Here is a 53,855-nt window from a genome sequence, read left to right as displayed (position 1 = left end):
ACTCAATCTTTACTTACTCCTGCGCTCCGTTTAACCGGACTGCAAAGATACAAAAAAAATCAAACCCCGCAACTTTTATTTCTAAAATATTGTTAGGCATTTTCCTCTATATCCGGTAAGCTCGCTTTAAATAGTTATGCTTATCCAAAAGCTCTTCTGCGCTACTGCTATACTCTCGTTTTCAGTGGGGCAAAGATAACAACTTATTATCCCTAAAAACAAACCTATTTAACATAAAATTCATAATTGTATAATATAAAACCGTAAATTACTGGTATGCAGGATGAAAAATTTTAAACTTCTGTTTAATTTCCACTATCAATTTGCCATTAATGGTTATTTACTGTTTATTCTGAATGTAGATCAGGCTTAAAAACTCTGCATATGATTTTTCTAATCCGATAATATCGCCGGATTTCAAATTTAAACCACCTATTCCAGAAGTATCTGATTTTACTTTGAGCGAAGAAATCTGAAAGTATAGGTTTTCATCATTTGTTTTAGGCTGAACCTTAATAGTAGAACCTAAAAGTTTCTTTGTTGATATTGTATATACTTCTCCCGGAGTAATATCGAGAGTAATATAGGACCTAGGCGTAAGTAGATAGTCTTTCTTATTAATATTAATTTTCTGATCTTTATCAGAGGAGGCAAAAACGTAAAGCTTCCCGTTCTGGTTAACCAGCTTTTCTTTGGGAGTATAATATAGGGCAATCCTGTAGTTAGATGGATTGAGAACCTGAGGAGTTCCATCTATATTTTCAAAAGGTTTGAACGAATAAGTATTGGCCCCTATTTCTTTTGCTTTTTTATATATCAAGGAAAAGACAGCTGCATCATCTCTTGAAAATCCCTGGACTTCAATTTCTCCCAGATATTCGGCATCCATTGCAGTCTCTATCTTTTTATAGAGAAATTTATCTGTATTATCGTTGGTTTTTTCCACTTTTGAAAGGTATACATTCTGTGCATTATACAGATGAACACAGAATATGGAAATGGCAACTGCCAGGTTCTTGATCATATCTATTGTTGTGTTAATGTTTTGACAGCTTCTTCAAGACTATTTTCCCAATGCTTAAGTTCTATCTTGTATACCTCTTCTATTTTATCCAAAGACATTGTACTTCTAGATGGTCTTTTTGCAGGAGTAGGATACTGATCTGTTGTCAGAGGGTTTAATTTTACTGGAGAGTCTGAAAATTCAGCAATTTTTTTGGCAAAATCAAACCAGGTGGTTTCCGGATAGTTTGAAAAATGAAAAATACCAAAGGTTTTATTTGGAGTTTCGATAATGCTCATGATTGCTTCTGCAAGATCATTTGCGTTGGTAGGCTGTCCAAACTGATCAGCTACAATTCCAAGCTCTTGTTTTTGAGAGAATAGGGCCAGCATTGTTTTAACGAAATTCTTATTGAACTCTGAATACAGCCAAGAGGTTCTTAAAATAATAGTTTTTGGATTGTTTTCCAGAGCCAGCTCTTCCCCTTTTCTTTTTGATTCTCCATAAACTCCGGTTGGATTGGTAAAATCATCTTCTGAGTAGGAAAGGTTTGTATCTCCATCAAAAACATAGTCGGTGGAAACATGGATCAAGATGCATTTATGATCTGCACAGGCCTGGGCAAGATAGGCTACACCATCAGCATTTACAGCAAATGCCTTATCTTTTTCCTTTTCGGCTAAGTCAACTGCGGTATATGCCGAAGCATTGATACAGTAGTCTGGCTTATTGTCATAGAAGAAGTCATTAACCTTATCTTCGTCCGTAATATCCAGAATCTGGGAATCTGTAAATATGAATTCATAGGTATTTTCAAAATCAGGGGCAATTTTCCTGATACAGTTCCCCAACTGTCCATTGCTTCCTATTACTGCTATTTTTTTCATCTGAAACTTATTATTTTATTAAGATATGCTTAAAAATACCCGGCTACAAAAAACAGGTTATTTTCCGGCATCACCTGATCACGAATTTTTTGCGTTCTGAGATCTTAGGAACTTCACTCTAGGCTGGAAATCTTTCTGCTCAAGATCTACAAAGAATTTCCCAAAGGTTTCTCTTATGTCTTGAGGGTGAATTTCTGATCTTCTTGTTTTAAGATTAAAATAAATCACTGTAACCCACAATACGGCATGAACCGTTTTTTCGTCCAGGCTTTTCATGAGTATTTCTACTTTAGCCGTTCTGTCTTGTACTTCTATGGTTTTACTGCTGATCACAACCTGAGTATTGTATCTCACTTCTTTTAAATAAGCGATCTCATTTTGAATGGCAATCCATGTACATCCGGTCTTTTTGGTATATTCCTCGTATGTAAATCCATAAAATGTTTCTACGTGATCTTCTCTGGCATTGAACATATAGTCTAAATATTTTACATTATTCAAATGTCCTATCGGATCACAATCGCTGAACCTTACTTTTACAGTCGTTGATACTTCTTTTTCCATAGCGCAAAAATAAAAAAACCGCCTTTAAAAGAGGCGGTTAATTTATAAAACTTTGTTAATTTATTAGTTGATCCCTAATTCTTTCTTAACAGCAGCTGTAGCATCTGCCCCAGCTTTGTATACTAATGCTCCTGCATTTGCATCCATGATGAACTCGTATCCGTTAGCTTTAGCAACTTTCTCGATTGCATCGTTCAATTTTTTCTCTATTGGTCCGAAAGCAACATCCTGCTTAGCCTGAAGATCTTTTTGAGCCTTCTCTTGCATTTGTTGGATTTCCTCTCCTAATTTTTTCATTTCTGCTTCTCTAGCAGTGTTTTCTTCAGCAGTTTTTTTAGCAGCCTCAGCTTGATATTGCTGGAACTTAGTTTGAGCAGCATCTGTTTTTTTCTTGATCTCCGCTTGTTTTGCATCTAAGAAAGCTTTTATGTCAGTATCTGCTTTTTTCTTTTCAGGCATTGCATTAAGAACTCCCATTAAATCTACAGTAGCTAATTTCTGAGCTTTTGCCATACTTACCGATACAACCATTATTACCGCGGCAAATAATACACTTAATTTTTTCATAATTGGTAAAATAAATAATTTAATTTGTTTTTAGATTTTAATTTTAAGTAAAAGTTAATTTAAATTTACTTTTTACTTTTGCTGCTCGTTTTTTCTTTCTTATCAGATGCAGCAGATCCTTTTAATAAGATGTTTAATACTTTTTCTGTGTAATCATATCTTGGCAGCAGGAAAAGCACATTGTTATCGGATTTATCAAGAACCGTGCCCAATCCATTTTTCTCAGCCATTGTTTTGACAGCTGTCCAGATTTGATCCTGAAATGGTACAACCAGGTTTGTTCTCAGCTTGGTAATTTCGCCGTTGGCTCCAAAACGTAAGCTGGTAGTTGTTTTGATATTTTTTTCAAGATCCATTACTTCTTTTTCTCTAAGCTTTAACTGATCACCTATCAACAGTACTTTTTCACTTTCAAATGCAGATTTTTTTCTTTCGTATTCTGACTGCAGATTTTGAAGTTCTGACTGCCATGTATCGATTTGAGCATTCAATCTTGCTTCTGCTTCTTTGTATTGAGGCAGTTTATCTAAAATATAGCCTGTATCTACTATCCCAACTTTCTGAGCATTTGAAAGCCCGAAAAGCAGGAACAATACAGATGTGAAAATGATTTTAAAGTTCTTCATATGTGTGAATTATAATGATTGGTTCATCAGGAAGTGTGTTTTCCATCCAGATGGCTCTGTTCCGAAAACAGTTTTGTCAAATCCGTAAGCAAAGTCAAATCCGATCAAACCAAAAGCTCCCATATAAACCCTTACACCAATTCCCACAGATCTTTTTAGCTGGAATGGGTTGTATGCACTCCAGGAGTTCCATACGTTACCACCTTCCGCAAAGGTAAGTGCATAGATTTTAGCCGTTTGGTTCATTGAGATCGGGTATCTTAATTCTAGTGTAAATCTGTTATAGATTGTACCTCCTCCTTTTTGGGTAATATCTTCTAGTTCCCCACCGTATGTTGAAGCATTTTCATATCCTCTCAACGGAATCAATTCACGTCCGTCATATCTACCTCCAAATAAACCTGTACCTCCTACATAGAATCTTTCGAATGGCGGAGCACCAAGTTTTTTGTTATAGCCATCCATGAATCCCATTTCAGCGGAAGATCTCAATACAAGCTTTCCTGCAACCTCGTTATATACATCAGCCTTGAATTTTATTTTGTAGAATTCCATCCACTTATATTTGTCAACCGGCGACATGGTAGAATAATCTTTATTACTGAACAATGAGTAAGGCGCAGTCAGTTTTGCAGAAACTTCAATATTTGAACCCATTGTCGGGAAGATAGGGTCAATACCCGCTGAGTTTCTGCTTAAACCTAGGTTAAGACTTAAGTTATTGGCATCACCGTAGTATTCTGTAATATCTCCAAACTGGAACGGATAGTTACTGAATTTATATTTCTGGAACTGGATTCCTGTGTATAATGAGAAGTAGTCATCCGGCCAGTTCAGTAATCTGTTCAAACCTACTGAAGCCGAGAAGATGTTAAGCTTTTGATCAAGCCCGTTACTGTCATTATATTTTACTCTGGAAGTGTTTAAACTTACTGAAAGGGCAGTCGGCCTTGTCCCGAATAACCATGGCTCGGTAAATGAAATTCCATAGTTTTGGAAATACTGTCCTGCCTGAGCCTGAATAGATAAAGTCTGTCCGTCTCCCTGAGGTACCGGCTTAAAGTCTTTGAATTTAAGGAAGTTCTTTAAAGAGAAATTATTGAATGTAAGTCCTAATGTCCCGATAAAGCTGTTACCTCCATAACCAGCCTGTAACTGTACCTGGGAAGAACCTTTTTCTACCAGCTTCCAATTGATATCCACGGTATTATCCTGCTGATTTGGCTGAATATCCTGTCCTACCTGCTGTGGGTCAAAGAAGGACATTCCTGCTAAATCGAAGTAGGTTCTTTTAATTTCTGTTTTCTTGAAAAGCTCCCCCGGTTTTGTTCTTAGAGCTCTCAGCACAACATGGTCATGGGTAGTTGTATTCCCCTGCCATGTTACTTTATTCCATGTAGCCTGCTCTCCTTCATTGATTCTGATCTCCAGATTTACAGCATCTCCTGATACGGATTTTTCTACCGGTGTTACGTTAGAGAAAAGGTAACCGTTATTCATGTACACAGATTTAATATCTGAGTCATCTTCTTTACCTCCGTCTTCTCCTACTTTTTTATTGAAACCTACGGCATCATAGATATCGCCTTTTTTGTAGCCTAATAATCTCTGTAAATATTCTGTAGAGTAAACGGTATTTCCGGTGAATGTAACATCTCCGATATAATACTTTTTACCTTCATTAAGTTTTACATTGATTTCATAGTTATTTCTCTTGTTTCTCCATACGGAATCTGAAACAATCTTGGCATCTCTATATCCTAAAGAGTTATAGTAGCTGATAAGGCTCTGTTTGTCCTCCTGGTATTTTTCTTCAATGAATTTTGAAGATTTCAGGATTCCTCCGATACCAAATCTTCTCTGTTTGGTTTCTTTGAAGGCTTTTTTCCTAAGCTTTGTATCTGTAACGCTTGTGTTGCCTTCAAATTCGATATGGTCAATTTTTATTCTTTTGCCCTTCTCTACATTGATGGTCCAGTCTACCATGGACGGATCATTAGCATTCACTTTGTCCTGAATGGTAATTTTAGCATCAGCAAAGCCTTTTTTCACGTAATCCTGAGGCACTTTAGTTTTAAGGCTAGAGATCAGGTTTTGAGTGATTTTCGTTCCGGGCTTTAAATTGTTGTCTTTTGTCAGTTTCTCATTTTTAGATTTACTGATCCCTTTACCTGTGAATTTTACTTCTCCAAGTTCTTTAAGGTCTTCAAGGTAGAATCTCAAAATTACGGTCTGCCCTTCAATACTCTGAACATAAACTTCAACTTCTGAAAAAGACTGGGTATCCCAAAGCTTTTTAACAGCATTGCTGATTTTCTGTCCCGGAATATCTACAGCTTCTCCTTTGGTTAAGCCAGTAAATCTTAAGATCTGTGCTGGCGTATATTTTTTTACCCCATCTACAACAATGTCTTTAAGAGTGTAAGTTCCTGCTTCATTTTCTGCGTGTACAGCATTATTTACTTTAGTGCTGTCCTGAGGAGTTACTTGTCCATAAAAATGCGCCGAAGCAGCAAACATTATGATGGGTAATAGTCTAAACTTCATTTTATCGAGTCTTTCTTTTCTTTAAATTTATTGGGCATTTATCTGATCACCAGTTAAGCCGTATCTTCTTTCTTTATTTTGATAATCAACAATACACTGGAAGAAGATGTCTTTTGTAAAATCCGGCCACAGGACATTTAAAAACTGTAATTCCGCATAGGCAATCTGCCAAAGAAGGAAGTTGCTTATTCTAATTTCCCCGCTGGTTCTGATCAGCAGGTCTACAGGAGGAAAGTCTTTTGTATAAAGGTAATTTTCGAATAATTTTTCATCAATATTCTCAATATCAACTTTACCTTCTTTTACATCGGAACTGATGTTTTTTACGGCATCTAATATTTCATTCTGTGAGCCGTAGCTTATTGCCAGTACTAAATTGCCTTTTGTGTTTTCTTTTGTAAGCTCTACTACACGTTCAAGCTGTTCTCTCACGAGAGAAGGAAGCTTTTCCAGGTTTCCTATAACATGCATTCTGAGTCCTTTGCTAAAGATTTCTTCAGCTTCAAGCAATAAGGTTTCCACCAGCAGATTCATCAGTGTACTTACTTCATCTGCGGGACGGCTCCAGTTTTCAGAAGAAAATGTATACAGTGTTAAATAAGGTATATCAATCTCATTACAGGCATTAATGGCATTTCTTACTGCATTAATGGCATTCTTGTGTCCGAAAGTTCTTTCTTCGCCACGTGTTTTTGCCCATCTTCCATTGCCATCCATAATAATGGCGACGTGTTTCGGTAAATTCTGAGAATTTATTTTATTTTTAATCAACGACATATTAATTAATCACAATAGCATGGAGGTCTTCCGAATGAATAGGTTAGTCCTAAACTAAAAGTATTCATCCAGTCCTTAGACCTTTCATCTCCTATATTTCTTTTGTTAATAAGTTCCTGCTCTCTTTCTTTAGAGACTGCATAATAGTTTCCTGACTGTAACAGTGAACCGCCTGTAGTGGGATCCAAAATATCTGCATTAAAGCTGGATGTTACGTCTTTAGAAAGTATTTTGCTGTGATCAAGCTGATCCGTCAGCGTATATCTAAATGTAGCTTCTGCAAATATAGCCCAATTATGCTTGAACTTATACTTTAAACCTACCCCAAAAGGGATATGCATTGTTACTTTTTTTCCTAATGAATATTCCGGGGTTGTTTTAAAATCCAGTTCATTAAGGGGAGCCTGAGCCACTCCGTCCGCATCTCTTCTAAAATCGTTTACAAGGTTAGCTTTAGGGGCATCAAACATCAACGCACCGATACCACCGAAGATATAAGGGCTCACCATACTTACCTGTTCATTATTGACAGGGAAAAAGTTGTATTCGAACATTAAGCTTGCTTCGTATACGTTATTTTTTCCGTATGAATTTCTATTCACTCTGTATTCTTCTTTTGCAGCTTTATCACTAAACTGGATCTGGTTGTATCCTAAGTCCAATCTAACGGTTTGGTGCGGGTTAAAATTAAATCTATATAATAAACCACCATAGAAAGGGAAACCCCAATCTGACATTCTGTCTAAATCCAACGGCTTTTGTAAAATATAATTGGTCCTTCCTATGTCCCCAACAAGGTTACTCATTCCCAGACGAACTCCCAATTCGTTTCTTTGTGCTTTAACACTTACCACTCCAAGGAAGGCAAGAAAGCTAAACAATAATTTTTTATTCATAAAAGAATATGGATTTATGGTTATTTTAAAATTTAATTTTTGCAAATATAAAACATTTTTATATTAATGATATTCTTAATGTATAGTTAAAAATAAACAAAAAAACATAATTTGTTATAAAGTAAACGACAAAGTGCCAAAAATATTCTTTTTTCCTTAGATTCCCACTACTGAATGTATAAAAAAACCCCCATTTGCTGAGGGTTTAAAACGTTATTTTTTATTAAATATTGTTTGAACCTTATTTCGTATTTTGATTAACAATGGCTCCTTGTAATTTTTATCTTCATCAAAATATCCGTATCCATAGCCGTATCCATAACCATAGCCGTATCCATAACCATACCCCTGCTTCTTATTATAATCATTATATATAAGCCCTAAATGACTGATCTCATCACTATGATATTTTTCCGTGATCATCTTCAGCATATATTTCTCAGTATATTCGTGACGAACCACATAAATATTAGCATCTGAATGTTTCATCAGCTCATAAGAGTCAGCTACTAGACCTACTGGCGGTGAATCAATGATGATAAAATCATATTTCTCTTTCAGCTCTTCTAAAAATTTGATATTTCTGTCGCTCATTAAGAGTTCGGACGGATTCGGAGGGATCGGTCCGGAAGTAGCCACATCCAGATTAGGAATTTTAGTCTTATTAATAATCTGTTCTATGTTTACTTCTCCTGTCAGATAATTGGAAATACCATATTTATTATCGATTTTAAAATCCCCAAAAATCTTAGGTTTTCTAAGGTCCATCCCAAGCAGGATTGTTTTTTTGTCACTTAACCCTATTACTGAGGCTAAGTTGATAGAAATATAGGTTTTTCCTTCTCCACCGATGGAGGAAGTAACCAAAATAACTTTCCCTTTACCGTCTTCTTTATTATTTTCCATCAGGAATCTCATGCTTGCCCTGATTCCTCTGAACGCCTCTGACACTGATGATTTAGGCTGTTCTAAAACAGTAAGCATATTCTCATTGGTATTGTTACCGATAACACCAAGAAGCGGGATTTTCGTTGCACCCAACAATTCTTTGATATTTCGGATTCTGTTATCCAGTAATTCCCCAACCAGAATAAATAATAACGGAAGTAGCAATAAACCAAACATGATTGCTGATTTTATTGCTTTTACATTGGGGCCAATCGGAGACTGTCCCAAATTCTTTGCAGGGTCAATTACTGTAATATCAGACTGGTTGGTAGCCACTTTCATCTGTGCCTCGTTCTGTCTATTCAAAAGGCTGTTATAAGTCGCCTCAATCATATTGTATCCTCTTTCTGCATCCAGATATTTTCTTTCTTTCTCAGGATAAGAAGTAAGATCAGAATTGGCTTCTGCTACCTGTCTGTCTATCTTATTGATTTCATCATAGTATTTCGTATAATAATTTCGTAAAGAACCGGATGAGCCCGTTCTCGCCTCATTGATAAGCCTGTCTATTTCTCTCATTGGCTCTGAATTCGGCTTATAAATGGTTGCCATTTCTCTTTTCTTCATATACAAAGCTTTAAGCTCTGTGACAGAAGCCGTAAAGAAACCGTCCTCAAAACCGGCAGCATTGGTGCTGATCATTTTATCAAAATCCTTAGCCTGAAGTGTATTCTTAATATTATTCAGTGAACTGATTTTGCTAACAATATCTGCCTTTCTTGCTTCAAGATCTTTTATTTTTTCCAGAGATTTTTCATCCCTGTCTTTAATATTATAAAGCTTTTCAGAAGTTTTCAGATAGTTTAGAACTGTCGCGCTTGAGTCGAGTTTCCGGCGAATGCCATCTATATTATTCTGCAGATAAACGTCTGTATTCTTATTAATTATATTTTTGTCTGCCAGCCTTTTTTTCTGAAGCTCGGCTACAGATTTATTTAAGAAATTTACAGTACTATTAAGATTAAACCCTTTTTTATTGATAATCATGATGGTTCCGATCTCCTTATCAAACTCTACTCCAATTGTAGAAACAATCTCATTAACACTTTGATTTACAGTATTAAGCTTTACGATAATGTTTTCAATTTTTATATTCGGTGTCACCGTATTCTTAAGCAGTCTGAATCTAAGATTTGGAGAATTATACCATTCGTTTACTTTTATAGTCTTGTTCGCAGGTCTATTAAATCCATTAACCGATTGAAATCCTTCTGATTCATAGCTATATAAACTGGTAGACTGCCCTTCTTCCGGAAGAACAACTTCATAAGAATCCCCTCCTTTCGGGATCAGGGTAATAGGATAATTAACCTGCTGAAGGTGTTTTTTGTCAATCTGAAGAAAAACCGGTGAATCAGTTTTATCAATATAAGTTGATTTGATCAACCCTTTGGTAGAATAATTAACAAAAAGGTCCAGCTCTTTTACCAAAAACTCGTTATGAGATCTGGATAACAGCATTTTCTTAAGATAAACTCCATCCTGGTTTCCGTTCTGTCCCCAGATAAAGTTGATGGACTGGCTTGGAGTAAAATAGCTGGAGGTATTATTGGAGATGCTCAGAGAGAGGTCTGATGCATAAATATTCTGCGCATAATATTTACTGTATACCCATGAAATCAGGTATCCGATAAACAGCATAAATACAAACCAGTACCAGTTTTTGAGTATTCTTCTCAGAAAATGTTCGATATCAAACAATGCAAACGATCCGTACTTTTCCTTCTGGGGTTCGTTCTTCCCTATTTTGGTGTCTTTGTCTGGAATCATGGTTAAAGGTTTTTAAGAAGCAGATAAATTGATAATGCTGTAGTAATCACCGATACCCCAGTGGTTAAAGTCTGTACAGGATCTTTTCCAAATCCGTTCAAGCTTTTTCCTCTGGTATTCAGATAAATTTCGTCACCATTCTGTACGTAATAGTACGGGGAATTCATGATATCTTCGCGGGTAAGGTCTATTTTTGCCTTTTTAATTCCTTCGGGCAATTTTCTGTGGATAACAATATTAGTACGGTCGATAGTTCTGTTTAACCCTCCGTTAATGGCCAGTGCCTCCGTAATAGTCAGCGTATTTTTATGGACTACCTTTTCTCCTGAAAGACCTGTAGTCTCCACATCTCCGAGAATATAATAGGTGATCCCGTTTGTATTCAATCTTACTTCTGATTTTCCTTCCTGAAAGTTTTCATTTACCTTCTCCTGAAGCTCCTGAGTAACATCTTCCAATGTTCTTCCTTCTGCTTTCACGTATCCTATTCCGAAAACATTGATATCTCCTTTAGGATCTACTTTCAGACCGTTAAAATAAAAATTCACATTTCCACCGTTGGCAGAACCTCCGGAGGAACCAGCTCCTCCTATTGCAGAATTCGAGCCTCCGGATCCTCCGGAAGAATTCAGAGATGAATAAAATTGTGCAGCATCTCCCTTGGGCGTAGTTACAATATTGAGATTAAGAATATCATTCTTTGTAATTCTATAAATAGGAATATTGTAGGGAATAAGTCCTTCTTCATTGATTACAAGACTCTCGCTGGGCTGCATATACCTTACATCTTTTTTAGTGATGCAGGATGTAATTAAAAGGGGAAATAGTAAAAATAAATATTTCAAGTTCTTCATCATATTGGGATATTATTTGCAAAAGTAAAAATTAATTTCTTATTTTCTTGTTATTTCGTAAATGATAGATAAGATCCGGAAGATAAGCTCCAGAAAAGCCTAATAAAACGATGATCAAAAGAAGGAGATTTACATTGATATGTCTTAAATAATAGGCCACAGCTACAATCATCAGATAATAAACTATAATGTAAAATGTAGAGCGCCTATGGGTAAGGTCTAATTTCAACAGCTTGTGATGAATGTGGTTTTTGTCCGCATCAAAAGGTGACTTTTTATTGCACAGTCTTACAATAATTACATTTAAAGTATCCACAATCGGCAGAATAAGAATAGCAACTGCTACCGCCGGTGCAGACTGCAGGTGATATCTGGGCACATTGGGAAGCTCTCTGTCTATGAAAATATCAATAAAACAGATTGATGTAAATGCTAAAAGGAAACCGAGAAGCATAGATCCCGTATCTCCCATAAATATTTTATTGGTCCTGTAATTGGATAAATTATAGTACAAAAATGCCAGTACAGTACCTATAATTACAACCGATAGGACAACCAAAGGGAAATTATATTCTCCCAACCTGTAATAGCTTATTCCGAAAAGGGCGCTGCAGATCACAGAATATCCTCCGGCAAGCCCATCTATTCCGTCAATCAGATTGAAAGCATTGATAAGAATAATAAAAGTAATGATACTGAACAGCACACTTATAAAATAGCTCATTTCATAGATCCCGAATATTCCGAACAAACTTCTGATTCTAATATCGGACCCTATTACAGCCAATGCAGAAACCATAATCTGAGCTACAAGTTTCTTATAGGCTCTCATGACAACAATGTCATCCATCACTCCTATATACAGAAGGATAATTAATGAGGCAAATAAAAATTTGTAAAGATCAAAAAGCTCATACGCAAATATAGATGCGCAGATTCCGATTGAATAAAAGATGGCAATCCCGCCAAGATTGGGGATTTTTCTGAGATGGGAACTTCTTATACCCGGCTCATCCATAAGATTCTTTCTTCTGGAAATCTTAATGATGGTAGGAATAGAGAAAAAGGTAATTAAAAAAGAGAACAGAAAACCTAATCCTATTTTCACGTAAAAAATAGAAATTCCTGATTCGCTTAAGAACAATTCAAAATTCTTCATTTTTTTTATCAAGTACATCATCAATATCTCTAATAAAACCACCCGAACACTTTCACAAAGCGCTACATTTCAACGTTTTATATAATAAATGAAATAATTGTACTTATCATTTGTGTTATAACAATTTTCTTATCAGTTTCTTTTGCCCTGCAAAAAACAACAGATAAAATATCTTTTTTTTCAACGGCAAAGATAAAAGATAATTCTTACCAAAACGATTATAGTTTAATATATCTCGAATTTTTATTTTTCTTTCTTTCATAAAAACCGCCAGTTCACCATCCATTTTATAAAATGTTTCGTTGTCTTTTACAAAGGCGAGATACGCTAAAAAAGAATATATCCCTTCAAAAATCTGAAAATTTTTAAGCTCTTCTCTTTTGTGGGAATATCCGGATTTGTCAAATACCTGCTCCACATCTTTTACTGCCTTCAGGATATCAAGCCCTTTTTCTGTGTGGGTTTTTGTAATAGAATCCGTACGCTCCAGATACTGATAATGAAAATTCTGCGTCTGAGCCAGAACATCACATTCCAAAAGCAGCTGCGGTATCAACTGAATATCCTCAAAGTGGATTCCTTTTTTAAATCTTTTTTTATCAAAAAGCTCTTTTTTAAACAATTTATTGCAGGCAAAATAACTTAGATCCGAAAAAACAGAAAAATGATCTTCTAAATTTATTTTTTCAGACATATTGGGAATTTGCGTCAGTTTCTGAGTTATTTTTCCATTCTGATCTACTTTCTGAATGTTGCAGATAACCATTTTAGCCTGATGTTTTTCTGCCATTTCCAGCATTTCTTCAAACATCGTCTCCGTAACATAATCATCACTATCCACAAAACCTATATATTCTCCTGAAGCTCTTTCAATACCAAAGTTTCTGGCATCACTTAGACCTCCGTTATCTTTGGCGAAAGCTTTTATTTTATCTGGGAATTTCCGTGCGTATTCTTCAATGACAAGTTCTGAACGATCTTTACTGCCATCATTAATGACTAAAATCTCAATATTCTGAAGCGTCTGTCCAACGAGGGAGTCCAGGCATTTCGCCAGGTAATTTTCTACATTATATACGGGAACTATAATTGAAACCATCATTTCGCGTTTTCTAAATTAACAATTCCTTTTGCTAAAAACTCACTGAACTTTTGGTAACCCTGCTTATTTAAATGAAGTGGATCTGCATACAGACTTCTGTCTTTATCATAATCAGAACTTACTTCATCAAAATTTAAAATGATCACTTTTTCATTCAGTCCGCCATGCTTTAATTCTTTCTGCAGAGCATTCCTGTAATCCGAGATTTTAAAGTGGTCGCCGCCATTCAAAACTAATTCAGCGCTCCTGTTACTGAGGCTGCTCGCTATATTTTTATTTTTAAAATTTTCTTCGGCTCCAAATTCAGGAAGGGAAACAACGACCGGCCGGATGTTATAATGCAGAAGCGTTTTAATGATCTTCACCATATGATAGGTATAAAATTCAGGGCCCATATAGGTGGCCGCATCATTCACTCCGGCAATTATGATACAGTAATCCGGTTTCCTTTCAATTACTTTTTTGGAAGAAAATTCTTCATTATCATCTTTAAAAAGGTTTTCGTAGATCTTTTTGGTTTTGGCTCCCGGATTTCCTGATGAATAGATTTCTGAATGCAACCCTTTATCCAACAGCTTTTTCTGTAAAAGCGAATCCAGGTTTTGCCTTACCACCCAACTATCTCCAATAATTCCGATCTGCATTCCGTTTTCCGGTTTTGTATTGGAGGAAAAATAATTTTCTTCGCCTGCGTAAGTATATTTATTCCAGAAATAAATGAAGCTGACCACTCCGGTTAACAGAATAATGCTTACTAATAATTTTTTTTTCATCTTATGTGTTATTAAAAAGTCAGCCTGGGATTAAGCGTTCCTCTTTTTGCTTCTTCAAAGTCTTTTTTGGAGCATGGAATACAGTTTTCTATATTTTCATCCTCTCCGAAATACCATAGATTACTGAAAGTATCCCGTTTGAAAGCATATTGTTCCTCATCTACCAAAACATAGAACAGTTCGTAATGCCTTTCTTTCGGATGAGACCGCTGGATATTGATCCCCTCGATCAGATACCAGATCATCTGTGCCAGCAGCTGGTGATTCAGCTGGTTTTCCGAATAAATATTATAATTAAAAATCCCTACAGATTTTAAATTTTCACTCAATCCTATTTCTTTCATGTAGGCACATATCTCTCTCCGGTTTAATCCGTTTACCTGGGGATTCATAGAAAACGGTTCACTGAAGCTTTCAACAGCATCGCAGTTTAAGGTTACCAAATCTGTTTTTCTGAAGAAGGGTTCTGTTTTTTCTGTAGAATTCATCATTTCGGCAAGACGGATAATATCAAACTCCACCTCCTTGATGAGCCTTATCGAATCCACTTCATTCAGATGCTTCTGATAACCCAGATGATGGTAATTTTTGATGGAGAAATTTTTGGAACCTAAAATCTTCCCCAAAAAGGTATGCTCATTAATTGTCTCACCTTGCTGCAGGGAGATAATATTGCTGATCTGGGTATAGTTAATATTTTTTTTATGAAAATTCAATGTTGAAAAGAGTGAGAAAGCAAAATCATTGGATCCTCCGATAATTACCGGAAGTGCTCTTTTGTAATGACATGCCGACAAGACTTCCTGCAGAATATAATGAGAATCCTGAACGGATTTTCCGGAAACCAGATCTCCAAGGTCTACTACAGGAATTTCAAAATCCATCTGTGAAAGTTTATAGAACTCTTTTCTCACTGCCGTAAAATCCTGTACTTCCGCATCGCCGCCCGCTCCTCTGTAATCCGAAACAAAGAGAAGAACAATACTGTCTTCTTTTATATCTTTAGAGATCCTGCTTCCGATCTGCCAGCTTTCTGTTTTGAAATTTCTTGGTGAAATAATAAAATCTTCAAAATCCATATTTTTAATCTGAAAACTTGAGAATGTGTGATTAATTTCTTTATGGAACAAACATACAAAAAAACCACAGCAAGTTCATATGCTGTGGTGTTTTTTGTTGATAAAAAAGCCGTCAACAGAATTGTTAACGGCTTTATATAATTATTTTGCTATTACTTCTTTTTGGCAGCTGGTTTTTTCACTGCAGCTGTTTTCTTAGCTGCAGGTTTCTTTGCAGCAGGCTTCTTTTTCTCTGCAAAAGCATTTTTGTCCTGGTCTGTGATCCATTTTTTCACCTCATCCAGTGACACCTCTTTCAGCTCTTCAGCCTCATATTTTGTATCATCTTTTTTCTTCGGGATCTTGAACATGGCTTTTCCGAATTTAACGAAAGGGCCCCATCTTCCATTTTCTATGGAGATCTTCTCTTTTTCCCACTGCTGGATATAACGGTTGGCTTCTTTTTCCAGCTTGGCATCAATTAATTCGTTGATATCGCTTTGTGAAAGGTTGTCGAAATTGTATTTTTTAGGAACATTCACAAAAATATCTTTGTATTTGATGAACGGTCCGAATCTTCCAGTTCCTTTGGTCACCGGATCTCCTTTATAAGTAGCAATCGGCGCATCGGCTTTTTTCTTTTCGTTGATGATCTCTTCTGCACGCGCCTGGCTTACAGAAAGAGGATCTTCTCCTTTTGGAATGCTGATAAACGTTCCCCCCCACTTCACATAAGGTCCGAATCTTCCTACTCCTACGGAAACCCCTTGTCCTTCAAATTCGTTAAGCTCAAATGGCAATTTGAAAAGTTCCAGCGCTTCTGCCAGAGAAATGGTAGCAATATTCTGCCCGGTCATCAATGAAGCAAAAATTGGTTTTTCTTCATCTTCCGTTTCTCCGATCTGGATCATAGCTCCGAATCTTCCGATTCTTGCATGAACGTTTTTACCTGTTTTAGGATCTATTCCAAGAAGTCTGTCACCATTGGCCCTGTCTGCATTTTCTTCTACATCTTCAATTCTCGGGTGGAATTTTGAATAGAAATTGGTCATCATTTCTTTCCATTTCTGATCTCCGTTAGCAATTTCATCAAAACTCTCTTCTACTCTTGCCGTAAATCCGTAGTCCAAAATTTCTTTGAAATTATCAGTCAGGAAGTCATTAACGACTTCACCGATATCTGTAGGTACAAATTTATTTTTATCGCCCCCGAATTTTTCTTCAAGAACTTCTTTTTTGATCTTATCTTTTGTAAGAGACATCCTAACCACTTCACGGGTTTGAGGATCGATTTCTCTTTTGTCCACATATTCTCTGTTCTGGATGGTCTGGATCGTCGGCGCATAAGTAGATGGACGTCCAATTCCCAATTCTTCCAGCTTTTTTACAAGTCCGGCTTCCGTATATCTTGCACTTGGCCTTGTGAATTTTTCTGAGGCTGTGATCTTTTTATAATTTAAAATTTCGCCTACACGTACCTTAGGAAGCAGTTTTTCATTATTTTCCTCATCATCGTCTTCTGTCTTTACAATTCCATAAGCTTTTAGGAAACCATCAAAAATGATCACTTCACCCTGTGCTTCAAAATGCTGGGGCAGTGATGCATTTCCTATTTCGATCACGGTCTTCTCAATTTTAGCGTTAGCCATCTGGGAAGCCAGTGTTCTTCTGTATATTAATTGGTATAATCTGTTTAACTGGACATCACCGATACTTTTCACAGCAAAATCAGTAGGGCGGATAGCTTCGTGAGCTTCCTGTGCAGATGCAGATTTTGTGGTATAATTTCTTGGTGAAGAATATTCTGCTCCATATTCTGAAGTAATCTGCTTTTTCGCGCCTTCGATTGCTTCCTGGGAAAGGTTCACGGAGTCCGTTCTCATATAGGTAATATACCCTTCTTCATACAGTCTCTGTGCAAGACGCATGGTATTGGTTACGTTATATCCTAATCTTGAAGAGGCTTCCTGCTGTAATGTGGAAGTGGTAAATGGTGCAGATGCAGAACGTGTTCCGGGTTTTGTTTCAACATTCAGAACTTTAAATTCTGTAGTTTTTGCTTTTTCAAGGAATTTCTCTGCCTCTTCTTCTTTTTCGAAATCTTTTTTAAGTTTGGCAGCAATTTCCTGCTCTGCATTATTTAAGAAGATTCCGTCCAGCTTGAAGCTTGCTTTCGGAACAAATTCACGGATCTCTTTTTCTCTTTCCACAATTAATCTCACTGCCACAGACTGTACTCTTCCTGCAGAAAGACCCGGTTTTACTTTTTTCCAAAGTACCGGAGACATTTCAAAACCCACGATCCTGTCTAAAACTCTTCGTGCCTGCTGGGCATTTACAAGGTTCTGGTCAATATCTCTGGGGTTTTCAATCGCTTTTAGAATGGCATTTTTAGTAATCTCATGAAAAACAATTCTTTTCCTGTTCTCAGGCTTTAATTTCAATTCATCTGCAAGGTGCCACGCAATAGCTTCTCCTTCACGGTCTTCATCGGAAGCCAGCCATACCATCTCAGCTTTTTTTACCGCAGCTTTTAATTCTGCTACCAGTTTCTTTTTATCAGCCGAAACCTCGTAATCAGGACTGAAGGTGGCAAGATCTATTCCCATTCCTTTTTTTGGAAGGTCACGGATGTGCCCGAAACTCGATTTCACTTCAAAATCCTTCCCTAAATATTTCTGAATAGTTTTTGCTTTTGCCGGTGACTCTACGATTACTAAATTTTTCGACATTCTAAAAAATTTTTTTGCAAAAGTAAAGCTTTTTTATTATATACTTTTTGTTAAAACAGTTTAATTTAATATTTAGATGTGTTTAACATGCGTTCCTGAGGGCTTTTTTAAAGATATCAAGTCCTTTAGAGTGTACGGTTTAACTCAAAATTCAGTGCCCGCAAAAGATAATATAGAATTTTTCATCAATAATGATAGATGCAAAGCATATGCATGTCATAAAAAGCGGAACAGGAAATCCTGTTCCGCTCTATTGCTTGCTTTTTTAAGTTTTATTGTTTAATAATTTTCACAATTTCTTCAGAATTGTTAATTTTCACCAAATATACCCCTGAATTGAGAGCTGACAGATCTGTCTTTCCGTTTTCAAATTTACCGGATTTTACCAGCTGTCCAGAAACATTATAGATCTGATAATAAGAGCCTGTTTTTTCCGAAGCATTAATATATAAGATATCCTTTACCGGATTTGGGAATAACGTTATTTTGTTTCCATTTACCTTTTCTTTTACTTCAGCAGTGTTTAAAAAGACAGCTTCTTTTCCTGAAGCCAAAGCCGTTACCTGCAACCGGGGAACAGGACCGGCTTCATTTCCCTGAGCATCATATTTCACTCTCACACATCGGCAACTGGTTGCGAAATATGGATCGTTATTATCATTAAAGGCGATAAACTGGTTGGATGTAGAAGCTGCATTAAATAAAACATTGACTGCCCTTCCCAGATAGTTTGATGTTAAAGCTCCTGTCCAAACGCCGGGATACTGGAAATTGACCGTCCCGAATGTGCCCTGCGAAGACTGATTAGCCAGAACACTTCTGAATCCCCGTGAACCTGAATCGGGAAAATTACCAACTATATACGAGGGTCCAACAAACATATAACCTATAGTAGAAGTCGTAGAGGGGTGTCTTACCCTGTATCCTGCATAATCTGGGCTTACACTATGAAAAGAGGCTATATTTTTATCTTTTTTATACCAGGGCGTCTGTCCAAAATCCTGATAAGAAATCGGTGCTACATTGGTAACATCCGGGATTCTCCATCCTTCCGGACATGGATCAAAAGGCGACTTCGCTCCTCCTCTGCCCCACCTCTCGGGAGCAAGGTTCGGTTCATTGGCGAGCCAGTCCGTTCCGTTGGTATAATTAGGCAATGCGCTGTTATAAGGGGCAAAAGAACTTGGAATCATATATACCAAAGGGTTCTTTACAGAATAGGACAGCACTTTTGCAATTTTATCTGCCGGTTTGTCGGCATCCTGCACAATTGAAGCCGCGTAGGTATTATAGGGAACAATATAGTTTCCTGACACATTATTGTACACAGCAGGAGTTAAAGTGGTATAAGTAACTGTACCATTATTAGCTGCTGTGCCTAAAAATATATTATAGAAAGCCTTGTTATCTGCATATTGAAAAGTAGGAATCGGGTCTTTTCTTCCCCACTGGTAATGCATACCTGTAGAGGCCCGTATTTTCGCCAGCTCTGCAGCGGTTGGAGTCATTGCATTCACAACCATCGGAAATGCATCTACTGCCCCAAGGTTTCTGTCCATAAATTCTGTCTGAAGCACCACATCTGCTTTATTAACATAATTTACATAGTTTACAGCTTCCGCTATTGGAAGTTCGGTTCTATAATTAAAAGATCCTACAGTAGAATCAGTTATCCAGATATGCCAGCTCCAATACACCGGAGAAGAGATACTTCCATTATGGAGTGTCACTACGGCATTCCCGCTCTGATTTGGAGTAATCTCCACCGAAACCCTGGAGTCATTAAGACCCTGAAGTGAGGCCGGGGAAGGATTAATAACTGATATTCTGTTAATCAGGGCTGTATTGGTTGTCCACAGCACATTGGCTTTTAAACTATTAAAACTGGAAGGATCCAGGATTTCCTTATTATTCAAAAGCTGGCTCTGTACTGAAAAAGCCTTACTTACAGGAATATCTATAGTAAAGGATATTGGGTTTTTGACAGCCTGATAGGTATTAGGATTATTGATTCCCTCTCTGTATTCTGTCTGGGGAGCCAGATATTCAGTAGGAAAATCGTAATTGTTCACTATGTAAAGAGGATCTTTGATACATCTGCACCCGTTGGCTTCAGATGTTTGCCTTCCAAACATCGGCATATAAAAATACCTTCCTTTAACATTAGGATAGCTAGGATCAGGGACATCCGGCTGCCCTTTATCCGGGATCATAAAAAGTCCTCTGGCAAGTACTGCCGGAGAAGCATCAAAGTGTCTGGGCATCGTTGCGGTCCACAAAGCGACATGATGCTGGTCGGTGTATTGACCCAGGTGAGCATTCCTGATCAGCTGCCCTGTTCCCGGAAAAATTCCCATATTATTCCCGCCAATATTGGAGAGATCAAAACCGAAATTAGGATAGACCCGGAATCCCGTCATGAATGCCGGAACCCCTGCATCAGTAGGTTTTATGATGTAATAATTGTTGGCTTCGAAAACATTTTTAGCCATATTAGTTTTTACCCCGAAAGGCGAAAAATCCAGCCTGATATCATCTATATAGGAATAATTAGCAAGATTCGCCACAAGCATTGAAGGAATTCGCCACCCGTTCGGGCATGGATCATAAGGAGACTTATCCCTGTAGGGCCTTGCGCTGGTATTACTGTTATATCCTGGACCAATCAGCCCCTGGGAATTATCAGACCAAAGGTTAAGCTCTGAAAGCCTGCTATCCGGAGTTCCGGCGGAGCGTCCGAACCAGTTTACCGGAAGATTCAGATTGTTATTATAATATGCCTGACCACTATTGTCATCTTTATTCACATAGATCAGGCTTAAAGGGTTCTTCACCGAAAGTTTGATATTATTGGTCACTTCGGCACTTGCGAGCGGAACGAATTTCGTGAGGTTATCAATATTTACAGCACCGTTAAAGTTTTTTGCTCCTCTATGCCTTATTCTTCCTATAGATCCTGACACTTCATAAAAGTCATTTCCTCTTGTCACCAAAGGCGGAATCGGGTCTTTTCTTCCCCATTGATAGAGCAGCCCGATACTTCGGTTCCAGTCTGAAGAGGTAATAGAACTGCTTAAAGCCCCAAGATTGCGGTCCATCCATCTCCAATCGGAATCGGGAATAGGCTCAATCGTCCCATCTGCCCTCATCCGGTTAACATTATCGAAGCTTTTATAGGTGGATCCGTTAGTAGGATCATCAGTCACCCATATATGCCAGCTCCAATAGATATCGCTGTTTACCTTGAGCGCAATGACGGCATTTCCTTTTTTAGCTTTGTTAATGGGAACTTTTATCCTGGCACTTCCATTGGAGCCTGAAATTTCCAGCGAATATCTGGTCCCTGATTTAATAAGACCATGGGTATCTTCCCACAGTACCTCCGCAGTTACTTTTCCAGAAGGAATCCCACCACTTTTGATATAATTATCCTCTTCCCACATAGCATAAGCCTTCTTCACAGGAATCAACAAACCTTCGCTATTCTGGCCGGGATCAAAAATGTAACTATTGGGAGCTTTCGTCCAGTCCGGAACCTCCAGTACTTTACTATCGGACTTCGTCAGCGTATCTCCTGAAGATTTTAATCTTTTCATAAAGGTGTCCTGAAGATTTACCTTTAATTCTCTACTATTTCTGGAATAGGCACAGATCGAAACTAAGCAAAAAATTGCCACTAAGATTTTAACTAAATTTTTCATATCCTTAGACTTATGTATGTTACAGAGATACAACTTTTAAGCCTTATTCATTCATAAGCAATTAAAAATACAAATAAAATTATTATATATTAATTATATTATCAATAAAACATAATTAAAAGATTATAAATAAGAAAATAATATTTAAAATTCACGAGATGCAAAAGTAATTTTCAACCGATATATTCCATCGGGGAATTCAGTTTAAAGGAATGTTAATCTTCATAGCCTAAAATAAAAAAAGACAACCCTGAAGCTGTCTTTGTCATTATATTGAAATAAATAAGGCTATGGAAGGATATGATTCTTATAAAGCTCAATGGTAAATCTTCCAATTTTAATATTAAAGAAAGATGAGAAAACAAGAAAGTTAAAAATAACGAGTGCTATGATAAAAGAGTAAATCATTTTTTTCTTCCCACCTGAGGTCACATACATGGTATTGGGGATCAATACGTAAGAAAATCCAATAAATGCCCCTACAAGCCTGGATGAGAACACAGGATTATTTCTGAAGATAAAATAAGAACATATCCCGATGACGGCATAGTTCCTATGGTATTCATAATACGGATACAGTTCTTTCATCTTGGTATCAAAGGCAAAAAGGAAGAAAGTCAAAATCATCATCATCAATTCGGGAACCCCAAAACCACCATTCAGTCTTTCTGAAGATTCATCCATATACCCATTTAAACCTTTCACCAAAATATTATCTGAGGTCATACTGTCCAAAAAGCTTCCGAATACCCGATATATCTCGAAGGGAGAGAGGAACACGGAGATAATGATCAGGATCAGCATTACGGTTTTGTTTAACGGAACACGGGCCAGCCAGTACATCGGGAGAAACAGATAACAAACAGTATGTATACCTGATGCCAGAAATATAAAAAAGAGGTAGTGCCAAAACTTCCGTTCTTTAATATAGCGGACGGCAAAATAAACAATGAATGTTCCTAGGTTCTGTCTGATCTGTCCGCTTTCCCCAATAAAAAAGAAAGGGAAAAACATGAACAGCGTAAAGGTGAACGGATAAAAAGTATTGTCCTCGGTATATTCTATCTTAAAAAAAGTAGCACAGATAGCAACAACCAGGGTAAGAACGTAAAAGGGGGCATTAAAGACATTCAGCAATATCTTGTTGACAAGAGTATACAGCCATTCCACTTCCAGCTGTTCGGGGCCTTCCATGTGGAGCATTTTCATAAAGATACTGTAATAGCTCTTTGTATCGGAATAAACGTAAAGCGCTTTATAACTTCCGTAATCCGGACCTACATTATCCCTGAAACCAACCAGTAAAATAAGATAGATCCCTAAAAACCAAAGCCATTTTTTTTCTACTTTTTTTCCGAAAACTTCCTGTACACTAAAGAAAAGCATGTATGCAATCGCAACGATGAAATATGGATGTAATAAACTCATGCTAATCTAATGTTTTTTGTAACCGGTGCAGTACACACAAAGAAGATGCAAACCTGTAATAAGATAATGCAAACGGCAGAAAAGGGAATGCTCGTCAATAGCAATCCATTTATTTTTTCATCATTTTTTTTCAACATATCTAAAACAGATTCTTATTTCTTTAGTAATAATATTGGTTTAAAATATATTTTTAAGAGGGAACTTTTGCAAAAGTAGAATATTTTTTTATTCTGCCTAGAATATTTTGTTGATTTTCAGACAAACTTATAGCCGAAATGTTTTGAACTAATATTGAAAAAATTAAATTTGCAGACTTGATTTCATAATGTAATGCATCGTTTCTTTATATTTTTATATTATCTGATCTCTAAAAACAGGCTTCTTTCAGCAATTCTTGCTTTAGGAATAGCTGTATTATGCGGGGTTTTTGCTTCAAAAATTAACTTTGAAGAGGATATCAACCAGATAATTCCTAAAAATGAAAAATCCGATCTTACCGCAAAAGTTCTTAAACAGCTGAATTTCTCAGACAAAATTATTGTGATCATAGAGAACAAATCCAATGAGGACAATTTTCAGCTTTCTGAAACGGCCGATAATTTTCTGCAGAAGATTGAACCTCTGAAAAAATATATCGGTTCTGTTCAGGGAAAAGTGAACGACAGTGAAATCTCGGAAACATTTGATTTTGTCAATCAGAACCTGCCACTTTTCCTTGATGAAAATGATTACAGGGAAATTGAACGGAAACTTCAGAAAGACAGCATTTCGAAGCAGGTAGAGAATAATTATGTTTCTTTGGTTTCCCCAACAAGTCTTGTAACAAAAGATTTTATCAAAAAAGACCCTTTGGGAATTACTTATCTGGGAATCAAAAAATTAAACGCTTTAAATATCAGTAAAGATTTTAAGCTTGAAGACAATTATGTAGTCACGAAAGACGGAAAAAATCTATTACTTTTCATTGATCCTAAAAACAAAAGCAATGATACCAAAAACAACGAAGCTTTCATCAATCAGCTCAACCAGATAAAAGACAGCGTTAATAAGCAGTTTAAAGGAAAAACAGAACTCAGCTATTTTGGCTCTCCTATAATTGCGGTGGCAAATGCCCAACAGATCAAAAAAGACATTCAAAATACTGTGATGATCTCCATGACGGTGCTTCTGGTCCTGCTGATTTACTATTTCAGGAATTTCTTTACGCCTGTTATTGTGTTTCTTCCCACTGTATTTTCGGTATTGCTGGCTCTGCTGATCCTTTATTTTATAAAAGACAGGATCTCGGCTATTTCTTTGAGTGTGGGTGCCATCCTTATCGGAATCACGATAGATTATGCGCTCCATATCCTTACCCATTACAAGCACAACAATAATATAGAAGAGCTGTACAAAGAGATCACGCAACCGATCATATTGAGCAGCGCTACAACTGCTGTCTCTTTTTTATGTCTGGTATTTGTACGTTCTGAAGCCCTGAAAGATCTCGGTCTCTTTGCAGCGATTACAGTCATTTTCTCTTCCGTTACTGCACTGATCATCGTGCCTCAGCTTTATAAGCCCAAGCAAAAAGAAGGTAAGCAAAGCACTAATTTTATAGACAGGATCGGCTCTTATCCTTATGAGAAGAACAAACCCCTGATCATAGGTTGTTCTATCATTATTATCGCCTGTCTGTTCGGTTTCCGGCATGTAAGATTCAATGAGGACATCGGCGATCTGAATTATATTCCGAAAGAATTAAAGATTAGCGAAGCTAAACTTCAGAAACTTTCTGATATTACTTCAAAATCCATTTACACCATTTCTTATGGAGACTCGGAGCAAGAGGCACTGGCAAGAAACTCCCGGCTGAGCAGCTTTCTTGAGAAGGAAAAACAGCAAGGAAAGATCCTGAGTTACAACTCACTTGGAAATGTTGTCCTTTCTGAAAAAGATCAGAAACAAAGGATAGAGATATGGAATAAATTCTGGGATGGAGATAAAAAGAACCGAACTGTTTCCGAACTGGTGAACAGTGGGAATCAATTTGGATTCAACAGCAATGCTTTTGACAATTTCAATGAAATTTTGAATAAGAATTATTCCGTAGTAAGCCTTAAGGATTATGAGAAAGTAAAAGCATTACAGATCTCGGAATTCCTGAGCAATGAAAACGGATTTTATACGGTCTCCAATGTCGTAAAGGTAGATGAGAAGAAAAGAGACACCTTCATAAAAGATGTTGAAAAGAACCACGATGCTCTTGCCATTGACCGCCAGCAAATGAACGAAAACTTTTTGGGACTGCTGAAAAGAGACTTCAGTACGCTGATCAATTATTCTCTTCTGGCCATTATCCTGACAATCATTGTTTTCTTCAGAAATTTTGAGCTTACTGTCCTCACTATGTTTCCTATTGTATTGACAGGAATCGTAACGGCAGGGATCCTGTATTTCTTAGGATTAGAATTGAACATTTTCAGTACGGTAGTCTGTACGTTGGTTTTTGGCGTGGGAGATGATTTCAGTATTTTTCTAACGAAAGCTATGCAGAAGGAGCACACTACAGGGAAAAATGAGCTTCCAACTTACAGAACTTCTATTATTTTAGCAGTTTTCACGACCATTTTATCAATCGGTTCTTTGATCTTTGCAAAACATCCTGCATTACACTCATTGGCCCTCGTTGCGCTTATCGGAATGTTCTCCGTGATCATCATTACTTCAACACTGTATCCGTTCTGGTTCAGGTTAGTGATCACAAACAGAGCAAAAAAAGGGCTTTCTCCTATTACTTTCAGACTTTTTCTAAGATGCATCATATCATTTTTTTATTACGGTTTGGGAGGATTCGTTTTCTCACTGATTGGTAGTGTATTTATCAAAAGATCGAAAGGAAAAACTTTAGATATCATTAAATTAATTTTAGCTAAGTTTTTGACATCTGTGCTGCACATCAGTCCTTTTGTAAGAAAAAGAGTGATAAAAAATCCGGCAGAAGATTTCAGCAGACCGGCTGTAATCATTGCCAACCATACTTCTTTCCTCGATACGCTTGCCATCGCCATGGCTACCCACAAAATCATTTATCTGGTGAACGACTGGGTATATGACTCTCCTGTTTTCGGAAAATTAGTAAGGGCTCTTGGCTTTTACCCTGTTTCCCAGGGAATAGAGAACGGGATGGAAAAACTGAAAGAAAAAATTGAACAGGGATATTCACTGGTTGTTTTCCCTGAAGCCGAACGTTCTTATACAAACGATGTCAAACGGTTCCATAAAGGCGCGTTCTATCTTGCAGAACAGTTCGGACTGGATATTCTTCCGCTGTACATTCACGGAAATTCCGAAGTACTGCCGAAAGGAGACTTCATTATCTACGACGGAAGCATTACCGTAAAGGTAGGTGAAAGAATCAGCAAAGATGATGTGAGCTTTGGCAAAAACTATTCTGAACGAACGAAAAAAATCAATGCGTATTTCAGAGAAAAGTTTGCAGAATTGCGAAATGAGCTGGAGGACGAAAATTATTTCAGGAAAAAATTATTCTTAAGCTATCTCTACAAAGACAGTGAAGTGGTAAAAGAAGTAAAAGATGATTTTAATACGAACAAATCTGTTTATTTTGAACTGAACAAACATATTCCGAAGGATGCCTCGATCCTGCATATCGCAGAAGATTTCGGACAGAAAGATATTCTGCTTACCCTTTATCAGGCGGAAAGAAGAATTTTCTCGTTCATTGAAAATGATGAGAGAAGGCAAACTGCAGCACAGACTTATCTGGTTAAAAGAAGAAAACTGAATTATATTAATGATCTTTCGGAAATCAATAAAAATATTGATGTACTTCTGGTTTCAGATAACAATTTTGAGATCAGTGCACTGAGGGAACTTCCTGAAACTATTATATTCCTGAATACTGAACCTAAAGAGCTGAACAATTCAGATCATTACCTGGAATTCAGTTCACAGGCAATAAAAATATTCAAAAAACAGTAAATAAATATGAAAAGCATATTTTTGTAACCGCTAAAGAATATTAATGAAAAAAAATATACTCATCATTTATTATTCGCAAACCGGCCAGCTGGAAGATATTGTGAAGAATATGGCTCAGCCTTTTGAAGCCAAAAAGGAGGAATACGATGTTACCTATTATAACATTCAGCTAAAGGAAGATTTCCCTTTCCCTTGGCCGAGTGATGTTTTTTTCAATACTTTCCCTGAGTCTTATCTTCAGATCCCTAAAGAGATCTTTCCGCCTTCTGATGAGATCCTCAATAAGAAGTACGACCTTATTTTATTTGGATATCAGGTATGGTATCTCACACCATCTATCCCCATCATTTCATTCTTAAAGAGTGGCTTTGCAGAAAAGATACTGAAAGACACAGATGTGGTTACGATTTCAGGAACCAGAAATATGTGGATGCTTTCTCAGGAAAAACTTAAGGTATATTTAAAAGATCTTGGCGCAAAACTGGTAGGAAATATCGCTTTAGTAGACAGACATGACAATTATACAAGTGTACTGACAATCTTACGCTGGCTGACGACAGGACAGAAAGAAAGATCAGGAATACTTCCCGCCGCCGGGATTTCGGATGAAGAAATTTCGGGTTCTGTAAAGTACGGAAAGATTATAGAAAAGCATTTCAGCAGCGGAAACCTATCCGGCATTCAGCCTGATCTGATAAACAACGGCGCTGTAGAGATCCGTCCTTTTTTAGTAAGAGTAGAAAAAGTAGGCAACAAGATCTTCACCATATGGTCTAACCTCATTATTAAGAAAAAAGAGAAACGTCCATTGCTGATAAAATTCTTTAAGGTATATTTGATGGCTGCGATATGGATTATTTCGCCTGTCGTCTTAGTTTTACACTTACTGACAACCCCTATATTTTGGTCTAAAAGACAAAAACAAAAAACATATTTACAAGGAATTAATTTAAAATAGAATGTACGACGTATTTATAACAAAAGCATCAACATACTTACCTAATAACCCGGTATCAAATGATGAAATGGAGACTTATCTTGGTCTGATAAACGGCGCTCCCTCTAAAGCAAAATCATTGATTTTAAGAAATAACAAGATCACAACAAGGTACTATGCTTTGGACACAGAAGGAAACCCTACTCACACCAATGCACAGTTAACGGCAAAAGCCGTAGAGGGGCTATTCGATGAAAATTTCAAAAAAGAAGATTTGAAGTTGCTGTCCGTTGGAACCACCTCTCCAGATCAGATGCAGCCTTCACACGCTTCTATGGTTCATGGTGAACTGAATATCGGGAAATCTATTGAAATTAATACCGCCACAGGCCTTTGCAACTCAGGGATGAATGCCCTGAACTACGGATTCCTTTCTGTAAAAGCCGGTGTACAGGAAAATGCCGTGTGTGCAGGTTCAGAAAGAATGTCTGCATGGATGACTGCAGATAAATTCAATCACGAAGCAGAAAACTTAAAACTGCTGGAAGAAAGACCTATCGTTGCCTTCAAAAGAGAGTTTCTGAGATGGATGCTTTCTGACGGAGCTGGAGCATTCCTTCTTGAAAACAAACCCAGAGAAAATGGAATTTCTTTGAAGATAGAATTCATTGACTTTTACTCTTACGCTCACGAAATCGAAGCATGCATGTATGCAGGATGCGACAAGCAGGAAGACGGAAGTCTTAAATCATGGGCAGATTACCCGTCTGATGAATGGCTGAAAGAGTCCATCTTTGCCATTAAGCAGGACACCAAGATCCTGGACAAATACATTCTTGTAAAAGGTGCAGAAAGCTTAAGATCTTCTTTTGACAAGCACAATCTGGATCCAGAAAAGATAGACCATGTTCTGGCACATATCTCTTCAGGCTATTTTAAAGATGGCTTAAAGGACGAATTTGCTAAAAAAGGAATGGACTTCCCTGCAGAAAAATGGTTCTATAATCTTTCCGAAGTAGGAAACATTGGAGCTGGTTCTATTTTTATCGCACTGGAAGAATTAATGAATTCAGGAACGCTGAAAAAAGGAGAAAAAGTATTGCTATGTGTTCCTGAAAGCGGAAGATTTGCTTACTCTTGTGCCCTGTTAACAGTTTGCTAATGAAACACCAACTGCCAATATCTGATCCAGAATTTGTGGAAAGCCTTATCCCACAGCGTTTTCCGTTCGTCATGGTTCATGAGCTTACGGAATACTCTGATGATCACCTTGTATCAGGATTTGAAATAAAAGGGGACAATATTTTTATTCAGGAGGGCGTTTTTCAGGCTTCAGGCCTTATTGAGCATCAGGCACAGAGTGTTGCTTTACACACAGGCTACAAATATTATCTTTTAGGAAAAGAGGCTCCTACAGGGTATATCGGAGCTATTAAATCTTTTGAAGCGGAAACCCTGCCCAAAACAGGAGACCTTCTGATATCGGAAGTAACAATCCTTAATGAAGTGATGGGAGTAACACTGGTGGATATTGTCACGAAACTGAATGGTACAGTCATTGCAAAATCCCAAATGAAAACTGCTGTAAAATAACTATAATGGAAATTAGGGAAGACCACCTCATCAATATTCATAACTTTCTGCCGCACCGCGAACCGATGCTGATGGCAGATTATATTCTGGAATTGACCAAAGAAAAGGTTGTGACTTCCTTTGAAATAAAAGAGGATAATATTTTTGTCCACAACAATGAATTGGCAGAAGCCGGCCTGATTGAAAATCTTGCCCAGACCTGCTCATCCATTCTGGGGCAGAGCTTCTTTGAAAATCCTGAAGCAGACACCAAAGTAATAGGCTTTATTACCAACATCAAAAAAATTGAAGTATTTGCTCTTCCAAGGACAGGAGACAAGATTATTTCCAAAGCTTCCCTGATCTCCCAGTATGAAAATATCTGTAATATTTTCTGCGAGACCTTCAATAATGATGAGCTGCTGATCAGAGCAGAGATCAATCTGTTTATTCAGGAAGTGAAATCTTAAAACCATTTATTTAAAATATCCAACCAACCTTATCCAGGTTGGTTTTTCTTTATACACTTATTAAGTAAAATAACCGATAGCTTATCCCCTTTATTTTTCGATATATTTGATGAAAATAAAATATATCATGAGCGTAAAGGTAAGGTTCTATTCGTATGACATTGAATTCGATTTTGAAAATTCTGTTGAATTTCCGGTTGCGCCGCAACTTGGTGATGAAGTGAATCTCATTTCGTTTTTTAAGTACCGGACTTCCGAAAGGCTGGAATATGTCAATAATATGGAAGATCTTTATCTCTACGAAAATGCTGTAGTATCAGAGCGGACATGGTGTAATGATCTTGAAAAAACAGAAATATATTTGCTGGTAAAGCTGAATTACACCAAGAGAAAATAGGCTGCCTTTCAGATAAATTTAAACAAAAAAGCGGAGCATTACTGCTCCGCTTAAAAATTTATAACATAAAAGGTTAGTACCCGAAGATCTCTTCAAGAGATACCTCCTGGAACGTTCCCATTTTATTGATGGATTCCATATTCAGGTTTTCTTTTTTACCGATGATTGCTGTATTGTATTTTACAGGCTTTATATCAGTATCATAAAAGCTTGTAAGCTGTGGCAGCGTCAACCCCTGAATTTCAGAATAGATATCTTTTCTGATATCATAATCAACCCCAAGCTTTTTCAGCGCCATCTGATTAAAGAAAATATTCGTTCTGTTGATTCTGTTGGACGCAATCTGCTTCAGTGCAGAACCTTTTGAGTTCTCAAACTGTGCAGGAATCTGTGGCAGGGATGCCATAAGATCGTTCATTGCATTTACCGCTAACGGAAGCTTATTAGCCTGAGTTCCTATATAATTCGTGATATAGTTCGCATGTCCTTTCTCCGTTGCATTCGCATAAGAGACATAAGCCGAATAAGCCAGTGACTTACTTTCTCTGATCTCCTGGAATACGATAGAAGACAGACCTCTTCCGAAATACTCGTTGAAAACATTTGCTTTTCCGAAATTACTCAAGTTCACCTCACCTCCTTTCGCAACTTTAGACATTTCCATCTGTACCATGTCATAGTTTGTGAAATATACTTTTCCTTCTGCAGCAGGCTCCGGATATTCTTTAGCTTTTGCCGGCTGAACGCTGGTTTCTGCAATATATGGCTTAACCGCTTTCTCTAAACCTGACTGATCCTGCCCGTAAAGGAATATCTCATATGGGGACTGGTTCAGTACTTTAATCTTCTTAGTCAGTTCCGTTGCATCAATGCTCTCAAGACGTTCTTTGGAAACAATGTCCGTCATTCTTGAATTCTTTCCATACTTAGCATAGTTGGTAAGAGCAGCCATGATTCTTGTTTTATCCTTTTTACCGGCTTCTCTTGCCTCCAGTATGGTTTTTACAGTTTTTGCATAGGTTTCTTTGTCTGCTTTTACATTCGTCAGCCAGTGATTCATCAGCTCAGCACCTTTCTTCATATTCGCCTCAAGGCCGCTCAGTGTAATAATGACCTGATCATTGGACGTTCTGAAGCTGTAAGAGATTCCCAGTTTGTAAAATTCACCTTTCAGCTGCTCAGGAGTATATTTATCCGTTCCAAGATATTCGAAAAGAGTTACCGCGATTGGAAGCTCCTTATCATTATCCGTTCCGAAAGGAAAAATATAGCTGATCTGTGCCACATCATTATACTTATTCTTTACAAAGCTTACCTTCTTATCTTTAATCTGAGAAGTCTGGATCGCTGCTTTATAATCGATAAATTCCGGCTTGGTCTCAGCTACTTTACTGCTTAAAATACCTTTAAGGAAAGGAGACTGCGCTTCTCTGTTCAGCTTGATCGGTGTAATTCCCGGGTTCTGTACACGAACCAGCTTATCATTCACTCCTTTTTCTTTGTAAACGACCACATAGTTATCTTTGAAAAACTCATTTGCAAACTTGACAACATCTGCCTTTGAGATTTTTTCATACTGATTAATGTCGTCTAATTCCTCCTGCCATGTTTTCTCATTGATATAGGTATCATACAGGGTCGTTGCCAGTCCGTCAGCAGTTTCCCACGCCTTCATACGCTGTACCTTCTTGTCATTAACGATTGCTTTCAGCATCCAATCCGGAAACTGACCTTTTTTCACTAAATCCAACTGATCCAGCAATAGTTTTTTAGCATCATCAAAGCTTTGTCCCTCTTTCGGAGTTACCGACATGGTAAAGGCACCATAGGTTTTAAAAGCCGATTCATAAGCTCCTGCACCTAATACCTTCTGCGTTTGATTCATATTAAGGTCTATCAGACCTGCATCTCCTCTGTTGCTTAAAATTTCCGCAACCACATCCGCCAATCTCGCATTCTGGGTTCCTTTGGAATCTGATCTCCATGCCAGAGTCATTCTCGGTGTGCTCGGGCTTTTTACCGTTCTCGTCACAATGCTTTCCATCGGCTGTTCCGATATCATTTTTTTCATCGGCAGCTCTTTGTATTTGAATGCCCCAAAATACTGATCTACCATTTTAATGGTCTTATCAAAATCCAAATCCCCTACCAGAACAACAGCCATATTATTAGGCACATAATACGTGTCAAAATACTTATGAATAGCAACCATTGAAGGGCTTTTCAGGTGTTCTGAAGTCCCAATCGTTGTCTGCTGTCCGTTCGGATGCTTTGGAAACAGCGCTTCCATCATTGCATAGTTTACAAGACGGCCGTCATTATCCTGGGCTCTGTTATATTCTTCATACACAGCTTCCAGTTCTGTATGGAAAAGACGCAATACCAGTTCTGAGAAACGTTCCTTTTCTACTTTCAGCCATTTTTCAAGCTCATTGGACGGAATGTTATTTTTATAAACTGTTTCATCAAGCCATGTGTGTGCATTCGTCCCTGTTGCTCCCAATGATGAGATCGCTTTATCATATTCATTGGCAATGGCATACTTGGAAGCTTCCTGAGAAACCTCATCTATTTTCTTATAGAGCAGTTTTTTCTTTTCAGGATCTTTTTCTGCTTTGTGCTGCTCGTAAAGATCGGAGATCTGCTGCAGCAATACTTTCTCCTTTGCCCAGTCCTGAGTTCCCAAGTGAGAAGTTCCTTTGAAAACCATATGCTCGAGGTAGTGCGCCAGACCTGTATTGTCGCTAGGGTCGTTATTGGATCCCGTTCTTACCGGAATATAAGTTTGAATTCTCGGGGCATCGTCATTTTTTGCCAGATAAACCTTCAATCCGTTTTTCAAAGTATATACTCTAACGCCAGATTGGTCATTTTTAACCGTTTCATAAGTATATCCCTGGCTGTCCGTCACCTTTTGAGTATCAAATTTCTGCGCCATTGCATGCAGCATGCAAAAAAGTGAAACAGAAATAAAAAATTTCTTCATAAGTTTTATTATTTAATTCAAATTTCTAGAATCCTATAAGTCTACACTCATCATATACTTGTTACAGTAAATCGGGGATTATGATTTTTTATCGTAAAATTTAAATTTATCTTTAAATAAAGCCTGTTCTGGCATTATAATTTAATATGATTTACATATAATGTATTTTCACTATTTTAGCCAACTGATTAAAAAGAATAAAAAAGATGGACTATTTTTCATCTTTAATTAAAAGAATAATACGGTTTACATGAAAAAACAAGACCTGCCTCAGGATGAAAGCAATCTGAAGTCAGCAAACATGACCGAAGTCTTGTATGTGACGGACGAAAATGACAATTATACTACGGCAAACAGCATTGGCTGGGATGCTAAAAAAGCAGCCCTCGATGAGTCTATGGAGCTTATTCATGAAAGAATTGAAGAGGCCAGACAAAATGTTGCCAATAACTTAGTAAGCCCTATTATTTACTTCATGGAACTGAATAAAATGGACTTAGGTGTTCTCGCTTCCTATGTCGGAATGTGGCAGTGGAGAGTGAAAAGACATGCAAAACCAAAAATATTTAAAACACTAAGCGAATCTGTACTGAAAAAATATGCAGATGCATTCGAAATTTCAGTGGATGAATTAAAGAACTTTGACGGAAAATAATAATGAAATGAAGCATAAAGATATATGCAGAATTTCATTTTCGCCAATGAAAAAGATAAAAGCAGCAAATGAAACTTAACTTCGAACACCATCAGACCGCACATTGCGAAAACGGTGTTGCCTCCAATCTGTTACTCAATAAAGGCTTAAAACTCAGCGAACCTATGATCTTCGGGATCGGATCAGGACTGTTTTTTGTCTATCTGCCATTTTTGAAAGTGAATTTCGCTCCGGGATTCAGCTACAGACCGATGCCGGGTGCTATTTTCAGCAAAGCAGCAAAAAGATTGGGAATTAAAATCAAGAGAGAAAAATTTTCTAACCCTAAGGAAGCACAGTCTGCTTTAGAAAGAAACTTAAATCAGAATATCCCTACAGGACTTCAGGTGGGTGTCTTTAACCTTACCTATTTCCCTGAAGAATATAAATTCCACTTCAATGCCCACAACCTTGTGGTATACGGAAAAGAAGACGGAAAATTCCTGATCAGTGATCCGGTGATGGATTACACCACTACCCTTTCAGAAGCTGAACTGGAAAAAGTAAGATATGCCAAAGGTGCACTGCCACCAAAAGGACATATGTACTACCCTACCTATATTCCGGAAAATGTGAATATTGAAGAAGCCATTAAAAAAGGAATCAAAGATACCTGCAAAAATATGCTGGCTCCCGTACCACTTATCGGCGTAAAAGCCATGAGATGGGTCGCAAAAAGCATCCCGAAATGGGCAGAAAAGAAAGGAACTAAGGTCACCAACCACTATCTGGGCCAACTGATCAGAATGCAGGAAGAGATCGGCACAGGAGGAGGCGGTTTCAGGTTTATTTATGGTGCATTCCTTCAGGAAGCCGCTGTCATTCTTAAAAATGATGAATTAAAAGAGCTTTCAAAAGAAATTACAGCTATCGGAGATTTATGGAGAGACTTTGCCGTGGATATTGCCCGTGTTTACAAAAACAGAAACTCGAAAAGTGATATCTACAACAACCTTTCAAAATCCATGCTTCATATTGCTGATCTGGAAGAAGCTTTTTATAAAAAACTGAGAAAAGCGATCTGATATGGCAGAGAACGTGATTGAGATTAAAAATCTCTATAAAAAATATAAGAACTCCGAAGACTTTTCTGTCAACGATATCTCGCTGAATATAGAAAAAAACGAGATCTACGGAATTCTTGGTCCGAACGGGGCAGGAAAAACCACTTTGATTTCTATGCTTTCTGGATTGATCAAACCTACTTCAGGACAATTTACCATCAACGGGCTGTCTCCTCAGAAGGACAGCTTCAAGATCAAACAGATTATTGGCATTGTGCCTCAGGAATACGCCCTCTATCCGACTCTTACCGCTAAAGAGAACCTGATGTTTTACGGAAGTCTGTACGGCTTAAAGCATAAAGAGCTTAAGAAAGTGATCGATGAATCCTTAGAGATCATGGGACTTTCAAAGTTTGCCGATAAACAGGTAGAGCAATTTTCCGGAGGAATGAAACGCCGCTGCAACCTTATCGCAGGAACACTCCATAATCCGAAAGTTCTGTTTCTTGATGAGCCAACCGTAGGTGTCGACGTTCAGTCTAAAAAAGTGATCATCGATTTCCTGCAGGAGCTGAATAAAAACGGAACATGTATTATTTATACGTCTCACCACCTTTCCGAAGCGGAAGAATTCTGTACCAAGATCGCCATTATCGACCGGGGAAAGATTCACGCCATAGGAACACCGGAAGAACTTGTTTCACAGATTGCAAATGCTGAAAACCTGGAAGACGTTTTCATATCATTAACAGGAAAAGAATTAAGAGATGTTGTTGTATAAACTTTGGAGAAGCTTCGTGAAGGAAATCCTTCTTCTGAAGAGAGATATCGGGGGAATTGTCATTATTTTCGTCATGCCGCTGCTTTTAATTGTAACGATTACTTTAATTCAGGATTCTACCTTTAAAAATCTTGAAGGCTCAAAAATTCCGATTATTTTCATTGACAATGACAAGTCCGAGGTATCAAAAAGTATAAAACAGGAACTGGAAACCAGCAAAACATTCCAGCTGCTGACGAATTATAACGAAAAGTCAGCGCAGGATGCTGTGTTTTCCGGAGATTACCAGATGGCCATCGTTATTCCTGAAAATTTAACGAAAGATTTAAATTCAAATATTGATTCCAAAGTTCAGACGATCGTAAGCTCGTTTGGATTGGAAGGAGATTCCGCAGCGGTTAAAAAAACGGCTGTAAAAGCAAAAGAAATTCATCTGTATTTTGATCCTGCCACCAATGCAGGATTCAAAAACTCAGTCATGAATTCAGTGAATAAAATGGTTTTTGAGATTGAAAACAAAAAGATCTACAAAGCATTTCAGGACCAGCTGGGGACAGAGGAAAACCTTGAAGAAAACAAAAACCTGATCAGCTTTAAAGAGATCACCCCGAAAAAAGGAGCAATGGACGTGATGCCGAATTCTGTTCAGCACAATGTCCCTGCATGGACACTTTTTGCCATCTTCTTCATTGTAGTTCCACTTTCTATTAATTTAGTTAAAGAAAAAAGCCAGGGTACAAGCGTAAGAGCGAGAATCAGTCCCACCCCTTATTTTGTTCACATTTTAGGAAAAACATTCACTTACCTTATTATCTGTATCATTCAGTTTTTGCTGATGGTAACCGTAGGAATTTATCTTTTCCCGTATATGGATCTGCCCGCCTTTGATGTTTCAGGGAAAATGTTCCAACTTATTGTGGTAACTTTATTCTCAGGACTGGCAGCCATCGGATTTGGTGTTTTATTAGGAACTATTGCTGATACCCAGGAACAGTCTGCCCCTTTTGGAGCAACTTCAGTAGTTGTTCTGGCCGCGATCGGAGGAATATGGGTTCCCGTATTTTTAATGCCTGAATTTATGCAGACCGTGGCAAAATTTTCCCCAATGAACTGGGGCCTGAATGCCTACTACGATATTATTTTAAGAAACAGCGGTATCGGAGGAATTGCTAAAGAGCTTGCATTCCTTTTTGCCTTCTATATGGCCATGGTAGCTATTTCCATTTTTTACGAAAGAAAACAAAATGCAGTCTAAAGAAAACATATTGACCTGTACGGAAGAAGTAAGAGTAAGGTTCAACGAGACAGATCCGCTGGGCATTGTCTGGCACGGACATTATATCGTGTATTTTGAAGACGGAAGGGAAGCTTTCGGAAGAGAACACGGCCTCACCTATCTCGATATCCAGAGAGAAGGCTATGTGACTCCCATCGTAAAAAGTACCTGTGAACATTTTTTGCCATTAAAATATGGTGAAACATTCAGGATTGTTACCACTTTTGTGAATTCAGTATCTGCAAAACTGATCTATACCTACGAAATTTTCAACCAGAATAATCAATTGGTATGCAGTGGAGAAACCATTCAGGTATTCTTAGACAGCAATGGAAGCCTATGCCTGTATAATCCTGATTTTTTTCAGGCATGGAAAGATAAAATGGGATTGTAATGAAGAAGGAAACTTATATTACAGATTATAACTGCATCACTCCTTTAGGATTTGATGTTTCTTCCAATTGGAATCATCTGGTGGCAGGAAAATCAGGGGTAGTACTCCATAAGGTTATCGAAAATCAGGAAGCTTTTTACGCTTCAATCATTGATACAAAAAAGCTGGAAGAAGAATTTAAAAGCAATTTCGACAATCAGAATTTTACAAAGCTGGAAAAAATGTTTCTTCTGAGTTTAAAACCTCTGGTTGAAAAACATGAAATCACGGAGGAAACCGCTTTCATTCTATCAACAACCAAAGGAAATATCAGTTTATTAAAAAATCAGACTGAACTACCAGAAGGAGTCTATTTATCAAATTTAGCACAAAAAATTGCCAATTATTTCGGTTTCAAGACAAAACCTATTGTTGTTTCCAATGCCTGCGTCTCAGGAGTCATGGCTATTGCTGTGGCTAAAAACATGATTCAGGCAGGAAAATACAAAGATGCTTTCGTAATTGCCGGTGATGAAAGTTCTGAATTTGTTATTTCAGGATTCAACTCATTCCAGGCAATAGGCTCAGGACCTTGCAAACCCTATGATAAAAACAGGAACGGAATTAATATCGGTGAAGCTGCAGCAGCAGTTTATATAACTAGCAGCCATTCTGACGAAGGCATTTCACAAAACGAAAAATTCAGGTTTAAAGTGCTGGGAGACTCTGCCGTAAATGATGCCAATCATATTTCCGGACCTTCCAGGACAGGAGACGGGTTGTATGCCAGCATCAAAAATGCAATGACAGAAGCAAGCATCGCACCCAATCAGATTGATTATGTTTCTGCCCATGGAACCGCCACGCTGTACAATGACGAAATGGAAGCCATCGCTTTCAACAGAATGGAGCTTCAAAATATTCCATTAAACAGTATGAAGGGCTATTACGGACACTGTCTCGGCGCATCCGGACTTCTGGAAAGCATCATATCCATGGAAAGTGCCCGTCACGGAATACTGATTCCTTCAAAGAATTTTGAAGAAATGGGAGTTTCTCAGCCGTTGAATATCATCAGAGAAAATCTGCCCGCAACAATTCAATATATTTTAAAAACAGCTTCAGGTTTTGGAGGATGTAATGCAGCAATTATTTTAGAAAAATGTTAAAATGAAAATGATGAAGAAAACTGACAGCTGTACCATAGAACATTCAAAAATAACCGTTAACGGAAACCTTGTTTTTGAAAGCCAGAGCGAAACTTTTCATGACTTTGCCAAAGAAGCCTATAAAAGCATGGAGCTTAGCTACCCTAAGTTTCACAAGATGGATAATCTGAGTAAGCTTGCCTTTCTTGCCGCGGAAATGATTTTAAAAGATGATGATCACAGCAGAACAGCAGTGGTTCTTGCCAACAGGTCGTCAAGCCTGGATACCGATTTTAAATACCAGGAAAGCATCAATTCCCAGGAAAATTATTTCCCGAGTCCCGCTGTATTCGTTTATACGCTTCCTAACATATGCGTAGGTGAAATCAGCATTAAACATAAAATGCAGACCGAAAATGCCTTTTTCGTTTTGGATGAATTTGACGAGACATTTTTAAACAACTATGCAGAACAAATCCTGCTGTCCGGAAAAGCAGAAAAAGTTCTCTGCGGCTGGACAGAACTTTATCAGGAAAATTATAAAGCTTTTGTATATTTGCTAACCTTATAAAAATGTAACAATATAACAGTGTAGCAATGTAACAATTATTGATAAACTGATACATTGGTAAATTTAAATAATTATGGAAAACTTAAAAACAGAATTGAAACACAAAATCATTGAAGTCCTTAACCTCGAAGATGTTTCTGTAGAAGAGATCAAAGATACGGATCCGTTATTCGGAGGAGGTCTGGGCCTTGATTCTATCGATGCTCTGGAACTGATTGTTCTTCTTGATAAAGATTATGGGATCAAATTGGCCGATCCTAAAAAAGGAAAGGAAATTTTCCAGTCTATCGATACAATGGCTGCATTCATTGAAGAGAACAGAACGAAATAATTTATTCAATATATCAATCTAACAGTGTAACAATGATTGGTAAACTGTTAGATTGATATATTGTTACATTATACAATAAAATGAGTCGAAAAATTGCCATAACAGGAATGGGCATCATTTCCTCCATCGGAAACAATGTGGAGGAAAATTTTATTTCGTTAAAATCCGGAAAACACGGAATTTCAGACATTGAAATGTTTGAAACCCGCCATGCCGGATCTATAAAAACGGGCGAAATAAAATGGTCTAATGAAGAGCTTGTCCGAAAACTTCAGCTGCCTGAGGACAATAATGTAACAAGAACTTCTTTATTAGGAATGATTGCCGCAAAAGAAGCCGTAGAATCTGCCGGAATTTCAGATATTAATGAATATAAAACCGGGTTGATCTCTTCCACCAGTGTAGCCGGAATGGATATTACTGAAAGGTATTTCTACTCTTACGAAAACTTTCCTGAAAAGCAAAAATATATCGATGCTCATGATGCAGGTAATTCCTCATTAGCTATCGCGGATTATCTCGGTTTAAAAGGCATGGTTTCCACCATCAGTACAGCATGCTCTTCAGCCGCCAATGCGATTATGATGGGAGCAAAACTCATAAAAAACGGGGTTCTGGACCGCGTCATCGTTGGAGGAACAGATTCTCTTTCAAAGTTTACGTTGAACGGATTCAATACCCTGATGATTCTCACAGATTCTTACAATACTCCTTTTGATAATGATAGAAAAGGTCTGAATCTTGGTGAGGCAGCTGCTTTTATCGTTCTTGAATCTGATGAGGTGGTAAAAAAAGAAAACAAAAAAGTGCTGGCTTATCTTTCAGGCTACGGAAATGCCAATGATGCCCATCATCAAACTGCATCATCAGAAAACGGACAAGGCGCTTTTCTGGCCATGCAACAGGCATTTAAAATATCCGGGTTAGCAAAGGAAGAGATAGATTATATCAATGTTCACGGAACAGCCACTCCTAATAATGATTTATCGGAAGGAATTGCTATGATCAGAATATTTGGCGACGGTCAGGTACCTGAATTCAGTTCTACCAAAGCTTTTACAGGACATACTCTGGCAGCAGCAGCAGGAATTGAATCGGTATTCTCTATTTTGGCGATACAGTACGGTGTCATTTTCCCGAATCTTAATTTCAAAACGAAAATGGCAGAATTTGATTTAACTCCGGTTACAGAATTGAAAGAGAAAAACATCAACCATGTTCTTTCCAATTCATTCGGATTTGGTGGTAACTGTTCTACTTTAATTTTCTCAAAATCATGAGTGCAGTATACATCAACAGTGCATCCTGTATTTCAGTACAGGACACATTAAAAGAAAATTTCTTCCAGGATCTTAAGGCTGACCAGTCTGCTCAGATTTTAAAAGCAGTAGAGCCTAATTATAAGGAATTCATTCCGCCTGCAATGAGCAGAAGAATGTCTAAAACCGTAAAAATGAGTTCCGTAGCTTCACATCATGCTTTAAAAGAAGCCGGAATTGAACAGCCGGATGCTATTATTGTAGGAACGGGAATGGGCTGTTCGCAGGATTCCGAAAAATTTCTTAAAAATGTGATTGATAATAAGGAAGAGTTTCTTACTCCAACATTTTTTATTCAATCAACTCATAATACCGTTGCAGGGCAGATTGCCCTGGGACTTCAATGCCATGCGTACAATTTCACGTATGTCAATACCTCTTCATCATTGGAATTTTCATTCCTGGATGCCAAGCTTCAGATCAATGACGGAGAAGCTGACAATATACTTGTAGGAGCTGCTGATGAGCAGACTAACAGAACTATGGAGCTTTACTGTCTTAACAATACCATAAAAAAAGAAGAAGATCTTCCTGCTGATTATCTACATTCAGAGACGGATGGAGTGATCTGGGGTGAAGGTGCTGCCTTTTTTGTTTTAGGAAAAGAGAAGACTGAAAATTCCTATGCTAAACTCAAAGATATTCAGATTATCAACAGATTAGACATAGAAGAAGTACCATCTTTTATAGCAAATTTCTTGACCAAAAACAATGTAAAACATGAAGACATTGATGTCGTGATCTTAGGTTTTAGCAGCGATGCAGCATCTGATGTGTACTATGCAAAAGCAATGGATGTATTTCAAAATTCTGCTTTGCTGTATTATAAGCATTTAAGTGGGGAATTCAATACAGCCAGCGGTTTTTCGACATTTATGGCTTGCCATATTCTGAAAGAGCAGCAGATTCCGGGAGTGATGAGGATCAATCCGGAGAAGAAAGCAGAAATCAGAAATATTCTTCTTTATAATCATCTGGCTGGAAGCGATCATAATCTTACATTATTGGAAAGAGCTTAAAGAGAAGGAGCGAATTTGTACATTTGCTTATGTAGTAAAAACTCAAAATAACAGAAGATGAAACACTACCCATTCATTCTATTTTATCTTTTCTGCAATGCGTTCATTTATGCATTTCACGGAAGCTTTTGGGTTTATATCGCTTGTTTTCTGGCCTTTTCCGCAGTTGTTGTATGGGGATCTTTTGATATAAGACTGGGATACTTTGTCAACAGCATTACTCATAAAAGAACGAAAATCAACGAAGTTGCCCTGACTTTTGATGACGGACCAACTGAATTTACCCCTCAGTTTTTAGATCTGCTTAAAGAACATCAGATAAAGGCTACCTTCTTCTGCATAGGAAAACAGATTGAAAAATATCCTGAAATATTTCAAAGAATTATTGCTGAAGGCCATACCGTTGGAAATCACACCTTTTCCCATTCGAACAATACAGGTTTCTTATCTGCTTCAAAAATGACAGCGGAAATTGAGAAATGTGATGAGATAATGGCAAAAGCAGGCCATATAAAAACTGATTTATACCGGCCTCCTTTCGGCGTTACCAATCCGAGTATTGCCAAAGCTATTAAAAGAACCCATAAAAAAAGCATCGGCTGGAATATCCGTTCACTGGATACAGTGACAGACGATGAGAAGAAAATTTTTAAAAGAATAACAAAAAGCCTGAAGAAAGGAAGTATTATTCTGCTTCATGACACTTCAGAAAAGACTTATCATGTATTGGCAGATTTATTGTTATTTTTGAGGAATAAAAAATATTCGACATTTACGGTCGATTCAATTACAAAATCAAAGTAAAATGATTAAAAATATTGCTTTTGGAGCATTTTTATTAGTTTCCAGCTTCATTTCTGCACAGATGACAGCAATGTCAGCAGGGGAAGCAAAAGCATTTGTCACCAAAGTTTCTTCTGAAACCCAGCAAATCAAAACAATGCAAAGTGATTTCACCCAAACCAAAAAAATGGATTTTCTGGATAAAAATATTGTCACCTACGGCAAAATGTCGTTGAAAACCCCGAATATGTTGAGCTGGAAATACACAAAACCTTACCAGTACGGAGTTGTTTTTAAGGACAATAAAATTTTCATCAACGATCAGGGGAAAAAATCGTCTGTCGATGCCAAGAGTAAGACATTTGAAAAGATCAATAAGCTAATTGTAGGAAGCTCGAATGGGAAAATGTTCAGCGATCCTGAATTTGCTGTTTCCTATTACAAAAACGGAAATTTCAACGTAGCAAAATTCACCCCGAAATCTGCTCAGTTGTTGAAATATATCAAACAGATCGAACTGCATTTTCCAAAGAATCAGTCTACAGTTTCACAGGTTAATATGACGGAAGCATCGGGGGACACCACTAATATTGTTTTCAAAAATACCAAGATCAATGCAGCGATTGCAGCTTCAGAGTTTAGTTTATAGTCTGTTTGTTTTGCTGTTTATTTCCTGCAAAAGCTACAAACTTACAGACGTAAAACCGGTTCAGGATTCTGAAAAAACAGTTGAAAATTTATATTTTTCTTCCGGTGAAGACTATGTTTATAAATGTCAGATGGATATTTATAAAAATCATGTAAGCGGTATTCTGATCATTAAAAAGCTTAATGAAACGACCCATCGTGTAGCTATGACCTCGGATTTTGGGAATAAATTAATTGATTTTGAGATCTCCGAAAATGATTTTAAACTGAATTACGTTCTCCCGGACCTGGACAAAAAGATCGTTATTAATTTTTTAGAAAATGACTTCCGGGAGTTGCTGAAAAAACAATACCCTGTGAATGAATCGTTTGAAAACAGCAATTCTAAAATTTATTCGTCAAAAGCCGGCAATAAAACCTATTATCTGTTTTTCAATAAAGAAAACGGGCTGTTAAAAGAAATCGTCTACACAAAAAATAATAAGGAAAAAATTGATTTTACTTTTGAGGCAAAAAAACATATCTTCGCGGATAGCTTAAACCTCCAGCATAAGGATTTTAAGATCAATATAAAACTAATTCAAATAACCGAAACCGAACAGAATTAACATGAAAAAGCTTCTATTCTTAGTCGCAGCCTTAATTTCAAGCCTGTCTTTTGCGCAGGTAACTTTTACACCGGGAATCAGAGCAGGAGCCAATTTCTCTCATTTTTCGAACAGTGAAGAATTTAACTATTATTATCTGGAAGAATTTCCCAATGCTGCAGAGCCTTATCTGGATTATAAAACGAAAACAGATTTTTATATCGGATTTATAGGGAACATCCGTCTTGCAAAATTTTATGCTTTGCAGCCGGAGATCAACTATTCCAGACAGGGAGCAAAAATAAGTACGAACGTTAATAACTGGGACGGAAAAACGCTTTCTGTATCTTATCTGGGATTGCAGCTTATCAATAAATTCTATTTCAATCAGTTCAATGTACATGTTGGGCCAACTTTGGAATTTGTAGTAGACAAAAAGAATTTTGACCCTGAAAATGAGATCGACCTGGGAATTACTGCCGGTTTGGGCTACGACATCACTAAAAACTTTGGCATCGAAGCCAGGATAAAAAAAGGCTTTATTCCTGTAGACAGCTATAACAGAAATCACTCTAATGTTGTTTTCCAGACAGGGCTTTATTATACATTTAATCTGAAAAAATAAGATCATGCAGACCATTCTTACAGACTTTTACACTTTAGAATCTTATGAAAAAGCAGAAAACGGAAGTTTTACGGCTTATATTCACCTGAATAAAGATCATGATATTTTTAAAGGCCATTTTCCGGGTAATCCGGTAACACCGGGTGTCTGTATGATGCAGATCGTAAAAGAGCTGACGGAAGAATTCACCGGCTCCAAGCTATTTCTGAAAACAGCTTCAAATGTAAAGTTCATGGCTATTATCAATCCTTTTGAAACACCGGACCTGAAGCTTCAGCTGGATATTACTGAAAATGAAGAAGATGTTAAAGTAAAAAATACAACCTCTTTTGGCGAGACTATTGCATTAAAAATGTCTGTAAGCTATAAAAAAATACTTTCATGAAACTTTTTCTCTCCCTCATAACCGCTTTTATTTTTTTCTTTCAAAGTGATTTAGAAAACCTGAGAAGCAGCTACGCAAAAGCGAATCAATCTAATGCCAATACAGAAGCATTCATTCATCTTGCAGAAAAACAATCTGGTTCGGACGCTATAACCAGTGGTTATAAAGCCGCAGCAAAGATTATGGAAGCAAAGGTTACCAAGAACAACAGGAAGGCTCTTGTAAAAAGTGGAGCTACCAGCCTTGAAAGCATTATCAAAAGTAACCCGAATAATATAGAACTTCGACTGATCAGGCTGAGTGTGCAGGAGAATATTCCAAAAATAGTAGGATACAGAAGCAGCATGAAAGAAGATAAAACATTCCTTATCAATAATTACAGTAAGCAGAACGCAACTCTGAAAAGTTATGTAAAAAAGTTTGCGATGCAATCTAAATCCTTTACAGATACTGAAAGAGCTACTATAAAATAAAAAAATGACCCTTCCTGAAGTACAAAATGTAATTTCTGAAAAGAAGATCTGCATTTTAATACCTACCTACAATAATGAGAAAACTCTGAAAAGAGTGATAGACGGTGTCTTGCACTATACCGGAAGTATTATTGCAGTTAATGACGGTTCTACAGATTCTACTTCACAAATATTAACACAATATCCTCATATAGTGGTAATCTCACTGCCTGAGAACAAAGGCAAGGGAAATGGGCTTAAAACAGGCTTCAGAAAAGCGAAGGAACTGGGCTATCATTATGCCATCACCATTGATTCTGACGGGCAGCATTATCCGGATGATATTCCTGTATTTGTAGAAGCTCTGCTTAAAGAAGATAAGGATGTACTTCTGATTGGCAACCGCAACATGTCACAGGACGGAATTCCTAAAAAAAGCAGTTTTGGGAACAGATTTTCTAATTTCTGGTTCTGGTTTGAGACCGGAATAAAACTTGAGGACACCCAATCCGGCTATAGATTATATCCGTTACTGAGAATTCCGAAAAAATATTATACGCCGAAATTTGAATTCGAGATCGAGATTATCGTTAGGACAGCCTGGAGACATGTTCCCGTAAAAAATGTCCCGATAAAAGTTTTGTATGACCCTGCAGAACGGGTTTCACATTTTAGACCGTTCAAAGATTTCACACGGATCAGCATCCTGAATACTATTTTGGTGGTTATAACCCTGCTTTACATTATTCCGAGAAATTTCGTGAATAATTTCAAAAAAAAAAGCTTTAAAAGGTTCTTAAAAGAAGATGTCCTGGAAAGTGACGGCAGTAACCGGACAAAAGCATTCTCAATCGCTCTCGGTGTTTTCATAGGACTTTCTCCTTTCTGGGGATTTCACACGTTGCTTGTCATCTCACTGTCCGTTCTTTTTAAGCTGAATAAAGTCCTGGCTTTTATAGCCTCCAACGTTAGTCTTCCGCCGTTCATTCCTTTAGTGATTGCCGCTTCTCTATTTTTAGGATCCCCTTTTGTACATGGTGACAGTAATATTTTGAGCAGCGAACTCGATTTTCAATTGATCAAGAATAATCTTCTTCAGTATGTGATCGGAAGTGCTATTCTGGCTACTTCTATGTCTGCTCTCTGCGGAATTATAACCTTTATTTTCTTAAATAAGCTGAATCCGGAAAACAATTAATTAGCTCATGTAATTATTTGAAGACAACACCGGAAAACGATAACGGACTCATAATCAGGGTAACAAATATGGACAGAATGATCAGAACCAACTGGTATTGATAATAGGTTTTTGCTTTATCTTCTTCTTTCACTTCAAAAGTAAATCTTATCTTATCCGGCTTCCTGATGATCAACCAGATAAATACCAAAATAATAAGGTTTAGCACAATGGGTGCAAAAAGAAACAATTTGCTTCCGAACCCGTCATTCTTGCCTCCATATCCATGAATAGGTATGATATCCGGAATAGAACTGTATTTGGTAAGCAGATAAACGGTATAACCAATAATGATGATAAAAGGAATACAGAACAGCAATTTTATGTTTTTTGGGGTCATTTTAGCTTTTTTAAAGTTTTCTTCAGGTATTTTTCCACATTTTGCCTGTCCGGAACTGTGGTAATTTCTTTTGTCAGGGCCTTTTCAAATTCGACCTTCGCTTTTGAAAATTCGTTGATACCAAAGTAATATCTCCCGGCCTGATAATAGACCAACCAATAATCCGGGTTCATGGATTGATAATAAGGAATAAAATCATCACTTAACGCTATGCCTTCTTTGTTGTTTATAGCGGCACTAACTTCTGTCCCTAACATCTTAGATATTTCATAATTATTGAATTCCTCCGAATCTGCAAAAGGATCTCTGGCAATATTCAGTTCTGTTTTTGCCATTAAACTTTCTTCCAATTTTTTTCCGGAAAAGATCTCATTCAGATCATAACAGACAAATTCTCCCAGCTGATAAGGATTTGAAGACACCCACACCAGTCTTTTTTCAGGTGAGAATATGACGGCATGATGGGCCAGCAACTGGTTGATTGCTTTTTCATTCCCGTAGCCTATCTTTTGGTCTTTTAATCCGGATTTATCCCGTAAAATGGCTGCCATTTTTTCAGGGTTCAATTTTTTCTTTTCCTCGAGAAGCTCCTGAAGTTTTTCGTAGCGGTACTCCGAATGGCTTTCTACAATATGTTTCTGGTTTCTTTTATCATTCTTATAGGCTTCCGACTGAAAATGATTGGTACAAAACACTCTGCTGGTATTTTCGACTCTGTACACTCCAAAATTTTCAGGGGAAACCTCAATGATCACTGCATTTTTATCATGAGCGCTTCCAACCAGAATGGATTCTGAAACGAAAACCTTTCTTTTTTTTGCAATCGCGATGGCCTCATCAATATTTTTTGCATACTGCAGGATTTCCCGTGTCACAAGAGAGATAGGCGTCTTGGCGGTTAGAGGAATTTTAGATTTCCCGGCATTGATTGTCACGGTTATTCCTTCTTTATTCATCCCGGAAACTACACCTATCATTCCCGGCCAGCTTACGGACATGTAGGGAATTCCTGTTTCCGGTTCTACAAACTCGATCAGTTTATTTTTAGCAAAATCGTCTCCCACATAAAAATCGAAATTTCTGCCTATCAATAGCCGGCCGTCTTCTGTATTTTCATTCCAAACAGCCAGTGAGGTACAGCCTACCATAGCCAGATCCTGCATGGCATGGCCTATATCGTGAGCACCGTGAAGATACAGGTTGCGAAGGTATTTTGGTGCAATAAAATTGTATTTGTCAGAAGAATACTGAGATAATCCGTACAATTCTGCCTGATAATCTTCTCTTACGTTCAGGTACATTTTCCTGTTGTACCATTTTAAAAATCCGCGAAGAAGTTTCTGTTTAAATTTGGAGGGAACAAAGCCTTCGACTTTGGAAAAAAAAATCTCTTCCTGCTTCTGCATAAGGCTTTGAGTTAAAGCTCCGTTATTATATCCGAGCTGCAATGGGTTTCCTTTAATATAGAGCTCCCAAAGCTGCTGTTTATTTTTGGTTAAATAATTCCGGTTAAAGGTAAATGTAGAATCGTTGATTTTATTGACCTTTGGTGTTTCAAGCGTATACGTACTGACCTCAGGAATATGATGGACCGATTTCGAAATTCCGCATGAAGTAAGGGAAAGGATAAGGATCAGCCGAATTCCCCGGAATGCCGCAGCAAATCTGTTATTTTTTTTCATGGGTATTCATCATTTGTTTCAGGCATTCATCTACAATCTCTTTTCCAAGAATTTCAGCACAGGTATTGAATGCACCGATCGTTACCCCCAGAATTCCGTGCATATTGACGGACTGGCCGGTAAGGAACAGATTATCGGTCTTGGTACGGGGGGAAACCATTGTTTTTAGAGGATTATCTGAGTTTTTCATGTATCCGTACATATTTCCTTCAAAACTCCCGATATAGTCCCTGTAAGACAGCGGAGACGAAGTGTAGATGCTTTTAATGGAATGTCTGAGGTTCGGAATTTTCTTTTCTAATGCAGAAATCATTTTTTCTGCTTTTTCCAGCTTGAACTGTTCATATTTCAATCCTCTTTCGTGCTGTTCAGCAACCGTATTTACAGTTTTCTCCCAGAATTTAACCTCATCAAAATCCATATAAGAGATTGCTGTAAGGCTTTCCGCGTAATCAGGATGATGCTTTGAAGGTGTGGAGGAAAGCATATAGGTTTCCGGCCAGTTTTCTTTTTTGTAACGGAATGCATTCCAGACCATTTCTTCTGAAGAATAATGGTAAATATTGTAATTAAAATTCGGAAGCGACTGTGGTTTTAAAATGAGATAAACACTGAAGCAAGACGAAACAGGTTCCCAGCTCAGAACTCTGTTCAGAAATGATTTTCTCAGTCTTTCTTCTCCAACCAGCTTAATGAAGGAACGGATTTCTATGTTTGAAATAAATTTCTTCGCTGCATATTCTTTCCCAGCCTTCGTTTTTACGGAAGACAGAGCTCCGGATTCATTAAAGATAAATCCGGAAACCTCGGAGTGCTTATGCACTTCTGCACCATACTGACGCAGTTTTTTGATCAAAAGCTTAGTGATCTGGCTTCCGCCTTTCACACATTTGTAGGCACTCTGAATGTAAGAATTTACGGTCAGTGCATGAACATAAAACGGTATATTTTCGGAATCTCCCCCATATAAAAAATTGGAACCCAGTAATACGGCCTGTAATTTTTTATCCTGGGTAACAGATTCTATGAATCTTTTGGTATTGAGGTGAAGGATTTCTTCATTGTAGTTATCTTTCCCGATTACCTGATATCTTGGAAACTGGGCACAAACATACTGGATCTCTTCACAATAGCTTTCAAGGTTTTGTTTTTCGTTGGGAAAACAGGCTGTGAGCTGTTCAATAAAATTTTCATAGCCCTGGGCATGAGGATATTCAATATTTTCATCACCAAAAGAGATCCTGTCGTAGCCATCTTCATTCAGTTGATGAAGCTCCAGATCATCCATAATCTCAAGATAGGAAAAGAACTGATGAAGATTCTGTCCCTTTGAAAGGCCACCCAGATAATGAACTCCGGTATCGAAGATGAGTTTTTCCCTTGAAAAAGTCTGCAGATTTCCTCCATACTGGTTATTTTTCTCCAGGACACAGACTTTCAGACCTTCTTTCGCCAAAATTAGAGCCGAAACAAGACCTCCCAATCCGCTGCCGATCACAAGTATGTCGTATTCTTTTTTCAAAGGAGAAAAGCTGTGTTTTTATTTCAAAAATTAAGAAATCCAGCGATTAGGAAATAATACCTGAACCTGAATAAAAGGTTCAAATAGCCAATTTCTGAATTTATTTAACGATTTGAGTTTATTAATTAGTTTTCAGGGATAAAATTAGAAAAATTAATCAATATCATCCCAAAAATCGAAATAATTGAACCACTGAAGGGGATATTTTCTGATCATGGTTTCAAGATTCTGAACATAGGAATTGAGAAGTCCCTGAGAATCACGGTTTTTAATGTTTTTTGCGACTCTTGCATACAAATGATAATGAAGATTTTTTTCTTTCATCACATACACATAAACCACAGGAACGCCAAGTCGTGAAGCGATGAGGAACGGACCAGCCGGAAATTTTGCACTTTTTCCCAGCAAATCAGCTTCGAGATATTTTGAACCTTCGAAATAACGGTCCCCTGTGAAGCAGATCAGCTCATTATTTGACAAAGCCTGGTTGATCTCAAAAATATGCGACATATCGTCTTTGACATAAATAAACTTGATATTACTCTGTTTTACAGCAACGCTTTCGAGATATTCTTTAATGACCGTCACTTCCTGATCTGTGGTGACCAGATTGATCTGGCAGTCGAAATCAATGTCAGCAAAGAAATGCTCTGCTATTTCAAAATTTCCGATGTGGGCACTGATAAGAACTCCTCCTTTTTTTTCAGCCAAAAGATTGGTAAGGTTTTCAACCCCATCAAATTCGTAGGTATATTTTTCTCTTAAGCCGGCAGAAATCGCAGTTTTATCGATAAGTACTTTGCCGAAGGTAAAATAGCTTTTAAATACGGAAGATTTTGATTTCCAGTATCCGTAATGAAGTCTTTTCTGAAAATAGTAAAAGATATAGCGGTTGCTCTTTTTCAGGAATAGAAAGTAATAGGAAGCTACAAAATAGAGCACAAAATATGAACTCCGGAGCCCGATATTTCTAATACACCAAACAAATATTTTATATCCTGCTATGGTTCCTTTAGATTTACCTTTCCACTTGTTCATACCTTAATTCACCAATTTATCAGTGTACCAGTGTAACAATATTTCGGGTGAAGTCATTGTTACACTGGTACATTGTTTTATTGTTACATTATTAAAAGAATAAAGTTCAATCGATAGTTATGCGTTTTTTTCAGCAATCTTATGTTCAATAGTTGTATAGAAATCATCAAACGTGACCATTTTTTTAAAATCTGCCTCTCCTAATTTCACTCCAAAATTAGATTCAATAACCACGACCATATCAATATAGTCCAGACTGTCCAGCCCGAGCGTTTTTTTCAGGTTGGCATCATTGCTGATCTCATCACCATCCACTTCAAATTCGTTTATTAAGAAATCATTAACGATGTCAACAATTTTTTCCCTTTCCATGTTTTTAATCAAATTTTTTAACTATTAATGCGGAGTTGGTTCCCCCAAATCCGAAAGAATTTGACAAAAATACGTCAATTTTTTGATTTTTCGTTTTTGAGACTAAATTTATCTTTTTCGCCTCATCGTCAGGGTTTTCCAGGTTGATATTCGGTGCAACGAAATCATTCTGCATCATCAGAATTGAGTAAACAACTTCACTTGCTCCCGCCATCCAGCATTCATGACCGGTCATAGACTTGGTGGAACTTACAGGAACCTCACTTCCGAAGATCTCGTGGATCGCCTTGGCTTCATTAGCATCGCCAATCGGTGTGGAAGTTGCATGAGCATTGATATAGTCTATATCTTCTGCTTTTAATCCTGACTGTTTTAGGGCTCTGTCCATCGCTAAAGCCGGACCGTCAACATTAGGCGTTGAGATGTGTCCGCCGTTTGAAGAGAAACCATAACCTACGATCTCTGCAAAAATAGTCGCACCTCTTTTCTGGGCAGATTCTAAGCTTTCTACAATAAGGCTGGCAGCTCCTCCACTTGGGATAAGTCCGTCTCTTCCTGAATCAAAAGGTCTTGAGGCTTTCGTTGGTTCATCTTCTCTTACGGAGAAAACACCCAGTCCGTCAAAACTTGCCATTGAGTATTTATTGGTTTCCTGGGCACCTCCACAGATGATCATATCCTGAAAACCATTCCTGATCATCATATAGGCAAGTCCTAATGAATGTGAACCGCTGGCACAGGCTGCACTGATGGTAAGATTGATTCCTTTCAGCTTAAAGATGGTTGAAAGGTTCATTGTTACTGTAGAGTTCATTGATTTAAAGATCGCTCCGGATCCCATCAATGTTGTATCTTTTTTTTCCCTGGCAATGTCGATAGATTCTACTACTGCCTGAGAAACACTGTCGTTTCCGTATAAAATGCCTACTTCATGATTGTCCAGGAAATCCTGGTCTAAACCCGCCTGTTTAAGCGCATCACTGGTAGCAAGATAAGCATATTCGCTCTCTTCGCCCATGCTTACACGCTGGCGTCTGTTAAGTAGGTTCTTAAGATCCGGCTTCGGTACTACGCCCGTAAGGCCCGACCTGAATCCGAATTCTTTTCTTTCCTGTACCAAAGCAATACCGGACTTTCCTTGATATAGGGATTCCTTGACTTCTTCCAAAGAGGTCCCGATGCAAGAATAAATTCCCATTCCGGTAATTACAACCCTATTTTCCATGAGTTCTATTAATTTAACAGTGTATCAGTTTAACAATGTAACAATCTAATTGAGGTCACAGCAATATTGTTACACCGGTACATTGTTATATTGTTACATTATTTTTTATTATTAAGAGTAAATTCCTCCGTTAATGTTCACTATTTCACCGGTAATATATGACGCTTTTCTTGAAGCTAAAAACGCAACCAGATCCGCTACTTCTTCCGCTTCTCCAAACCTGTTGGCCGGGATCATTGCTTTAAGCTCGTCTTCATTGAAGTCCTGGGTCATATCTGTTCTGATGAATCCGGGGGCTACTGCATTTACCGTAATATTTCTTTTAGCCACTTCCTGTGCAAGGGCTTTTGTAGCACCTACCAAAGCTCCTTTTGCTGCAGAATAATTAGTTTGTCCTGCCGTTCCTTTTACCCCGGAAACAGAAACCATATTGATGATTCTTCCGTATTTATTACGAAGAAGTTTCTGGATAAAGAAATTGGTTACGTTGAAAAAGCCGTTCAGACTTGTGTTGATCACACTGTTCCAGTCTTCGCTTTGCATCCACATGAACAAACCGTCTCTTGTAATACCGGCGTTATTTACGATCACCTCAACAATTGCATCCGGATTGGCGTCCTGCCATTGAGTCAAAACATTCAGGCTTTCTTCGGCATTGGCTACGTCAAATTTCAGGATCTCTCCCGTAGCGCCCAGCTCCTGTAT

At 37.6% G+C, this 53,855-nt stretch carries 48 protein-coding genes (1 of these 48 only partly in view); 23 read left to right on the top strand and 25 right to left on the bottom strand.

What is annotated here, in order from left to right; all coding sequences use genetic code 11:
- Positions 1-340: 340 nt before the first annotated feature.
- The 17 genes from J2T03_RS15205 to J2T03_RS15125 all read right to left on the bottom strand — a co-directional run bounded on the left by J2T03_RS15205 (position 341) and on the right by J2T03_RS15125 (position 23,392).
- Positions 341-1,024 carry a hypothetical protein gene (locus J2T03_RS15205; RefSeq protein ID WP_307212325.1) on the bottom strand — a complete coding sequence of 228 codons (684 nt, stop codon included), beginning with the start codon at positions 1,022-1,024 and terminating at the stop codon, positions 341-343.
- 2 nt (positions 1,025-1,026) lie between these two features.
- The gene (gene rfbD / locus J2T03_RS15200) at positions 1,027-1,890 is read right to left on the bottom strand and encodes a dTDP-4-dehydrorhamnose reductase (RefSeq protein WP_307212323.1); all 864 of its coding nucleotides are present in this window, start codon (positions 1,888-1,890) and stop codon (positions 1,027-1,029) included.
- A gap of 78 nt (positions 1,891-1,968) precedes the next feature.
- Positions 1,969-2,454 (bottom strand): acyl-CoA thioesterase, encoded by a 486-nt coding sequence (locus J2T03_RS15195; RefSeq protein WP_111958713.1) that lies wholly within the window; start codon positions 2,452-2,454, stop codon positions 1,969-1,971.
- 63 nt (positions 2,455-2,517) lie between these two features.
- Positions 2,518-3,021, bottom strand: a complete 504-nt coding sequence (locus tag J2T03_RS15190) for an OmpH family outer membrane protein (protein ID WP_306841707.1) — start codon at positions 3,019-3,021, stop codon at positions 2,518-2,520.
- A gap of 65 nt (positions 3,022-3,086) precedes the next feature.
- Positions 3,087-3,647 (bottom strand): OmpH family outer membrane protein, encoded by a 561-nt coding sequence (locus J2T03_RS15185; protein ID WP_306841705.1) that lies wholly within the window; start codon positions 3,645-3,647, stop codon positions 3,087-3,089.
- A gap of 9 nt (positions 3,648-3,656) precedes the next feature.
- The gene (bamA, locus tag J2T03_RS15180) at positions 3,657-6,194 is read right to left on the bottom strand and encodes an outer membrane protein assembly factor BamA (RefSeq protein ID WP_306841704.1); all 2,538 of its coding nucleotides are present in this window, start codon (positions 6,192-6,194) and stop codon (positions 3,657-3,659) included.
- A 27-nt stretch (positions 6,195-6,221) separates the two neighbouring features.
- On the bottom strand, positions 6,222-6,971 hold the full coding sequence (locus tag J2T03_RS15175) for an isoprenyl transferase (protein WP_306841702.1): 750 nt from the start codon (positions 6,969-6,971) through the stop codon (positions 6,222-6,224).
- 5 nt (positions 6,972-6,976) lie between these two features.
- A complete protein-coding gene (gene porG, locus J2T03_RS15170) occupies positions 6,977-7,867 on the bottom strand; it encodes a type IX secretion system protein PorG (RefSeq protein ID WP_307212320.1) in 891 nt (296 codons plus the stop codon).
- A 213-nt stretch (positions 7,868-8,080) separates the two neighbouring features.
- Positions 8,081-10,585, bottom strand: a complete 2,505-nt coding sequence (locus tag J2T03_RS15165) for an exopolysaccharide transport family protein (RefSeq protein WP_306841697.1) — start codon at positions 10,583-10,585, stop codon at positions 8,081-8,083.
- A 2-nt stretch (positions 10,586-10,587) separates the two neighbouring features.
- Entirely contained in the window at positions 10,588-11,442 is an 855-nt protein-coding gene (locus J2T03_RS15160) for a polysaccharide biosynthesis/export family protein (RefSeq protein WP_307212318.1), read from the bottom strand.
- 28 nt (positions 11,443-11,470) lie between these two features.
- Positions 11,471-12,598: a glycosyltransferase family 4 protein gene (locus J2T03_RS15155; protein ID WP_306841695.1), complete on the bottom strand. Its 1,128-nt coding sequence runs from the start codon at positions 12,596-12,598 to the stop codon at positions 11,471-11,473.
- Positions 12,599-12,713: 115 nt separating this feature from the next.
- Positions 12,714-13,700 carry a glycosyltransferase family 2 protein gene (locus tag J2T03_RS15150; RefSeq protein WP_307212316.1) on the bottom strand — a complete coding sequence of 329 codons (987 nt, stop codon included), beginning with the start codon at positions 13,698-13,700 and terminating at the stop codon, positions 12,714-12,716.
- Positions 13,697-14,473, bottom strand: coding sequence for an SGNH/GDSL hydrolase family protein (locus J2T03_RS15145; RefSeq protein ID WP_307212312.1), 777 nt, complete (start codon positions 14,471-14,473; stop codon positions 13,697-13,699). The genes J2T03_RS15150 and J2T03_RS15145 overlap by 4 nt, the downstream gene beginning before the upstream one ends.
- Before the next feature lie 11 nt (positions 14,474-14,484).
- Positions 14,485-15,552 carry a formimidoylglutamase gene (locus J2T03_RS15140; protein ID WP_307212310.1) on the bottom strand — a complete coding sequence of 356 codons (1,068 nt, stop codon included), beginning with the start codon at positions 15,550-15,552 and terminating at the stop codon, positions 14,485-14,487.
- Between the two features lie 152 nt (positions 15,553-15,704).
- The gene (gene topA, locus J2T03_RS15135) at positions 15,705-18,263 is read right to left on the bottom strand and encodes a type I DNA topoisomerase (protein ID WP_307212308.1); all 2,559 of its coding nucleotides are present in this window, start codon (positions 18,261-18,263) and stop codon (positions 15,705-15,707) included.
- A 272-nt stretch (positions 18,264-18,535) separates the two neighbouring features.
- A complete protein-coding gene (locus J2T03_RS15130; RefSeq protein WP_307212306.1) occupies positions 18,536-21,964 on the bottom strand; it encodes a T9SS type A sorting domain-containing protein in 3,429 nt (1,142 codons plus the stop codon).
- Positions 21,965-22,252: 288 nt separating this feature from the next.
- A complete protein-coding gene (locus J2T03_RS15125; RefSeq protein ID WP_307212304.1) occupies positions 22,253-23,392 on the bottom strand; it encodes an EpsG family protein in 1,140 nt (379 codons plus the stop codon).
- Between the two features lie 330 nt (positions 23,393-23,722).
- Between J2T03_RS15125 and J2T03_RS15120 the strand changes: the two genes are divergently transcribed.
- From J2T03_RS15120 to J2T03_RS15095, 6 genes are all read left to right on the top strand, one after another.
- Positions 23,723-27,376 (top strand): MMPL family transporter, encoded by a 3,654-nt coding sequence (locus J2T03_RS15120; RefSeq protein ID WP_307212302.1) that lies wholly within the window; start codon positions 23,723-23,725, stop codon positions 27,374-27,376.
- Between the two features lie 43 nt (positions 27,377-27,419).
- A complete protein-coding gene (locus J2T03_RS15115) occupies positions 27,420-28,334 on the top strand; it encodes a dialkylrecorsinol condensing enzyme DarA (RefSeq protein ID WP_307212300.1) in 915 nt (304 codons plus the stop codon).
- Between the two features lies 1 nt (position 28,335).
- Entirely contained in the window at positions 28,336-29,475 is a 1,140-nt protein-coding gene (locus J2T03_RS15110) for a beta-ketoacyl-ACP synthase III (protein WP_306841681.1), read from the top strand.
- Positions 29,475-29,906: a hypothetical protein gene (locus J2T03_RS15105; RefSeq protein WP_307212298.1), complete on the top strand. Its 432-nt coding sequence runs from the start codon at positions 29,475-29,477 to the stop codon at positions 29,904-29,906. The genes J2T03_RS15110 and J2T03_RS15105 overlap by 1 nt, the downstream gene beginning before the upstream one ends.
- 5 nt (positions 29,907-29,911) lie before the next feature.
- Positions 29,912-30,355 (top strand): ABC transporter permease, encoded by a 444-nt coding sequence (locus tag J2T03_RS15100; RefSeq protein ID WP_307212295.1) that lies wholly within the window; start codon positions 29,912-29,914, stop codon positions 30,353-30,355.
- Positions 30,356-30,482: 127 nt separating this feature from the next.
- Positions 30,483-30,752, top strand: coding sequence for a hypothetical protein (locus J2T03_RS15095; protein WP_306841676.1), 270 nt, complete (start codon positions 30,483-30,485; stop codon positions 30,750-30,752).
- 73 nt (positions 30,753-30,825) lie between these two features.
- On the opposite strand, the gene J2T03_RS15090 is transcribed toward J2T03_RS15095, so the two are convergent.
- Positions 30,826-33,738: a M16 family metallopeptidase gene (locus J2T03_RS15090; RefSeq protein ID WP_307212293.1), complete on the bottom strand. Its 2,913-nt coding sequence runs from the start codon at positions 33,736-33,738 to the stop codon at positions 30,826-30,828.
- A gap of 250 nt (positions 33,739-33,988) precedes the next feature.
- Between J2T03_RS15090 and J2T03_RS15085 the strand changes: the two genes are divergently transcribed.
- From J2T03_RS15085 to J2T03_RS15005, 17 genes are all read left to right on the top strand, one after another.
- Positions 33,989-34,393 carry a hypothetical protein gene (locus J2T03_RS15085; RefSeq protein WP_307212291.1) on the top strand — a complete coding sequence of 135 codons (405 nt, stop codon included), beginning with the start codon at positions 33,989-33,991 and terminating at the stop codon, positions 34,391-34,393.
- Between the two features lie 68 nt (positions 34,394-34,461).
- On the top strand, positions 34,462-35,457 hold the full coding sequence (locus J2T03_RS15080; protein WP_306841671.1) for a BtrH N-terminal domain-containing protein: 996 nt from the start codon (positions 34,462-34,464) through the stop codon (positions 35,455-35,457).
- Between the two features lies 1 nt (position 35,458).
- On the top strand, positions 35,459-36,217 hold the full coding sequence (locus J2T03_RS15075) for an ABC transporter ATP-binding protein (protein WP_307212287.1): 759 nt from the start codon (positions 35,459-35,461) through the stop codon (positions 36,215-36,217).
- Positions 36,204-37,472 (top strand): ABC transporter permease, encoded by a 1,269-nt coding sequence (locus J2T03_RS15070; protein ID WP_307212285.1) that lies wholly within the window; start codon positions 36,204-36,206, stop codon positions 37,470-37,472. The genes J2T03_RS15075 and J2T03_RS15070 overlap by 14 nt, the downstream gene beginning before the upstream one ends.
- A complete protein-coding gene (locus J2T03_RS15065) occupies positions 37,462-37,887 on the top strand; it encodes an acyl-CoA thioesterase (protein ID WP_306841666.1) in 426 nt (141 codons plus the stop codon). Before J2T03_RS15070 ends, J2T03_RS15065 begins: the two co-directional genes overlap by 11 nt.
- Complete coding sequence (locus tag J2T03_RS15060; RefSeq protein ID WP_307212282.1) at positions 37,887-39,035, top strand: beta-ketoacyl synthase N-terminal-like domain-containing protein; 1,149 nt, start codon at positions 37,887-37,889, stop codon at positions 39,033-39,035. Before J2T03_RS15065 ends, J2T03_RS15060 begins: the two co-directional genes overlap by 1 nt.
- Before the next feature lie 7 nt (positions 39,036-39,042).
- A complete protein-coding gene (locus J2T03_RS15055; protein ID WP_306841663.1) occupies positions 39,043-39,585 on the top strand; it encodes a 3-oxoacyl-ACP synthase in 543 nt (180 codons plus the stop codon).
- Between the two features lie 73 nt (positions 39,586-39,658).
- Positions 39,659-39,916 carry a phosphopantetheine-binding protein gene (locus J2T03_RS15050; protein WP_111958661.1) on the top strand — a complete coding sequence of 86 codons (258 nt, stop codon included), beginning with the start codon at positions 39,659-39,661 and terminating at the stop codon, positions 39,914-39,916.
- 80 nt (positions 39,917-39,996) lie between these two features.
- A complete protein-coding gene (locus J2T03_RS15045) occupies positions 39,997-41,196 on the top strand; it encodes a beta-ketoacyl-[acyl-carrier-protein] synthase family protein (protein ID WP_307212280.1) in 1,200 nt (399 codons plus the stop codon).
- On the top strand, positions 41,193-42,254 hold the full coding sequence (locus J2T03_RS15040) for a beta-ketoacyl synthase N-terminal-like domain-containing protein (RefSeq protein ID WP_307212278.1): 1,062 nt from the start codon (positions 41,193-41,195) through the stop codon (positions 42,252-42,254). Before J2T03_RS15045 ends, J2T03_RS15040 begins: the two co-directional genes overlap by 4 nt.
- A gap of 57 nt (positions 42,255-42,311) precedes the next feature.
- Positions 42,312-43,058 carry a polysaccharide deacetylase family protein gene (locus J2T03_RS15035; protein WP_307212275.1) on the top strand — a complete coding sequence of 249 codons (747 nt, stop codon included), beginning with the start codon at positions 42,312-42,314 and terminating at the stop codon, positions 43,056-43,058.
- A gap of 1 nt (position 43,059) precedes the next feature.
- On the top strand, positions 43,060-43,686 hold the full coding sequence (locus J2T03_RS15030; protein WP_306841654.1) for a LolA family protein: 627 nt from the start codon (positions 43,060-43,062) through the stop codon (positions 43,684-43,686).
- Positions 43,652-44,293 (top strand): hypothetical protein, encoded by a 642-nt coding sequence (locus J2T03_RS15025; RefSeq protein ID WP_307212274.1) that lies wholly within the window; start codon positions 43,652-43,654, stop codon positions 44,291-44,293. Before J2T03_RS15030 ends, J2T03_RS15025 begins: the two co-directional genes overlap by 35 nt.
- Position 44,294: 1 nt before the next feature.
- Positions 44,295-44,897: a porin family protein gene (locus tag J2T03_RS15020; protein WP_307212273.1), complete on the top strand. Its 603-nt coding sequence runs from the start codon at positions 44,295-44,297 to the stop codon at positions 44,895-44,897.
- Positions 44,898-44,901: 4 nt separating this feature from the next.
- On the top strand, positions 44,902-45,282 hold the full coding sequence (locus J2T03_RS15015; RefSeq protein WP_306841649.1) for a 3-hydroxyacyl-ACP dehydratase: 381 nt from the start codon (positions 44,902-44,904) through the stop codon (positions 45,280-45,282).
- Positions 45,279-45,755 carry a hypothetical protein gene (locus J2T03_RS15010; protein ID WP_306841648.1) on the top strand — a complete coding sequence of 159 codons (477 nt, stop codon included), beginning with the start codon at positions 45,279-45,281 and terminating at the stop codon, positions 45,753-45,755. The genes J2T03_RS15015 and J2T03_RS15010 overlap by 4 nt, the downstream gene beginning before the upstream one ends.
- 4 nt (positions 45,756-45,759) lie before the next feature.
- A complete protein-coding gene (locus J2T03_RS15005; protein WP_307212271.1) occupies positions 45,760-46,932 on the top strand; it encodes a DUF2062 domain-containing protein in 1,173 nt (390 codons plus the stop codon).
- Positions 46,933-46,945: 13 nt separating this feature from the next.
- Here J2T03_RS15005 and J2T03_RS15000 read toward each other — a convergent pair whose 3' ends face one another.
- From J2T03_RS15000 to fabG, 7 genes are all read right to left on the bottom strand, one after another.
- Positions 46,946-47,311, bottom strand: coding sequence for a DUF1648 domain-containing protein (locus tag J2T03_RS15000; RefSeq protein ID WP_307212269.1), 366 nt, complete (start codon positions 47,309-47,311; stop codon positions 46,946-46,948).
- Positions 47,308-48,993, bottom strand: coding sequence for a C45 family autoproteolytic acyltransferase/hydolase (locus tag J2T03_RS14995; protein ID WP_307212267.1), 1,686 nt, complete (start codon positions 48,991-48,993; stop codon positions 47,308-47,310). The genes J2T03_RS15000 and J2T03_RS14995 overlap by 4 nt, the downstream gene beginning before the upstream one ends.
- Entirely contained in the window at positions 48,980-50,515 is a 1,536-nt protein-coding gene (locus J2T03_RS14990; RefSeq protein WP_307212265.1) for a phytoene desaturase family protein, read from the bottom strand. Before J2T03_RS14990 ends, J2T03_RS14995 begins: the two co-directional genes overlap by 14 nt.
- Before the next feature lie 153 nt (positions 50,516-50,668).
- Complete coding sequence (locus tag J2T03_RS14985) at positions 50,669-51,553, bottom strand: LpxL/LpxP family acyltransferase (protein ID WP_307212263.1); 885 nt, start codon at positions 51,551-51,553, stop codon at positions 50,669-50,671.
- A gap of 117 nt (positions 51,554-51,670) precedes the next feature.
- Positions 51,671-51,925 (bottom strand): acyl carrier protein, encoded by a 255-nt coding sequence (locus tag J2T03_RS14980; protein ID WP_307212259.1) that lies wholly within the window; start codon positions 51,923-51,925, stop codon positions 51,671-51,673.
- A gap of 4 nt (positions 51,926-51,929) precedes the next feature.
- Positions 51,930-53,150 (bottom strand): beta-ketoacyl-[acyl-carrier-protein] synthase family protein, encoded by a 1,221-nt coding sequence (locus J2T03_RS14975; protein WP_307212256.1) that lies wholly within the window; start codon positions 53,148-53,150, stop codon positions 51,930-51,932.
- A 111-nt stretch (positions 53,151-53,261) separates the two neighbouring features.
- Positions 53,262-53,855, bottom strand: the 3' portion of a protein-coding gene (gene fabG / locus J2T03_RS14970; RefSeq protein ID WP_306841639.1) for a 3-oxoacyl-ACP reductase FabG. It continues 138 nt past the right edge of the window; only the last 594 of its 732 coding nucleotides appear in the window; the start codon falls outside the window, past its right edge — the gene reads right to left on this strand; it ends in the stop codon at positions 53,262-53,264.

It is taken from the genome of Chryseobacterium lathyri (assembly GCF_030812195.1).
Lineage (GTDB): Bacteria > Bacteroidota > Bacteroidia > Flavobacteriales > Weeksellaceae > Chryseobacterium > Chryseobacterium lathyri_A.
Note: the sequence above shows the minus strand (reverse complement) of the source record. Positions and strands in the feature narration are given on the sequence as shown.

Bases quoted from the DNA above. Each gene is read 5' to 3' on its own strand.
- J2T03_RS15185 (WP_306841705.1), bottom strand. From the start codon at position 3,647: ATGAAGAACTTTAAAATCATTTTCACATCTGTATTGTTCCTGCTTTTC.
- J2T03_RS15055 (WP_306841663.1), top strand. From the start codon at position 39,043: ATGATGAAGAAAACTGACAGCTGTACCATAGAACATTCAAAAATAACC.
- J2T03_RS15095 (WP_306841676.1), top strand. From the start codon at position 30,483: ATGAGCGTAAAGGTAAGGTTCTATTCGTATGACATTGAATTCGATTTT.
- J2T03_RS14995 (WP_307212267.1), bottom strand. From the start codon at position 48,993: ATGAAAAAAAATAACAGATTTGCTGCGGCATTCCGGGGAATTCGGCTG.
- J2T03_RS15035 (WP_307212275.1), top strand. From the start codon at position 42,312: ATGAAACACTACCCATTCATTCTATTTTATCTTTTCTGCAATGCGTTC.
- J2T03_RS15115 (WP_307212300.1), top strand. From the start codon at position 27,420: ATGAAAAAAAATATACTCATCATTTATTATTCGCAAACCGGCCAGCTG.
- J2T03_RS15020 (WP_307212273.1), top strand. From the start codon at position 44,295: ATGAAAAAGCTTCTATTCTTAGTCGCAGCCTTAATTTCAAGCCTGTCT.
- J2T03_RS15130 (WP_307212306.1), bottom strand. From the start codon at position 21,964: ATGAAAAATTTAGTTAAAATCTTAGTGGCAATTTTTTGCTTAGTTTCG.
- J2T03_RS15090 (WP_307212293.1), bottom strand. From the start codon at position 33,738: ATGAAGAAATTTTTTATTTCTGTTTCACTTTTTTGCATGCTGCATGCA.
- J2T03_RS15075 (WP_307212287.1), top strand. From the start codon at position 35,459: ATGGCAGAGAACGTGATTGAGATTAAAAATCTCTATAAAAAATATAAG.
- J2T03_RS15070 (WP_307212285.1), top strand. From the start codon at position 36,204: ATGTTGTTGTATAAACTTTGGAGAAGCTTCGTGAAGGAAATCCTTCTT.
- J2T03_RS15085 (WP_307212291.1), top strand. From the start codon at position 33,989: ATGAAAAAACAAGACCTGCCTCAGGATGAAAGCAATCTGAAGTCAGCA.
- J2T03_RS15140 (WP_307212310.1), bottom strand. From the start codon at position 15,552: ATGGATTTTGAAGATTTTATTATTTCACCAAGAAATTTCAAAACAGAA.
- J2T03_RS14980 (WP_307212259.1), bottom strand. From the start codon at position 51,925: ATGGAAAGGGAAAAAATTGTTGACATCGTTAATGATTTCTTAATAAAC.
- J2T03_RS15175 (WP_306841702.1), bottom strand. From the start codon at position 6,971: ATGTCGTTGATTAAAAATAAAATAAATTCTCAGAATTTACCGAAACAC.
- J2T03_RS15145 (WP_307212312.1), bottom strand. From the start codon at position 14,473: ATGAAAAAAAAATTATTAGTAAGCATTATTCTGTTAACCGGAGTGGTC.
- J2T03_RS15105 (WP_307212298.1), top strand. From the start codon at position 29,475: ATGAAACACCAACTGCCAATATCTGATCCAGAATTTGTGGAAAGCCTT.
- J2T03_RS15025 (WP_307212274.1), top strand. From the start codon at position 43,652: ATGCAGCGATTGCAGCTTCAGAGTTTAGTTTATAGTCTGTTTGTTTTG.
- J2T03_RS15160 (WP_307212318.1), bottom strand. From the start codon at position 11,442: ATGATGAAGAACTTGAAATATTTATTTTTACTATTTCCCCTTTTAATT.
- J2T03_RS15060 (WP_307212282.1), top strand. From the start codon at position 37,887: ATGAAGAAGGAAACTTATATTACAGATTATAACTGCATCACTCCTTTA.
- porG (WP_307212320.1), bottom strand. From the start codon at position 7,867: ATGAATAAAAAATTATTGTTTAGCTTTCTTGCCTTCCTTGGAGTGGTA.
- J2T03_RS15015 (WP_306841649.1), top strand. From the start codon at position 44,902: ATGCAGACCATTCTTACAGACTTTTACACTTTAGAATCTTATGAAAAA.
- J2T03_RS15190 (WP_306841707.1), bottom strand. From the start codon at position 3,021: ATGAAAAAATTAAGTGTATTATTTGCCGCGGTAATAATGGTTGTATCG.
- J2T03_RS15155 (WP_306841695.1), bottom strand. From the start codon at position 12,598: ATGAAGAATTTTGAATTGTTCTTAAGCGAATCAGGAATTTCTATTTTT.
- J2T03_RS15010 (WP_306841648.1), top strand. From the start codon at position 45,279: ATGAAACTTTTTCTCTCCCTCATAACCGCTTTTATTTTTTTCTTTCAA.
- rfbD (WP_307212323.1), bottom strand. From the start codon at position 1,890: ATGAAAAAAATAGCAGTAATAGGAAGCAATGGACAGTTGGGGAACTGT.
- J2T03_RS15100 (WP_307212295.1), top strand. From the start codon at position 29,912: ATGGAAATTAGGGAAGACCACCTCATCAATATTCATAACTTTCTGCCG.
- J2T03_RS15050 (WP_111958661.1), top strand. From the start codon at position 39,659: ATGGAAAACTTAAAAACAGAATTGAAACACAAAATCATTGAAGTCCTT.
- J2T03_RS15195 (WP_111958713.1), bottom strand. From the start codon at position 2,454: ATGGAAAAAGAAGTATCAACGACTGTAAAAGTAAGGTTCAGCGATTGT.
- J2T03_RS15150 (WP_307212316.1), bottom strand. From the start codon at position 13,700: ATGATGGTTTCAATTATAGTTCCCGTATATAATGTAGAAAATTACCTG.
- J2T03_RS15005 (WP_307212271.1), top strand. From the start codon at position 45,760: ATGACCCTTCCTGAAGTACAAAATGTAATTTCTGAAAAGAAGATCTGC.
- J2T03_RS14975 (WP_307212256.1), bottom strand. From the start codon at position 53,150: ATGGAAAATAGGGTTGTAATTACCGGAATGGGAATTTATTCTTGCATC.
- J2T03_RS15065 (WP_306841666.1), top strand. From the start codon at position 37,462: ATGCAGTCTAAAGAAAACATATTGACCTGTACGGAAGAAGTAAGAGTA.
- J2T03_RS15030 (WP_306841654.1), top strand. From the start codon at position 43,060: ATGATTAAAAATATTGCTTTTGGAGCATTTTTATTAGTTTCCAGCTTC.
- J2T03_RS15125 (WP_307212304.1), bottom strand. From the start codon at position 23,392: ATGAGTTTATTACATCCATATTTCATCGTTGCGATTGCATACATGCTT.
- J2T03_RS15040 (WP_307212278.1), top strand. From the start codon at position 41,193: ATGAGTGCAGTATACATCAACAGTGCATCCTGTATTTCAGTACAGGAC.
- J2T03_RS15000 (WP_307212269.1), bottom strand. From the start codon at position 47,311: ATGACCCCAAAAAACATAAAATTGCTGTTCTGTATTCCTTTTATCATC.
- bamA (WP_306841704.1), bottom strand. From the start codon at position 6,194: ATGAAGTTTAGACTATTACCCATCATAATGTTTGCTGCTTCGGCGCAT.
- J2T03_RS14985 (WP_307212263.1), bottom strand. From the start codon at position 51,553: ATGAACAAGTGGAAAGGTAAATCTAAAGGAACCATAGCAGGATATAAA.
- J2T03_RS15120 (WP_307212302.1), top strand. From the start codon at position 23,723: ATGCATCGTTTCTTTATATTTTTATATTATCTGATCTCTAAAAACAGG.
- J2T03_RS15080 (WP_306841671.1), top strand. From the start codon at position 34,462: ATGAAACTTAACTTCGAACACCATCAGACCGCACATTGCGAAAACGGT.
- J2T03_RS15205 (WP_307212325.1), bottom strand. From the start codon at position 1,024: ATGATCAAGAACCTGGCAGTTGCCATTTCCATATTCTGTGTTCATCTG.
- topA (WP_307212308.1), bottom strand. From the start codon at position 18,263: ATGTCGAAAAATTTAGTAATCGTAGAGTCACCGGCAAAAGCAAAAACT.
- J2T03_RS15045 (WP_307212280.1), top strand. From the start codon at position 39,997: ATGAGTCGAAAAATTGCCATAACAGGAATGGGCATCATTTCCTCCATC.
- J2T03_RS15110 (WP_306841681.1), top strand. From the start codon at position 28,336: ATGTACGACGTATTTATAACAAAAGCATCAACATACTTACCTAATAAC.
- J2T03_RS15165 (WP_306841697.1), bottom strand. From the start codon at position 10,585: ATGATTCCAGACAAAGACACCAAAATAGGGAAGAACGAACCCCAGAAG.